Raw genomic sequence first — 56,721 nt, forward strand, 5'->3', positions numbered from 1 at the left:
GCTCCAGGACGGAAAGCCCGACGGCGGCTCCTCCAGGGCTGCCGCGGGCGGGCCCGCCAGGGCGGCGCACAGCAGCAGACCGGCAGTGAGGGCCGGGAGATGGCGAAGGGACGGTCGTTGCGTGCGCATATGCCGCCAGCATAGCGTTTTTTGTCAGCTGAGGGTGCATTGTCCCGCCCGGGCGCAGCGCACCGCCCGGTTGAAACGGGCCCGGCTTCGGATCTGTCAGCTGCTGCCGGCCTGCTGGTCGATCACTTCAGCCACAATGCCATAGGCCAGGGAGGGGTTGAAGCCCTTGCGCGCCAGCATGGCCACCCAGCGGCGCGTGTATTTGTCCCGCTCGGCCCGGTCGGTGAGGTCCATGGCCGGGCGGATCTTGCGCTCCACCAGTTCTTGGGCCTGCGCACGTTCAAGGTCGTCGCTGACTTGTTCAAGGGCTGCCTCCGCCACCTCAGCGGCAATGCCCTTCTCGGCCAGTTCCCGTCGGAGCGCCCCGCGGGCCAGGGACTTGTACAGCGAGCGGGTCCTGACCCATTCCTGGGCAAATTCGGCATCGTCCACCAGCTTGACCAGCTCAAACCGGTCCAGGACCGCCTGCGCCACATCCGCGGGGATGTGGCGCTCGCTGAGTTTCTGCTCCAGCTGGTGGCGGCTCTTGGGCGCATGGGTGAGCTGTGCCAGCACAATGGAGCGTGCCACTGCCGCCGGGTTCGCGTCAGGGTCCAGTTCCGGTGCCGGCCGTCCCGATCTCATGCCGGCCGCCTCAGAAGCCGTCGACGGTCTTGAGCTTGGGCGCTTCCTCGCTCGCCTCCTCAGGAGCTGCCCCGACTCCCAGTTTTTCCTTGATGAGGCGTTCGAGCTCTTCGGCCAGCTCCGGATTGTCCTTCAGGAAACGGCGTGAATTCTCCATGCCCTGACCCAGCTGGTCCCCGTCGTAGGTGTACCAGGAACCGGACTTGCGGATGATGCCGTGCTCCACACCCATGTCGATGATGCCGCCTTCACGGGAAATGCCAACACCGTAAATGATGTCGAACTCAGCAATCTTGAACGGCGGCGCCATCTTGTTTTTGACCACCTTTGCCTTGGTGCGGTTACCTACGGCATCCGCACCCTCCTTCAGCGTCTGAATGCGGCGCACATCAATGCGGACGGAGGCGTAGAACTTCAGCGCCTTGCCACCGGTGGTTGTTTCGGGGCTGCCGAAGAACACGCCGATCTTTTCACGCAGCTGGTTGATGAAGATGGCTGTGGTCTTGGTCTGGCTCAACCGGCCCGTGATCTTGCGCAGCGCCTGGCTCATCAGACGTGCCTGCAGGCCCACGTGGGAGTCACCCATGTCACCTTCAATTTCCGCACGCGGCACAAGCGCTGCAACGGAGTCAATGACAATGACGTCCAAGGAGCCGGAACCAATGAGCATGTCCATGATTTCCAGGGCCTGCTCGCCGGTGTCGGGCTGGGAGACCAGCAGGGCGTCAACGTCCACGCCCAGCTTGCCCGCGTAGTCGGGATCCAAGGCGTGCTCGGCATCGATAAAGGCCGCAAGGCCGCCCAGCTTCTGGGCGCTGGCCACTGCGTGCAGGGCCAGGGTGGTCTTGCCGGAGGACTCAGGTCCATAAATCTCCACCACGCGGCCGCGGGGCAGGCCACCTATGCCCAGGGCCACATCCAGGGCAATGGAGCCGGTGGGGATTACTTCGATGGGGGCCCGGATGTCGTCACCCAGGCGCATGACTGAGCCTTTGCCGAACTGCTTGTCAATTTGCGCCAGTGCTGCTGCCAGCGCTTTTTCACGGTCTGCGGGAGCGGCCATGGTTCACCTCGGTCTTTCCATTGTGCCGTTTCCAGCCATCGCCCGGATGCGGGCGGCTGTGACGCGGCAATTGTCGGTGTTGCTTTACTTGCTACCTCAAACGCTAGTTCAAGGGTCTGACAAAGTCGCCGGCTGCGGCACTGCCAGGGGGAAACTGTGGAGAACTTCCTTGACCGCCTGCTTGGACCATCAGTCAAAGTATAGTACGGATCGAACAAATATTCGAACCATTAAATTGGCAACCGCGCGGCGGCTAGCCCTTGGGGGCAATGTCACGTCCCAACCACCGCTCCGGCGGCACGTCCTGGACCCGGCAGACCTCCAGCCAAATCTCCTTGGGGTCGTATCCCGCGCGCAACGCATCGCTGGCGGTGTTCCCGCCCACGCCCGTCAGCACCAGCCCGCGGGCCAACACCCGGGAATAGGAGGGGCTGAACTCATCGTCCATCAATCGCCAAAATTCACTGGTTCGCACTTGTTTATTCTCGCACGCCCGCCCGGGGACGCGCCTTCGGCGGCCGGTGCAGGATTAAAAAATGCACGGGCCCCCTTGTCACAACGGGACCCGTGCATGCCCGGGGAACACACCCCTGGAGCGGAAGTTAGAAGGCGTTGGACATTAAGCCCTTGTTTAGTTCATCGGAGAGCTCCACTGAAATGTCACGGCCATAGCGGGCTGAGAATTCATGCGGAACCGTGTCCGGGACGGCCACGCCTTCGGCGACGGCCAGACGGTCGCTCACCTCACGGAGCATGAGCGACAACGGTACATCCAGGGCCGAGCAGATGGAGGAGAGCAGTTCTGAAGAAGCTTCCTTCTGCCCACGTTCCACCTCACTCAAATAACCCAGTGAGACACGTGCATTGTGGGAGACTTCGCGGAGCGTGCGGCCTTGACGTTGACGAACATCACGAAGAACATCACCAATTTCGTGACGGAGCACCACCATTTTGCGCTCCTTGGGCTGATGGGGTTGTTCGTCTGCCAAACCCACATCCCGCCAGCGCACTACGCCGTTTACGGATACGGGTTGTTTCACCATCGGATTTCGCCTTACTCCTCGTTCAATCACTGTCGGAACGGCCCATTGTCCGGAAAATGCCTTCATCCCGGAGCAGCCTTGCCCGCTTGGTGTTCCCATCCTAAAGGGATGGAAGCACTTTGCGTTCACTATGACTAACTAACTCGCTACAAGTTTTGTTCCCCGGCGGCTTTTATGACCTGCTCCAGCAGCGAGATGGCCTCCTGCGCGGCCTGCAGACGGATCATTTCCCGGTCGCCGCCAAAATGGTATTCGTAGGCCTGCGCCTCGCCGTCCAGGGCGACGCCAATGAAGACGGTGCCCACCTGCTTGCCCTGGTGCGGTTCCGGGCCGGCCACACCGGTGGTCGAGATGCCCACCCTGGAGCCGACGGCGTTGCACACGCCCAAAGCCATGGCGGAGGCAACGGCCGGATCCACTGCGCCCCGGGTGCGCAGCAGTTCCGCCGGGACCCCCAGCAGTTGGGCCTTGACTGAATTCTGATAGGCCACCACGCCGCCCTGGAGCATGCCCGAGGCGCCGGGCACCTGGGCCAGGCTCGCCGAGACCATGCCGGCTGTCAACGATTCGGCCACTGAAACGGTGATGTTGGCTTCGACGGCGGCCGCGACAAGGGCGGCCAAGGCAGGTTCAGCCCACATGATGGTTCCTCAACTTTCCTGGGTCCGGCGTGCAGCCACTCCGGCATTGCGCAGCGCCACGGCCTTGATGACATAGTCAGCACCCGTGACCAGCGTGACGGCCAGCGCCAGCAGCATCAGAGCCAGCGCCACCACCGACAGCCAGGGCAGGGCCGGGGTGACGGGCAGCAGGAACACAAAGATGGCCAGCGTCTGCAGCACGGTTTTCAACTTCCCTCCCTTGGAAGCGGCCATCACGCCGTAGCGGATCACCACAAAGCGCATCAGTGTAATGCCCACCTCGCGCACCAGCATCAGGATGGTCACCCACCACCAGAGTTCGCCCACGGCCGAGAGCAGAATCAAGGCCGAACCAATGAGCAGCTTGTCCGCTATGGGATCGGCGATCTTGCCGAAGTTGGTGACAATGCCGCGCGCACGGGCAATGTCGCCGTCGAGCTTGTCGGTGTAGATGGCCACCACAAAGAGGGCCACCGCCAGCCAGCGCAGCGGGCCGTACGCGCCGCCGTCGGCAAGGAAGGACCAGATGAAGAAGGGGACCAGCACAATGCGCAAAAGCGTCAGGGCGTTGGGCAGGTTCCAATTGGACGGGCGCGGCGCCACCATTTCACTCACTTTTCTAGGCTAGCGGCAAAATGGCCCGCAGCTGCACAGCCCGGCGTCCGCCCTAGCGTCCGGTCAACGACCATGCGTCCTCACCGCCGGCATCGTCGTCGTCGTCGTGGTACTGCACGGCTTCGGGACGGGCGGCCAGGTCCTCGGCCACCGCGTCACCGCCCCAGCCGTGGTTGGCATTGGCGTTTTCGGCCAGCGCCTCGGTGAGGGGATCGAAGGCGGGGGCAGCCGGCGCGCCCGCGGCAGGGGCGGCACCGGGGCCCGCCGGCGCCGCTCCGTCGCCCCGGATCGCGGCCAGTGTTTCGGCCAGGTCGTCAGGCTTGACCAGCACATCGCGGGCCTTGGAACCCTCCGAGGGACCCACCACGCCGCGGGACTCGAGCAGGTCCATCAAACGCCCGGCCTTGGCAAACCCCACCCGCAGCTTGCGTTGGAGCATGGAGGTGGAACCGAATTGCGTGGTGACCACCAGCTCCGTGGCCTGCAACAACACATCCATGTCATCGCCAATGTCATCCTCGAGGACCTTCTTGGGCGCCTCGGCCGCCACATCGTCCCGGTAGCTGGCCTTGAGCTGGCCCTTGACGTGATCCACCACCGCCTTGATTTCAGCTTCCGTCACCCAGGCGCCCTGCACACGCACCGGCTTGGACTTGCCCATCGGCAAAAACAGGGCGTCGCCCTGGCCCAGCAGCTTCTCGGCCCCGGGCTGGTCCAGGACCACGCGCGAATCCGTGACGGAGGAGGTGGCAAACGCCATGCGTGAGGGCACATTGGCCTTGATCAGGCCCGTGACCACATCCACGGAGGGGCGCTGGGTGGCCAGCACCAGGTGGATGCCGGCGGCACGGGCCAGCTGGGTGATGCGGACAATGGAATCCTCCACATCGCGCGGGGCCACCATCATCAGGTCGGCCAGCTCGTCCACAATGACCAGCAAATAGGGATACGGCTTCATGACCCGCTTGGAATCCACCGGCGGGTGCACGCTGCCGGCCTTCACGGCCTTGTTGAATTCATCAATGTGCTTGAAGCCAAAGTTGGCCAGATCGTCATAGCGGGTGTCCATTTCCCGCACCACCCATTGCAGCGCCTCGGCGGCCTTCTTCGGGTTGGTGATGATGGGGGTGATCAGGTGCGGCACGCCTTCGTAGGCGGTCAATTCCACCCGTTTGGGGTCCACCATGACCATGCGCACCTCGTCCGGGGTGGCGCGCATCAGGATCGAAACAATCATGGAGTTCACAAAGGAGGACTTGCCGGCTCCCGTGGCGCCTGCCACCAAAAGGTGCGGCATCTTGGCCAGGTTCGCCACCACGAAGCCGCCTTCGACGTCCTTGCCCACGCCCATGACCATGGGGTGCTCGGTGCGTCGGGCGTTGGCCGAACGCAGCACGTCCCCCAGGACCACAATCTCCTTGTCGGCATTGGGAATTTCAATGCCAATGGCGCTCTTGCCGGGAATGGGGCTGAGGATGCGCACATCCGAGGACGCCACGGCGTAGGAGATGTTCTTGCTCAGGGCCGTGACCCGCTCCACCTTCGTTCCGGGCGCCAGCTCAATTTCATAGCGCGTCACGGTGGGGCCGCGGCTGAAGCCCGTCACTGCGGCATCCACATTGAACTGCTGCAGGGTGTCGGTCAGTGCGGCCACCACTGAATCATTGGCGGCCGTGGCGTCCTTGCCGGGCGGACCGGCGGGCAGGTACTCCGAATCCGGCAGGGTGTAGGTCACGTCCCCGGAGAGCTGCAGCTGCTCCGAGCGGGCCGGGATGGGCGGCGGCGGGGTCATGGGCGGGGCCGGAATGTTCCGGGCCACAGCCAGGCTCCTGGCCGCGGCGCCCAGCATGTGGGGGGTCACCACACCAATGGCCTCCGTGGCGGCTTCCTGCCCCCCTGCGGCCTCGTCGTCGTAGACGGTGGTGGGCAGCCCCTGCCGGGCCTTGATTTTGTCAGCCGCCAGTTCATCGCGGGTGGGCCGGCGGGTTCCGGGACGCAGCGCGGGGGCGTTCGACGCCGCCAGGGGCGTGCCGTCGTCGTCCAACTCCACGAGCGGGGTGGCGAAGGCCTCGGTTCCCGGCCCGTCCTCATACTCAAGCGCCTCCCGGGCGGCCTCCTCACGGGCCGCCTTTTGCCGGGCCCGCAGGCTGCGGGGCTTTTTCGCCGGGGCCGGCTCCCCGTACAGGTAGCTTTGGTCATGGTCCTGCGGGGAGTCCTGGTCCAGGGGGGCCGCCTGTGTGCCGGGGGCACCCATGAGCTGCTCGTAAATGCCGCGCAGCCGGCTGGGAATGTGGCGCACGGGCGTGTTGCTGAGCACCAGCACACTGGCGAAGGCCATGAGGGAGAAGAACAGCATGGCCACCACGGTGCCAAGTTTGGCCACCAGGCTGCCGCTGAGGGCACCCACCATGCCGCCGGCCACGCTGAGGCCGGCAAAACCGTCGGATATGTTGGGGTTGCCGGCAGCCACATGGGCCAGGGAGCAGCCGGCCAGCGTCATGATGGCAAAGCCCAGTGCCACCCGGTTGTTGCTGGACATGTTGCTGGGCTGGCGGAAGACCAAAACGGAGAACACCAGCAGCATGGGCGGCAGCAGCGCCGCAAACCAGCCAAAGGTTCCCTGCACCACGCCCTGCACGGCATCGGCGGCGGGGCCGCTCAGACCCCACCACTGGAAGGTGGCAATGACAAAGGCCAAGGCAATAAAAAGCAGCCCGGCGCCGTCGCGGCGCTCCTGGGCGGGCATGTGGCTTTTATCGGTGCCCATGCGCCGCACGGCTGCGCCCACCAGGTGCGCCAACCCCTGCCAAAAGGCCACCGCCATGCGGGCAGGCCAAACAAGCACCGGCTCCGGCGCCACCGGGGCGGATTTAGTGCGCGGGGCCGGCAGCTTGGCAGTCTTGGGGGCGCGCGCGGTGGCGGCGCCCTTTTGACTGGCGGACTGACGGGCGGGAGAAGTACGAGTCGCCATGCTTCAACGGTACCGCCCGGGCCGCCCTAATGGGCGGATTTGCCGTCCCAAGCGGCCGTGGTGGAGCGCACCGGCGAAGCTGCAGGCCCGCGGCGCCCGCTGCGGGGGCCGGCCCTAGGCCTCCAACACCACCGGGATGATCATGGGTTTGCGGCGCAGGGTGCGGTTGGCCCAGGTGCCCACCACGCGGCGGACCACCTGCTGCAGCTGGCCGGTGGTGTGCCCGGGGTTGGCCACGAGGGCCTCCTGCAGGGCAGCGGCGACGGGCGGCAGTATTTGGTTGAAAACGTCCTCCCCCTCGGCCACCCCGCGGGCGTGGATGTCGGGACCGGTGACGATTTGGCCCGTGGCGCGGTTGACCACCGTGATGACGGAAATGAAGCCCTCCCCGGCGAGCACCCGCCGGTCCTTGAGGTCGTCCTCGGTGACTTGGCCCACGCTTTGCCCGTCAACGTACACCAGCGCGCATTCCACCTGCCCGGTGATCCGGGCCACGCCGCCGGCAAGATCAATGACCGAGCCGTCCTCGCTGAGGATCACCCGTTCGGCAGGCACCCCCGAGGCCATGGCAAGTTCGGCGTTTGCCAGCAGGTGCCGGGTCTCGCCGTGGACGGGCATGACATTGCGGGGCTTGAGGATGTTGTAGCAGTACAGGAGTTCCCCGGCTGCCGCATGGCCGGAGACATGGACCTTGGCCGTGCCCTTGTGAATGACCTGGGCGCCGCGCTTGAGCAAGCCGTTGATGATTTTATAGACCGCGTTTTCATTCCCCGGGATCAGGGAGGAAGCCAAAATGACCGTGTCTTGGGGACCTACGGAAATCTTGTGCGCGCCGGTGGCCATGCGGGACAGCGCGGCCATGGGCTCGCCCTGCGAACCGGTGCTCATGAGCACCAGCTGCTCATCGGGCAGCCCGGCGGCGTCCTTCACATCCACCACCACGCCCCCGGGCACGTGCAGGTAGCCCAGCCGGTCCGCAATCTCCATGTTGCGCACCATGGAGCGGCCCACATACGCCACCTTGCGCCCGTGGGCGGCCGCGGCGTTGAGGACCTGCTGGACGCGGTGGATGTGGGAGGAAAAGCTGGCCACAATGATGCGGCGCCCGGCTTTGGCAAACAAGGCCTCCAGGGTGGGCCCGATCTCGGACTCGCTGGTGGTGAAACCGGGAACGTCGGCGTTGGTGGAGTCGACGAGGAAAAGGTCCACCCCTTCCTCGCCCAGGCGGGCCAGGTGGCGCAGGTCGGTGAGGCGGCCGTCAAGGGGCAGCTGATCCATTTTAAAGTCGCCCGTGTGGAGCACCGTGCCGGCGGCAGTGCGCAGGAAGACGGCCAGCGCGTCCGGAATCGAGTGGTTCACTGCCACAAATTCACACTCGAAGGGGCCCAGCTGCGCCACCTGGCCCTCGGTAACGGTGCGCAGCACCGGGGCGATGCCGTGCTCGGCCAGTTTCGCCTCCACCAGCGCCAAGGTCAGGCGCGAGCCTATCAGCGGCAGCTCCGGGCGCAGCCGCAGCAAATAGGGCACGGCCCCAATGTGGTCCTCGTGGCCGTGGGTGAGGACCACCCCCACCACGTCCTGGAGCCGGTGCGCCAGGTAGGAGAAGTCCGGCAGGATGACGTCGACGCCGGGCTGGTCCTCTTCCGGGAACAGGACCCCGCAGTCCACGATCAGCAGCTTCCGGTCAATTTCAAAAACCGTCATGTTGCGGCCAATTTCACCAATGCCGCCCAGCGGCACAATGCGCAGGGTGCCAGGGGCCAGCGGCACAGGCGTGCGCAGACCGGATGCCGCGTCAAAGGTCATGCGGAGAAGTCCAGGCCAGCTTCCGCCAGATCGGCCCGGATCAGGGCAAGCTCGGCCTCCCCGGCCTCCACCAGCGGCAGGCGCACAGCCGGGTTGGACAGCACGCCCTGCCAGTTGAGGATTTGTTTCACGGCAACTGCCCCCTGCACGTGGCCCATGGTGGCGCGGATGATGGGGTCAAGTTCAAAGTGGATGCGGCGGGCGGCGGCAAAGTCACCGGCGGCTGCGGCGTCAATGAGGGCCCGGAATGCCGGCGCCGCGACGTGGGCACTGACACTGACCAGGCCCACGGCACCGGCTGCCATCAGCGGCAGCGTCAATCCGTCGTCGCCGGAATAGACGTCCAGATCCGTATTGGCCATGACGCGGGTGGTTGCAGCGAAGTCGGCCTTGGCGTCCTTCAGGGCCACAATGCGCGGATGGTCGGCGAGGCGGATGATGGTCTCGGTGCTGATGGGCACACCGGCGCGGCCGGGAATGTCATAGAGCATCACCGGCAGCCCGGTGGAGTCCGCAATGGCCTCGAAGTGGGCGGCAATGCCTGCCTGGCTGGGCTTGTTGTAGTACGGGGTGACAATCAGCAGACCGTCAATGTCCAGCTTGGCCGCCCGTTGGGACAGGCTGATGGAGTGGGCCGTGTCATTGGTTCCGGTGCCGGCAATGACGCGTGCCCGCCCGCCCACGGCATCCACCACGGCGGCAAACATGCCAAGGTTTTCCGCATCCGTCAAGGTGGAGGTTTCCCCCGTGGTCCCGGTCACCAAGATGCCGTCGCAGCCGTCATCGACGAGTTTATTGGCCAGTTCCCCCGCGGCCTGGTAGTCCACTGCCCCGTCGGCAGTGAAGGGCGTGACCATTGCAGGGGTCAGGGTTCCAAAGGGGCGGGGGGAAAGTTCAGTGGCAGACATGCTTAAAACGTTACCCGTTGTTGGCGCAATTTTTGCAACCGCGGGTGCCCGGTGCCCGCCGGCCGCCGTCAACTCACGTCTCACACCGCTGCAGAAACGGCAGCCACCGGGCCAACACCGGCTCCGGCGGCACCAGGGTGCTGCCGTGGCTGCGGCCGGGCAGTGCCACAAACCGGGCCCGGGGCATGATGGCTGCGGCACGGCGCGAGTCTTCCCAGCAGCGCAGGTCCCGCGAACCTGCCATCAGCAGCGCCGGCACGTCCATCCTGGCCAGGGCGTCCTCGGACACGGCCGGATCGCTTTGTGTCTGGGCCATGTAGGCGCGCAGGGCGGCGGCGTCATTGGCCAAAAACGCCGCCCGGGTGTTGCCGTCGAGCGCCTGCCCCAGCCGGGCCTCCCAGCCGGCCACAAAGGCGGGCATCCCCCCGCTTGCCAGCGCCTGGTCGTACCCGGGGAAAAACAAGGCCGCCAGGCTGCCGGGCTCAATCCGGTAGCTGCCGCCGAGGGAAGTGAAGGAGCGGATCCGCTCCGGTGCCGCCGCAGCGAGGGCGAACCCCAGCCTGGCCCCCACCGAATAGCCGCCGTAATGCACCACCGGAGCCTGCGCCGCGTCCAGCACGGCCAGGACGTCCGCGGCCAGCGTGTCCATGGTGTAGCTGGCGGCGTGGTGGGGTTTGCCGCTGCGGCCGTGGCCGCGCAGGTCCATGGTGATCACGCGGTGGCTGTGCTGGAAGGCGCGGGTGTAGCCAAAGCCGCGCCAAATGGCCTTGCTCAGGGCGCTGCCGTGGACCAGCAGCAGGGGTGTGCCCTCCCCCACCGCGTCCCAGCGCAGTTCCACCCCGTCGCGGGGGTTCGTGGCCACGGGCATCGGCTCAGCCGCCGGCGCGGAACAGTGCGACGGCGTCGCGCATGGCCTTGCGGGCCCGGCTGCGGTCACCTGCCGCGTCGTAGGCGCAGGAGAGCCGGAACCAGGAACGCCAGTCCTGGGGCGCCGCTTCGGCCTCCACCTTGTACTTCTCAAAGGCCGCATCGGCGGCGGCGCGTACGATCCGCCCGCCGGGGGTCCGTGGCAGGTCATCGACGGGCAGGCCGCCCTCGGACGCCAGGATCCCTGCCATCTTTTCGGTTCTGGCACCAAAGAGCAGCTCGCTGACCAGGGCCCAGGCCGCCACCAGGGGAATGAGCAGGTACGCGGCACCCAAAAGCTTCGCCACCGGGTCCGCATCGCCGAGCAGCAGCACGGCACGCTGCATCATGACCACCAGGTAAAACACCAGCAACAAGGTGATCAGGGCCACCCACAGCTTGGTTTTGGAGAACTTTCTGTCCTTGCCTGCGGCAGTTGACATCCCCTCAGCCCTCCAGGTCAAGGTAGCCGTCCAGGCCCACCGTGAGTCCGGGCCTGCCGGTGACTGTCCGCACGCCCAGCAGCACCCCGGGCATGAAGGATTCGTGGTTGAAGGAGTCGTGGCGGATGGTCAGGGCCTCCCCGTGGCTGCCCAGCAGCACTTCCTGGTGGGCCACGAGGCCGGCCAGGCGGACGCTGTGCACGGGGATGCCGTGGACGTTGGCTCCGCGGGCGCCGTCGAGCCCGCCCTCGGTGGCGTCCGGGGCTGCGGGCACGCCGGCGTCCTGGCGGGCGGCGGCGAGCAGTTCCGCGGTGCGCAGGGCCGTGCCGGAAGGCGCGTCCACCTTGCGCGGGTGGTGCAGTTCCACAATTTCCACTGATTCAAAGTAGCGTGCGGCCTGGGCGGCGAAACGTGTGGCCAGCACGGAGCCGAGGGCGAAGTTGGGGGCTATGAGCACCCCGGATTTGGGCGTGTGCGTCAAAAGTTCCGCCAGCGCCGCCAGCCGGGACGCGTCCCAGCCGGTGGTGCCCACCACCGCGTGCATGCCGTGGCGGAGGGCAAAGTGGACGTTTGCTTCGGTGGCGTCGGGAACCGTGAGGTCAACCACCACGTCCACCTGCCGTTGGATCAAAATGTCCAGGGAATCGTGGCGCCCCAGCGCGGCGACCAGCTCCAGGTCATCCGCGGCGTCAAGGGCCGCGGTGGCGGCCGTTCCCATTCGTCCCTTGGCGCCCAAAACGGCGACCCTCAGCTTTTCACTCATGCCTTTTAGCCTACTGGTTTTCCAGCCCGCCGATGGCTCCGGGCAGCTCTTGGGGTACGGCGCCGGCACCCACCCACTCGACGCTGCCGTCGGAAAAGAACTGCTCCTTCCAAATCGGCACCTCGGCCTTGATCCGTTCGACCAGGGCGGAGCACAGTTCAAAGGCTTCGGCCCGGTGGGAGGAGGACACGGCGCAGACCAGGGCCGCTTCGCCCACCTCAAGGGGCCCCACCCGGTGGGCCACCCACACGCGCACGGGGTGGCCGTCCGGGTCGCGGATGTCCCCGGCAAGCTGCTCCACCACCGCCCGCAGCACCCGGGATGCCAGCGGGTGGGCGCTGTAGCTCAGCCGCAGCACCGGCTGGCCGCCGTCGTGGTTGCGCACTATGCCGGCAAAACTCACCACGGCACCGGCCGCGCTGGAGTCCACCGCCGCCAGGGCCATGTCAACGCTGATGGTTTCAGGGCTCAACAAGGCCGCCACCACCTGGACATTAGTGCCCATGGCGGCCTCCGGCCTGTTCGCACAGGTGCTTGATGATGGGGTCCAGAACCTGCAGGCCGTCCCTGACCGCCGACGGCGATCCGGGCAGATTAATGATGATGGTGCCCCCGGCCAGGCCCGCGTGGCCGCGGCTCAGGGCGGCCATGGGTGTCTTGGCCAGTCCGGCGGCGCGGAGGGCTTCCATGATGCCGGGGATTTCACGGTCCAGCAGCGGCCGCGTCATTTCAGGGGTCTGGTCATCCGGGCTCAGCCCCGTTCCGCCGCTGGTGATGACCAGCGCCTGCCGTTGCTCCAGCGCGGTCCGCAGGGCTGCGCCCACGGCGGCACCGTCCGGGACCACCACGGGGGCATGCACGGCAAAGCCGTGGCCGCGCAGCCACTGGACAATGACGTCCCCGGTCAAATCGGCATAAATCCCCTGCGCAGCCCGGGTGGAGGCGATGACCACTGCCGCCCCGCCCGGCGGGCGCCCGGGGACCGAAGCGCTCATGCCGTGCCCCGTTCCGGGGCCGGCGCCGGTGCTGCACCATGCCCGCCCGCGGGGTCCACGGCCCAGTCCCCGCTTTTGCCCCCGGACTTCGCCAGCACCTGAATGCCTGAGATGACTGCGTGCTTGTCCACGGCCTTGATCATGTCGTACACATTCAAGGACGCCACGGAAACGGCCGTCAGCGCCTCCATTTCCACCCCCGTCACGCCCAAGGTCTTCACGGTGGCCAGCACCGTCACGGCACCGGCGCCCAATTCAAAGTCCACCGTGACCTTCGACAACGGCAGGGGGTGGCACAGGGCAACGAGTTCCGGGGTCTTCTTCGCCGCCATGATCCCCGCCACCCGGGCCACGGCCAGGGCATCGCCCTTGGGCAGGCCGCCGGAGCCCAGCAGCGCCATCACCTCCGCCGTGGTGTGCACAGTGCCGACGGCCGTGGCCTGGCGGGTGGTCACGGCCTTGTGCGAAACATCCACCATGACGGCAGTGCCGTCGTCGCGCAGGTGGGTCAGGGCCGCTTTGCCGGGCGTTGCATCGCCGGCGGAAAGCTCATCAGGGACGGGTTCTTCGGATGTAGTCACAGCAGCAATACTTCCACTTTTGCCCCCGGCTGCAATTTCGTGACCCCCGCGGGGATCTCCAGCAGGGCATTGGCCTGCGCCAGGGCACCCAGCAGGTGGGAGGATTCCCCGCCCACCTCACGCACGGATGCGGCAACCTCAAAGTCCGGGCCCTCGTAGCGGGCACGCCGGATCTGGTGTTTGCCCGCCGGGGACGTCAGGGCGTGCGCCAGGACCGCCACCACCCGGTGGCGGGGGGCAGGTGCGCCCAGCAGCGCCGTCAGGGCGGGCCGCAGGAACATCTCCACGGAAACGTAGGCGCTGACGGGGTTTCCGGGAAAAGCCACAAAGGGCACCCCACGGTACGTGCCCAGGCCCTGTGGCCCGCCCGGCTGCAAAGCCACCTGGACAAAATCCATCTCGGCATGCGCCAGCCCGCTCCCCAGCGCCTGGCGCACCACTTCAAAGGCACCGGCGCTGATCCCGCCCACGGACAGCACCAGCTCCACGCCGGCCCCGGCCGGGCCACCGCCAAGCCGGGAGTCCAGCACCTGCAGCAGTGCCGCCGGCTCGTCACTGACCATGTGCGCATGCACCACTTCAAGGCCCGCCTGCGCCAGCGCCGCAGCCAACAGCATCCCATTGGCGTCATATATTTTTCCCGCCGGCAGCCCGGCGGCCGCTTCGGGGCCGCCGGGGGCCACCACCTCGTCCCCGGTGGTCAGCAGCAGCACCCGGGGCCTGCGCCGCAGCTGCACTGCAGTGCACCCCAGGGCCGCAGCCAACCCCAAATGGGCGGCGTTGAGCACCGTGCCGGCGGCAATGGCCACGGCCCCGGCCGGCACGTCGGAGCCGGCCGGACGGACAAAACGCCCGGCCGTGGTGGCCGGCAGCTCCACCGTGCCGCCGGGGGCCAAAAATTGGGCCGGTGCAGCCAATTCCACCGGCACCACGGCGTTGGCGCCGTCCGGGACCATGGCTCCGGTCATGATGGGTGCGGCGGTGCCGACGGGCAACGCCGCCGGCACCGCCCCGGCCGCAATGGTCTCTCCCACCACAAAGGTGGTTGATTCCGTCGAATCACTGTTTTCCGGTTGATCAATGGCCACGCTGATGGCGTAGCCATCCATTTGTGAGTTGCTGAACGGCGGCAGGGCCACGCCAGCCACCAGATCCTGCGCCAGGACCCGCCCGAGCGCCTGGTCCAGCGCAACCAAAGCACCGGCGTCGTTCAGCACCGAGTCGGGGAACCGCGTCCAGCCGGTCCGCAGCAGTGTTTCAATGGCCTGTTGGTGTTCCACAACTGTTCTGCGCATGGCGTCCTTCACCCGGGGGCACCTGGCGGCGCCGTTGTCCCCATCCTAAGTGTTTAATGCACCTGGGCCGGCGGCGAACAAGGCAGACGCGAAACCCGTCATGGCGTAGCGTTGAGGCATGGAAAGCAATCATGTGGCCTTGGGCATGCCCGTAGTGCGCCCGGACGTCCCGTCCACGGGTGGGCACGGCGGCGGGCTGCTGGACCAGTTTGGCCGCCGAGCCACCGACATGCGCCTGTCCCTGACGGACAAGTGCAATTTGCGCTGCACCTACTGCATGCCCGAGGCCGGGCTGGACTGGCTGAAGAAGGACAAGGTGCTCACCGCCGCTGAAATTGTGCGCCTGGTGGGCCTGGGGGTGGACCGCCTGGGTGTGCGCGAGCTGCGGTTGACCGGCGGCGAGCCGCTGGTGCGCGCGGACCTGGTGCCCATCATTGCCGCGCTGCGCCGCAACCACCCGGAGCTGCCCATTTCGCTGACCACCAATGGCGTGGGCCTGGCCAAGAAGGCGCAGGCACTCGCCGACGCCGGCCTCACCCGGCTGAACGTATCCATGGACACGCTCCACCACGACGCCTTCCTCCAGCTCACCCGCCGCCCCTTCCTGGACCAGGTGCTGGCCGGCATTGAGGCCGCGGCAGCCGCCGGCCTGACGCCGGTGAAGATCAACGCCGTGCTGCTGCGCGGGATCAACGACGGCCATGCCGCGGAACTGCTGCAGTGGAGCCTGGACCGCGGCTTTGAACTGCGCTTCATTGAGCAGATGCCACTGGACGCCGACCACGGCTGGACCCGCGAGGGCATGATCACCGCCGCCGAAATCCGGGCGCTGCTGGCGCCCACGTTTACGCTGGCCCCCGACCCCCGGTCGCGCGACGGGGCGCCTGCGGAGCGCTTTGAGGTCAGGCACCCGGGCAGCGGCACGCTGCTCGGCACGGTGGGCATCATTGCCTCCGTGACGGAGCCCTTTTGCACCGACTGCCGCCGCACCCGCATCACGGCCGAGGGCAAGGTCATGAGCTGCCTGTTCTCCCTGACGGAGGTGGACCTGCTGGGGCTGCTGCGTGCCGGCACCACGGAGGCCGACGACGACGCCGTCGCCGCACGCTGGCAGGAGGCCATGTGGGCCAAGCCCCGGGCCCACGGCATGGGCCACCCGGGCCTGGGCGATGCGGACTTCGTCCAGCCGGACCGAAGCATGAGCGCGATCGGAGGATAGAAAAATGCAGATCCGGTATTTCGCTGCGGCAGCGGCCGCGACGGGCCTTGAGGAGCAGCACCTTGATTTGGCAGCCCACAGGGGCGCCGGTGATTTCACGCTGGCTGATCTTTCGGCGCATTTGGTGGCCGAGCATCCGGTGTCGGCTTCCGCCCACGTTCCGGCGCTGGCCGAGGTCTTGACCCGCTGCAGCTTTTTACTGAACGAGGCCGCCGCCGGCGGACCGGATACGGTGCTGGCCCAGGACGACGTGGTGGACGTGCTGCCACCCTTTGCCGGCGGCTAAGGGCGGCAGCACGGCGTTAGAGGCCGAAGGTCTCGGTTTCGGCAAAGGGGCCCACCACCGTGATGGTGCGGGGCGCGGCGGCCAGTTCGCGCGCCAGCTCCTGCACCTGGGTGGCCGTGACCGAACGGATGCGGCCCAGGGTCTCGTCAATGTCCAGGAATTCCCCGGACACCAGTTCCGAGCGTCCCAGCCGGGACATGCGCGAGCCGCTGTCCTCCATGCCCAGGACAATGCCGCCACACAGCTGGCCCAGGGCCTTTTCCAGCTCGCCGGCGCTGACGCCCCCGCCGGCCAGCTTCTCCAGTTCCGCCGTGAGCAGCCCAATGACCTGGCCCACCTTTTGCGGGGAGCAGCCAGCGTAGAGGCCAAAGTAGCCGGCGTCGGCGTAGGCCGAGGAGAAGGAATAGGTCGAATACACCAGGCCACGCTTTTCCCGGATTTCCTGGAACAGGCGTGAGGACATGCCGCCGCCCAAGATGGCGTTCAGCACGCTCATGACGTAGCGGCGCCCATCCGTGGCCGTGATGGCGGGGCAGCCCACAATGATGTTGGCCTGCTCCACCTGGCGCGTCACCACATGCAGCCCGGCGGTGCCGGTGATCTGCACGGCTGCGGGGCTGCGGCGCGCCACGGGGGCAACGTCGGCGTCCAGGGACCAGCCGGCGGCCGTCAGCGCGGACAGCACCTGCCGGCACACCTGCTCGTGGTCCAGGCCGCCGGCGGCGGTGATGACCAGGGTTTCGGGCCGGTAGTGTTTTTGGTAGTGTTCCCACACCGAGGCGCGGGGAACGGCCTTGATGGCCTCGGGGGTCCCGCCAATGGGGCGGCCCAAGGCGTGGCTGCCCAGCACCGCCTGCACAAATTTTTCATGCGCAACGTCGGTGGGGTCGTCGCCGTCCATGGCGATTTCCTCCAGGATGACGTCGCGTTCCTGCTCCAGCTCGGCCGGATCAATGACCGCGGAGGTGACCATGTCGGCAATGACGTCAATGGCCATGGGCAGGTCGGTGTCCAGCACGCGGGCGTAGTAGCAGGTGCTTTCCTTGGCCGTGGCGGCGTTGGATTCACCGCCCACCTCGTCAAAGGCCGACGCTATGTCCAGCGCCGTCCGGCGCCTGGTGCCCTTGAACAACAGGTGCTCCAGGAAGTGGGTTGAGCCGTGTTGGCCCTCGGCTTCATCCCGAGAGCCAACACCAACCCAGAACCCAATTGACGCACTGCGCTGCCCCGGCATGGCCTCGGTGAGCACCCGCACTCCCCCGGGCAGGACCGAACGGCGCACGGCGGCGCCGTCGGCCGTGCCCGAAATGAGGGTTGAGGTGTTCTCCGCCAGGCCGTCGGCAGCGCTGTGAAGCGGCAAAAGGGTCATCGCCATGAACTACTCGGCAACGCTTTCGGCAATTGCCTCTTCGGCGCTTTCGCCTTCCTCGGCAACCACCGGGGAGAGGGAGAGCTTGCCGCGGTCGTCGATCTTGGTGATTTCCACCTGGATCTTCTGGCCCACGGACACCACGTCATCGACATTGTCCACACGCTTGCCGCCGGCCAGCTTGCGCAGCTCGGAGATGTGCAGCAGGCCGTCCTTGCCCGGGGTCAGCGAAATGAAGGCACCAAAGGTGGTGGTCTTCACAACCGTGCCAAGGTACCGTTCGCCGGTTTCGGGAACCTGGGGGTTGGCAATGGCATTGATGGCCGAACGGGCCGCGTCGGCAGAGGGGCCGTTGGTGGCGCCAATGTACACGGTGCCGTCATCTTCAATGGAGATGTCCGCGCCGGTGTCCTCCTGGATCTGGTTGATCATCTTGCCCTTGGGCCCAATGACCTCGCCGATCTTGTCCACCGGGATCTTCACGGCAATGACGCGGGGGGCGAACTCGGAGAGCTCGTCCGGAACGTCAATGGCGCTGGTGAGGACACTGAGGATGTGCAGGCGGGCTTCGCGTGCCTGCTTCAGCGCGGCGGCCAGCACGGAGGCCGGGATGCCGTCCAGCTTGGTGTCCAGCTGGATGGCCGTGACGAACTCGGCGGTGCCGGCAACCTTGAAGTCCATGTCGCCGAAGGCATCTTCGGCACCGAGGATGTCGGTCAGGGCCGCGTAGCGGGTCTGGCCGTCCACCTGGTCGGAGACCAGGCCCATGGCGATGCCTGCAACGGGTGCCTTCAAGGGCACGCCGGCGTTGAGCAGCGACAGGGTCGAGGCGCACACCGAACCCATGGAGGTGGAGCCGTTGGAGCTCAGCGCCTCGGAGACCTGGCGGATGGCGTAGGGGAATTCCTCACGCGTGGGCAGCACGGGAACCAGTGCCCGCTCGGCCAGGGCGCCGTGGCCGATTTCGCGGCGCTTGGGCGAGCCCACACGGCCGGTCTCACCGGTGGAGTACGGCGGGAAGTTGTAGTTGTGCATGTAGCGCTTGCGCGTCACGGGGCTCAGCGAGTCAATTTGCTGTTCCATCTTGAGCATGTTCAAGGTGGTGACGCCCATGATCTGGGTTTCGCCGCGCTCAAAGATGGCCGAACCATGCACCCGCGGCAGGACCTCGACCTCGGCGGTGAGCTGGCGGATGTCAGTGAGGCCGCGGCCGTCGATGCGGACCTGCTCGGTGAGGATGCGCTGGCGGATGACGTGCTTGGTGACGGCACGGAAGGCTGCGGAGAGTTCCTTTTCCCGGCCGGCAAAGTCCGCTGCCAGGGCGGCAATGGTCTCGTCCTTGAGGGAATCGGAGGCGTTCTCGCGCTCCTGCTTGTCGGCAATGGTGAACACTGCCGCCAGCTTGGTGGCGGCGGCCTTTTCGACGGCGTCGTAGACGTCGTCTTCGAAGTCCAAGAAGACCGGGAATTCAACCGTGGGCTTGGCCGCGCGTGCTGCCAAATCCGCCTGCGCATCGCACAGGGCCTTGATGAAAGGCTTGGCGGCTTCCAGGCCCTCGGAAACAATTTCCTCGGTGGGGGCCTGGTGGCCCTGTTCCTTGATGAGCTTCCAGGAGTTCTCGGTGGCTTCGGCCTCCACCATCATGATGGCAACGTCATCACCGGCAGCCTTGCCGGCCACCACCATGTTGAACACGGCGTTTTCCAGTTCGGAGTGCTTCGGGAAGGCAACCCATTGCGGGCCCGCACCGTCGTCGATCAAGGCCACGCGCACGCCGCCAATGGGGCCGGAGAACGGCAGGCCGGAAAGCTGCGTGGACATGGAGGAGGCGTTGATGGCCACCACGTCGTAGAGCACGTCGGGGTTGATGGCCAAGACCGTCACGACCACCTGGACCTCGTTGCGCAGGCCCTTGACGAAGGCCGGGCGCAGCGGACGGTCCATCAGGCGGCAGGCCAGGATGGCCTCGGTGGAGGGGCGGCCCTCGCGGCGGAAGAAGCTGCCCGGAATGCGGCCGGCAGCGTACATGCGCTCTTCGACGTCGACCGTCAGCGGGAAGAAGTCAAAGCCTTCGCGCGGGTGCTTGCCGGCCGTGGTGGCCGACAGCAGGACAGTGTCCTCGTCAATGTAGACCATGGCCGCACCGGCGGCCTGCTGGGCAAGGCGGCCGGTTTCAAAGCGGACAACGCGTGTGCCGAAACGGCCGTTGTCAATGACGGCCTCTGAATACTGAATCTCGGGACCCTCCATAGAGAGTCACCTCCATTTCCTTTTAAGTGTTCTTCAATGAACCCCTGCTGCAAGGACGCACAGTTCATTCTTTTCACAGACCACCACCGGATGGTGCCGTGGTGCCTGTACTACACCCGGTCTTCGATCGAGGCCCACGGGACGACGGCGCCTGCCAAGGACCTTGGCCAGGTGCGCGTCCCGGAAGCCACTACCGAGGACCGCGAATGCGTGAATGAAAGAACGTGCGCCCTCAAGCGTTGCGGGTTTGGTGCCGACGGAACGGACCGCCGGCCCCTACTTCACAATATATGTTTTACAAACCATGAAAGGCGACCCCCCAGCGTTTCGGAACACAAGGGTGTCCCGTTAGCTGGAAAGCCGCCTTTTATGCGCAAACTAGCGACGCAGGCCGAGGCGCTCGATGAGCGTACGGTAGCGGGTGATGTCAGTGTCCTTCAAGTACCCCAGCAGACGACGACGGCGACCAACCAGGGCCATCAGGCCGCGGCGGGTGTGGTGGTCATGCTTGTGCATCTTCAAGTGCTCGGTCAAATCCAGGATGCGGCGCGAGAGCATCGCAACCTGAACCTCGGGAGAGCCGGTGTCACCTTCGCTGGTGGCGTAAGCCTTCATGATTTCCTGCTTTACAGCGGCTTCAAGTGCCACAACTGACTCCTCTGGTGTGCCGTGAACATGTTGCTTGCGGCCGGGCCCAAAACTGCCCGCACACAAGGGAATCCAGCCACCACGGACTGCAGCCGGACTCCAAAGACCAGTTTAGTCCACCGCCGGCGCTTCTGTCGAAGCGGGGCTGTGGGAGGCGGCGGCGCCACGGGGCGGCGCCGCCAGCACCTGGCGGGCCTGCACCACGTCCAGATGCATTTGCTCAATGAGCGCCGCCGGCCCCGTGTAGGCCACCATCCCGCGCAGATGCCGGACAAATTCCAGCCGGACGCGTTGGCCATACAGGTTGAAGTCCTCCACCGGCTCCTCGGGCCGGTCAATGACATGCGCCTCGACCTGGCGGGACACGCCCACGAAGGTGGGGTTGGAACCGACGGAGATGGCCGCCGGCCAGCGGTGTCCGCGGGAGTCGGTCAACCAGCCGGCATACACGCCGTCGGCAGGGATGATCCCGGTGGATTTGGCCGAGAGGTTCGCGGTGGGGAATCCCAGTTCCCGTCCGCGGGCGGCGCCGTGGACCACCTCGCCACGCACGCTGTGGTGCCGGCCCAGCACCTGCGCCGCCGTGTCCACCTCGCCCTTGTCAAGGGCTTCACGGACCCAGGTGGAGGACCAGCGGCGGTCATGGCCCTCATCATTGACGGTGATGACGTCAAAGCCCAGCTGCCGGCCCAGCTCCTGCATGGTGGACAGTTCCCCCGCGTTGCCCCGGCCAAAGCGGACGTCCTCCCCCACCACCACGGCGCAGGCGCGCAGCCCGCGGACAAAGACGTTTTCAATGAACTCCCGGGGCGTCTGCTGGGCAAACTCCAGGTTGTAGGGCATCACCAGCACCCCGTCGAGCCCCAGCGCCGCCATGGCCGCCAGCTTCTCCTCCAACCCCATGATCTGGGCAGGTGCGGACTCCGGGCGGTGGATCAGCGCCGGGTGCGGATCGAAGGTCAGCGCCACGCTGTGCGCGCCGCGCGCGGCGGCTTCGGCACGCACCTGCCCCAGGACCTCCTGGTGCCCGCGGTGCAAGCCGTCAAAATTTCCCAGAGTGACCACGCAGGGGCCAAAATCCAGGGGAACCTCATCAAGACTGTTCCAAATGTGCACAGCTTTTCCTCATCCGTTGACTCAGTGGTCCGCGGCGGCGCTGCCATTTCAGCGCCGCCGCGGTGGTGGCGGTTTTTCTAGGCTACCGCGTGGCGGGTGCCGGACCGGTCCAGGGCAGCTGCGGTGTGCGCGGCTCCCCGGCCGCCAGTGACAACACCCACTGCCCGCGCGGTGTTCCCCGGTCGTTGTGGCTGCCGCGCAGCTCGCCGTCAAAAGCAAAGCCCAGCTTCCACGCCAGCTTCCGGCTCCCCCAGTTCGGGACCATGGCATGCCAGTGCACAAAGTCCAGCCCCAGCTCCCCGAAGGCGTACTCCAGCAGCACACGCACCGCCGCTTCGGCAATTCCGGTGCCCCGGGCCGTAGGGCCCACGTTGATGCCCACCGCTGCCGCCTTGGGGATCCTGCACTGCAGGTCCACCGTTGCCAGCAGGGCGTTGCTGGCGGGGTCCGCCACGGCGAAGGTCAAAACCTTCCCGGTGCGCCAGCCCTCAGGGACAAGGTGGCCAATGAAGGCTTGGGCGTGGGCCAGGGTGTAGTCCAGCGGGACAGTGGTCCACCGCACGGATTCCGGATCGCGGCAAAACCCAATCAACGCGGGCGCGTCGGCCATGGTCAGGGCCCGCAGCACCACGGTGTCCGCCCGCAGCTCAGGCACCGCGGGGCCGGCAGCCTGCCCGTTCCGGGCCGCCCATTGCGCGGCGTCGAGGCTGAGGATGACGCCGTCCACCACGCGGCCGGCTTCATGGCCCCAGCCGGCGATGGGTGCCCCAGCCACGAAGCCGCAGCGCCGGGCCAGGGCCAGCCCCGGGTAATTTGTTGCGGCGCTGTGCCAGTGCAGGTACTCCAGGCCCAGGCCGTCAAAGGCCCAGCGGCAAAGCAGTTCCACGGCCCGTGCCGCGCTGCCCGTTCCCCGGCCCTGCGGCAGCATCTTAATGCCCACGGCGGCGGAACCGCCGGGCCGGGTGGAAAACACCTCCTGCAGGCTCACGGTCCCCACCACGGTGTCAGCACCGCCAAGGTGTTCAGCCACGGCCAGGCGCAGCTGTTTGCCGCTGTCCCAGCCGGCGGCCAGATTGCCGTCGATGTACGCGGCGGCGGCCTCCGCATCCATGTCCGGCACGGAGCCGGTCCACCGCACGTTCTCCCGGTCCCGGTGAATGGCGGCAAACGCTGCGGCGTCGGAAGTTTCAAAGCGGCGCAGGGTGGTGGTCCCGGCCGTCAGCCGCGGGTGTGCACCGTCCAAGACCCCAGACGTCATGTGGCGTCCCGGTGCCGGTACAGCCAAATGAGTCCCAGCACGGGCAGCAGCAGGGGGATGTAACCGTAGCCGCGGCCAAACATGCTCCACACCGTGGCATGCGGGAAGGCCTGGGCGTCAAAGACGCTCAAGGCCCCCACCACCAGCACGCCCGCCAACTCCACGCAGACGGCCGCGGCGGCAATGCGGGCCCAGCGGACGCCCGGCTTCGCCAGGGCCACCGTGGCCACAATGTAGACCACTGCGGCGAAGCCCGAGAGCAGGTAGGCCACCGGCGCGTCGGCAAAGTGGGTGGCAATTTGGAACGCGGCCCGGGCGGTGGCGGAAATGGCGAAGATCCCGTAGACGGTGATGAGCAGGCGGCCGGCGCCGGAGGTGCGCCCCTGCGGGTTGCGGACGCGCGATGTTGAGGTGTTCATAGTCCAAGTCCTAAATGCAGCGCATTGAGCGCCGCGGGTGCGGCAGTGGTTGTTCCATACCAAATTTGTGCCATGCGGGCCAGCATGACCGCCACCGTGACCCCCACAAAGGCCATCACGAAGTTGGACCAGTGGGTGCGTTCCAGCATGGCCCAGTAAAAGCCCGCCACCGGCAGCATGGCGGCCGTAAAGACGTAGCCCCAGAACTCCCAGGCCTCGCCCACCAGCGCTTCGGAACCGGCCAGGCGGATGGCGGCGGCGACGGCGTAGACCACAATGAAAAGTTCCACGCCGGCCAGGGACAGCAGGGTCAGATCATTGGGTTTCCTTTTCAGGATCCCGGCTAGGAGGCAAATGACGGTGGACGCGCCCCCGACCACGGTCCCGGCTATGAACCAGCCGTCAACGCTCACGGCGCCACGTCCCGGCCCGGAGTGCCGGATGCCGGCGGCGCATCCGCAGGGAACACCAAAACGGGCCTGGCGTGCCGGCCGGCATCGAAAAGCAGCGCCACCAGGGTGCCGTCGGGGGCAAAGGCCGCAGCGGGCGCCTCGGCCGTGTGGGTGCCCTCCGCACTGGCGGGGATGCGCCGGCCAAAGGACAGCTCCACGGCCTCGTGGGCGCTCAGCTCGCGGACGGGCATGAGGGCCCGGGCGGCGTCGGCAATGTCCAAAATCCGCATTTCACTGGCCAGTTCCTCAAGCGTGCTGGCCTGTGCCAAGGTGTAGGGGCCCACCGCACTGCGCCGCAGGGCGGTCAGGTGGCCGCCCACGTTCAGGCCGGCGCCGAGGTCGCGGGCCAGCGCCCGGATGTAGGTTCCGGAGGAGCACTCCACCGTGACGTCCAGGTCAATGAAGCCGTCCACACGGCGGATCTGCGCCACGTCAAAACCGTGGATGGTGACGGGCCGGGCGGCAAGCTTTACATCCTCGCCGGAGCGGACCCGGGCGTAGGCGCGTTCACCGTTGACCTTGATGGCGCTGACGCTGCTGGGCACCTGCATGATGGGACCGCGCAAAGCCGCGATGCCGGCGGCAATGGCCGCATCGGTGACCATCCCGGTGGCGGCGGTGGCAGTGACCTCACCCTCGGCGTCGTCGGTCACGGTGGTGGCGCCGAGCCGGATGGTGGCCTGGTAGCTTTTGCCGGTCCCCACTATGTACGTCAGCAGGCGGGTGGCCTTGTTGATGCCCACCACCAGCACTCCCGTGGCCATGGGGTCAAGGGTGCCGGCATGGCCCACTTTGCGGGTCCCTGCAAGCCTTCGCATCCGGCCCACCACGTCGTGGCTGGTCCATCCCTGCGGTTTGTCTACAATTACCAGTCCAGAAAGCACGCTTTGAAGTATATCCGCACCCGCCGCCCCTCATGGTGAGTTGTCCCCATCGCCGGACGCCGCGCAGTGTTTTAGTCTGTTCAGTGGAGTAAACATTTCGCACCCATCATTGACGGAGAACCATGAAGTCCACAACAAGCCCCGCCCCCAAGCGTTCGCTGGCCGCACTTGGTGCAGGTGCCGCCCTCACCTTGGCGCTCACCGGCTGCCTGCCCAGCCCAGGTGCCGGCAACGACGGCGATTCCAGCCCGGCAGCGCAGGAACAAAGCGCCGCCGCGGCAACGCCTGAGTCCACTTCCGCATCCTCTGACCGCGGCGGGGAAGACTCACCCACCACGGCAGCGGCCACCAAGGCTGCCACCAACGCCCCCGCCGCCGCCGGAAAAATCACCGAGCCCGGCACCGAACTGAAGTTTGGCGAGGTGGCCTACACCCACAGCAACAGCGGCGAGCAGGGCACGGAGAAGTACAAGGAAGCCACGCACGAGACGAAGGTCACAAAGATCGTCAAGGGCAGCGAGGCAGATCTGGCGGCACTGAAGGACGCCTCGAAATTTGCCGGCCAAATCCCGTACTACGTCTTCACCGACGTGACACTGACCTCTCTGAGCAAGCCCTCGGCCGGCATTGGCGATCCGCGCATCCAGGGCCACCTCAAGGACGGCACCGAGGCGCAAAAGCTCATTGTCATGGGGACCATGGGCGAATGCGACTCGGGCAACTTCAAAACGGAGGGCGACGGCGATGCCTTCAGCTACGTGGTGGGCTCCAGCAAGACCATCTGCAGCGTCTTTTTGGCCCCTGCCGGTGATGAAGTGACCACCGCCAGCTACGACGACTCGAACTTCAACTACGAGAACTACAAGGACAACAAGTACCGCGACAACCCCATCACCTGGGGATAGTCCCGGCACCCAAAAAAGCACCTGCCGCACAGTGCGGCAGGTGCTTTTTTGTGCCTGGAGGCCCAGGCGTCCGGATTAGGCGTCGCCGGCGTCTTCCTCGTCCTTCTTATAGGGGTCGGCTTCGCCGGCGAACTGCGCGGTGGCGGAAATTTCCGCCAGTTTCGCGTCCCGCTCCTTGGCCACCCGCAGCAGCGCCTCAAGGTTGGAGGCGTTTTCGGGGATCTCATCGGCCACGAATTCCAGGGTGGGCGTCAGGCGCACGGTGATGTTCCGGCCCACCTCGGCCCGGAGCACACCCTTGGCGCGCTCGAGCCCGATCTTGGCCTCGCTGCCGGCGGTCTCATCACCAAAGACCGTGTAGTAGATGGTGGCGTGCTGCAGGTCGTTGGTCACACGGGCGTCGGTGACGGTGATGCCCTCCACGCGCGGGTCCTTGACCTTGGCCCGCAAGCCTTCGGCCACGACAACCTTGATGCGCTGGGCTAGCTTTGACGCGCGGGCTGAATCAGCCATGATGAACTCCTAAAAATGTTGACGATAGGAAAGGTGTCCACACCATCCTAGGGAAGAAAAAGCCGGCTGGGCGTCCCATGGACACCCAGCCGGCTCACTTGTTGCTAGGCGCGCGGCTTCTCGCGCATTTCGAACGTCTCAATGATGTCCTCGGCCTGGAGGTCGTTGAACGACCCCAAACCAATGCCACACTCGAAGTCCGTGCGGACTTCGGTTGCGTCATCCTTGAAGCGCTTGAGCGAGTCAACGGTGAGGTTGTCACCAATGACCTTGCCGCCACGCAGCACGCGGGCCTTCGTGTTGCGGCGGATGGTGCCGGAACGGACGATGGAACCGGCAATGTTGCCGTGCTTGGAGGAACGGAAGACCTCGCGGATTTCCGCGGTGCCCAGCTGTGCCTCCTCGTACTCGGGCTTGAGCATGCCCTTCAGGGCCAGCTCAATGTCATCAATGGCGCCGTAGATGACCGAGTAGAAGCGCATGTCCACACCTTCGCGGTCGGCCAGTTCGGCCACCCGCTCGGCGGGCTTGACGTTGAAGCCGATGATGATGGCGTTGTCCACGGTGGCCAGGTTCACGTCGTTCTGCGTGATGGCACCGACACCGCGGTGGATGACGCGCAACTGCACGCCTTCGCCGACGTCGATCTTCAGCAGTGAATCCTCCAGCGCCTCAACGGCACCGGAAACGTCACCCTTGAGGATCAGGTTCAGCGTGTCAACCTTGCCATCGGCAACTGCCTGGTCGAAGTCCTCCAGGCTGATGCGCTTGCGACGCTTGGCCAGGGCCGCGTTGCGGTCGGCAGCTTCACGCTTTTCAGCGATCTGGCGGGCCGTGCGCTCGTCGGAGGTCACGAAGAAGGTGTCACCGGCGCGGGGAACGTTGGACAGACCCAGCACCTGGACCGGGCGGGACGGACCCGCCGCGGTGAGCACTTCACCGTTTTCATCGAACATGGCGCGGACACGGCCATGGGCAGTGCCGGCAACAATGGTGTCACCGACGTGCAGGGTGCCGGACTGGACCAGCACGGTTGCAACAGCACCGCGGCCCTTGTCCAGGTTCGCTTCAATGGCAATGCCGCGGGCGTCCTTGTTCGGGTTGGCGCGCATGTCCAGGGCGGCGTCGGCCGTCAACAGCACAGCTTCGAGGAGTTCCTCAATGTTGATGCCGTTGCGGGCGGAGACGTCCACGAACATGGTGTCGCCACCGTATTCCTCCGGAACCAGACCGTACTCGGTCAGCTGGCCACGGATCTTCTCCGGGTTGGCATCGTCCTTGTCGATCTTGTTCACCGCCACCACGATCGGCACATTGGCGGCCTGTGCGTGGTTCAGCGCCTCAATGGTCTGCGGCATCACACCGTCATCGGCGGCAACCACCAGGATGGCAATGTCGGTGACCTTGGCACCCCGGGCACGCATGGCGGTGAACGCCTCGTGGCCGGGAGTGTCAATGAAGGTGATGGAGCGTTCGTTGCCGTCGTGCTCATGCACGATCTGGTACGCACCAATGTGCTGCGTGATGCCACCGTGCTCGTCGGCGACGACGTCGGACTTGCGGATAGCATCCAACAGGCGCGTCTTACCGTGGTCAACGTGACCCATGACCGTGACCACCGGCGGGCGGACCTCAAGGTCCTCGTCGCCTTCGGCTTCAAGCTCGGCGTCGAAGTCAATGTCGAAGCTGCTGAGCAGTTCGCGCTCCTCGTCCTCCGGGGAAACGACCTGGACCTTGTAGCCCAGCTCGGCACCCAACAGGGCAAAGGTGTCTTCATCCAGGGACTGGGTGGCGGTTGCCATTTCGCCCAGGTGGAAGAGCACCGTCACCAGCGCTGCCGGGTTTGCCTCGATCTTGTCGGCGAAGTCCGAGATGGACGAGCCGCGACGCAGACGGATGACGCTGTTGCCGTCTCCACGGGGCACGCTCACGCCGCCCAGTGAAGGAGCACTCATCTGCTCAAGTTCCTGGCGCTTGGCGCGCTTGGACTTGCGCTGCTTGCCACGGCCTGCGCCGCCCTTGCCGAAGGCACCCTGGGTGCCACCGCGGCCGCGGCCACCCTTGCCGAAGCCACCACCGGCGGGAGCTCCACCCGGAGCGCCGCCTGGCGTTGCGCCGGGAGCACCCGGACGGCCACGGCCCGGAGCACCGGGACGGTCATTGCCGCGGCCGGGAGCCGCGGGGCGCTCGGTGCGGTTGGGCATCATGCCGGGTGTGGGACGTGCCGCACCTCCAGGACGGGGTGCGCCGGGACGGGGTCCACCGGCACCCGGGGCGCCGGCCGGACGCGGGGCACCCGGACGGGGACCACCGGCACCTGCTGCGGGACGGGGGCCACCGGCACCTGCCGCGGGGCGGGGACCACCCGGGCGGGGGCCGCCTGCTCCAGCTTCAGGCGTGCGTGGGCCACCCGGACGCGGCATGCCCTGGGAGGTGGCAAAGGGATTGTTCCCCGGACGGGGGCCTGCGCCACCGGCTGCGCCGGCCGCGGGACGGGGCGCGCGGCTGTCGCTGCGGTTCTCGTTGCGGGTTTCATTCCGGGTCTCATTGCGTGTCTCGGACCGCGCGCCGGAGCGCGGCATGCCCTGGGACGTTGCGAAGGGGTTGTTGCCGGGGCGCGGGGCTCCGGGTGCACCAGCCTTGCCGGCAGGTGCGGCCGGGGCAGCGGGCTCGGCGGCTGCCGGGGCAGCTGCCTCTGCGGGAGCCGGTGCTGCCGGAGCGGCGGGAGCCGGTGCTGCGGGTGCCTCAGCGGCGGGGGCTGCCGGGGCGGCTTTCACCGGGGCAGCCTTGGCGCCGGGCTTGGCAGCCGATGCTGCCGCCTTGGGTCCGGGCACTGCCGAAGGGGCTGCCGGGGCAGACGCCTCCGCGGGAGCCGGTGCTGCCGCCTTGGGGGCGGCTGCGGCCGGTGCGGGCGAAGCCGCAGGCTTGGATTCGGCAGCCTTGGATTCGGCAGCCTTGGGTGCTGCCGGGAATGCGTCGCGAAGCTTCTTCACGACGGGGGCCTCAATGGTGGAGGATGCCGAACGAACGAATTCGCCGAGTTCCTGCAGTTTGCTTACTGCTTCTTTTGAGGTGATGCCGAGCTCTTTTGCAAGCTCGTGTACGCGGGCCTTGGCCACATTTCTCCTGTCTCAGCCCGCACCGGACAGGTACGGGCTGTTTAATTCTTACTGCACCATTCCATGTCGGAAAGGGCGGCGTGAGAGCACATGAAATTGCTCATTTTTGGGCACTCATCGCTGGGTACTCATCGGGTTTCCATCGGTTTTCTGACCCGCTTTCACAAAAGGGACAATTAGGTTCGTGCTTCGGGTTTTGCCACAAGGGCCAATTCGTTGGCTGCAAACGATTCGGCGGCTGCCACCGCAGTGACCCCGGGAAGGGCCCTGCCGATGGCGCGTCGCTTCAACGCTTTTGACCAACATGCCGGATCGGGGTGAAGCCATGCTCCCCGGCCAGGCAGACGGCGTCGGAGATCAACAGCCACTTCCATGTCACCGGAAGCGGTGCTTGTCCTCACCAGCCGCACCAACTCGCTCCGGTCCCCCACCTTCCTGCACCCCACACACGTTCGAACAGCACCTCTGGCAACATTCGCTGGGCGCTGCGGCTGATTGCTCTGCGCTGCGACTGCTTGTATTGCCAAGTGTGCTGTTACCTTCGGTGCTAAGGGTTCAGGGCATTCGGAATCCCGGTGAGATCCATTCTACCGCCCAGTTATGGTGCAGACCTATTCCGCCGCGGCATCGGAGACGATGTCTATGCGCCAACCGGTGAGCTTTGCGGCCAGGCGGGCGTTCTGACCCTCCTTGCCAATGGCCAAAGACAACTGATAATCAGGGACAACCACACGGGCGGAACGGGCAGCCTCATCGACAATGGTGACTGAAATCACCTTCGACGGTGAGAGTGAATTGGCAATGAAAATGGCTGGATCCTCGTGAAAATCAATGATGTCGATTTTCTCGTCGTTCAGCTCTGCCATGACCGCGCGGACGCGGGAACCCATTTCCCCAATGCATGAACCCTTGGCATTGACCCCGGCCTTGTTCGCCTGCACTGCCATTTTGGTGCGGTGGCCGGCTTCGCGTGCCAGTGAAACGATCTCCACAGTGTTGTCGGCAATTTCCGGCACTTCCATTTCAAAGAGCTTGCGCACCAGGCCCGGGTGTGAGCGCGAGAGCGTAATGGCGGGGCCCTTGGTGCCCCGGCGGACGTCCACCACAAAGGACCGGATCCGGCTTCCGTGGCGGTAGCTTTCACCGGGAACCTGCTCATTGGGAGGCAGCACGCCTTCAACGGCTCCAAGATTGACCTGGATCATGTTGGGGTTGTTGCCCTGTTGGATCTGGCCGGAGACCAGCTCGCCTTCCTTGCCGCGGAATTCACCCACCACTGCGTCGTCTTCCTCGTCGCGCAGGCGCTGCAGGATGATCTGGCGTGCGGTGCTGGCAGCAATGCGGCCAAAACCCTTGGGGGTGTCGTCGAACTCGCCGATGGGGGCGCCGTCGTCGTCAAGTTCCGCCGCCCAAATGGTCACATGTCCACTCTTGCGGTCCAGCTCGGCGCGCGCAATCTCGTGGCAGCCAGGCGACTTGTGATAAGCCATCAACAAGGCCTGTTCAATGGTGGGGATGAGCTTGTCCAGGGGAAATTCCCGCTGACGCTCCAACTCCCGCAGTGCGCTCATATCAATGTTCAAGGTCAGCTTCCCTCTCCGTCGACCGCGCCATTGGCGGCCGGTTCAAATTCCAAATCGAGCTCCGCCTCATCAAGGCGGGCAAATTCCAACTCCACAACACCACGGCGGATCACTGCAAACGGCACCTTTTCAGGTTCCCCCTGCTTGGCCTTCATGCCCTTCTTCACGGGAAGTTCGGGCAGGAACAGCACGCCGTCGTCCTCCACGGCCAACACGCGGCCCATGAAGTTCTCCCGGTCCGAGGCGTTGATTTTGACCATCCGGCCCAAGGCCCGGCGCCAATGGCGCGGCTCGGTCAAGGGACGGGTTGCACCCGGGGAGGAGATTTCCAAATCGTAGGCACTGCCGTCGTCGTCCGGGTCGGCATCCATGGCTTCCGAAAGTTCACGTGAAATGGCGGAGATGGCATCAAGGCCAACGCCGCCCTGCTGATCATCGGCCAGATCCACGATGACCGATACGGTGCGGTGGGAGCCGGCGAAGTGCACCTTGACTTCCTCCAGGAACAAGTCGGCGGCAGCCACCGTGGGAGCCAGTAATGCATGAAGCCTCGCAGCTTCCAATGCCGGATCCATGCCCGCGGGCCGGTTTCCTGAGCGTGCGGCCGATTGCGGCCTGGCTGGCTTGGTCATGAAAACGCACGCCTCCCTATTGATGATGTTGTAGGTATCTACAGTACCGAGTTTCCCCCGATGCCGCCGACTACTTTTCGTGTGAGTATGGACGCACACGGTGTGCCGCCAGGGCGTCCTCCTCCGCAGTACGCAGGATGAAGCGCCACCGTGAGATGATCAACAGTTGTGACCAACCCTTCATCCCCTTCCGGGGCCGAGCGCCCAGGAGCCAAGCACCCCGGCGCCGCGCAGACAGACGCCGGGCAGGCCGAGCCTCTTCGCAGGCCGTCCGCCAAGCGCAAGGGCCCACGCCGCGCCACGGCTCCGGCCGGGGCCCCCGTGACCGCTGAGCCGGCGGGAGCTGCAGTGCTGCTCATTGGCGCCAAGGGGGAACTGCTCCCACCCGCCACCGAACAGCTCAAACAATCCCCTCCCGCCGCTGCCAACCCCGGCCAGGTGCCCGCCGCTGCCAACCCCGGCCAGGTGCCGGCCGCTGCCAAGACACCGGTTGGCACGGTTCCGGAAACTTCCGCGCCGGCGGGTCCGACGCCTGGAGCCGGGCATGAGGTGACAACTGGTGGCGTCCCCGCGGCGGAATTGCGCGGTGACGGCGCCAACGACACGGTGCAGCCGGCAAGCGGAGGTGCTGTGGATTCCGCCAGCAAGGCCTTCCCCAAAGACAGCGCGTCAGCACCGAGCAAGGCCGTCGATGCCGGTGCGCCGGCAAAATCATCCACGGCCGCTGCCACCTCGGACAAAACCGCACCGGACCCTGTGCAGGAGACCGGAAAAGGCCTTGCCGGCAATCCGGGGGAACCTCTCGCCCCGCTTGCGCCCGGGGTGGCAGCGCCCGGGCCGGCGGCGCCCGGGGTGGCACAGGCAGCCGGCGTCGCATCCGCTGCCCAGTCAACAGAGCAAGCGACAGTCGATTCGGCCCACCAATCCCGCCGCGAAAGACGCTTGGCTGAGCAAAACCCGGCCGCCGACGTTGACATCAACACAGGCGCGTCCGGGGCGGGCAATGCCAAATCCGCTGCGGCATCCGAGCCCGTCACCGCGGCGTTGGAGGAAACCACTGCCGAGGCCCGATTCCAACAATCCGTGCCACAGGATCCCGGAAGGAGGCGCAGCCGCCTCGCCCTGTTCCTGCGCGGCGCGTTGTCCCTGCTGCTGATCTCAATTTTCGTAGCCGCCTTGGGTACTGCGCTGGTGAGGCAGGACAATTCAGCAGCCGGACCAGCCGATACCGAGGTGAACCGCCAGTCCGCGTGGGAGCGCACCACTGCCCTCTCTGCGGCCGCCTCGCTTTTAAGTGATGGAGGCGGCACACCCACCTTGGCGAAGGTGCTGGCCCGCACGGCGGAAAACCTGGAGATGCAGGCTGCCGCACTGGACGATGGTTTGCCCGTGACGACGGATGAAGCCACGGACAGTGCCACCACGGCAACAGCGACCTTGACCTCCTTGTTGACCGGGTTGACCGGCAGCGGTGAGAAGTTGATGCAGGACGCATTGACTGCCGAGCGGGCCATGGGCAGGGTCTTTGCCGCGGTGGGCACCAGCCAACTGTTGGAAGCCCAGGAACTGGGGGCCGCGGCCGGGGTCACAGTGCCTGCGTCAGCCTTCCTTTCCGCCCAGCACGACTTTGCCATGCCCCAGGGGCCACAGTGCAGCTCAACACTGGAACCGCGTTCGGGTGTCACTGTGGATTCAGCGCTGCGCGCGGCAGCTTTGGGAGAACAGCAAGCCGTCTACGGCTATCAAGTGGCAGCCAGCCGGCTGGATGAACCGCAGCAGGCCATGGCCATCAACTTCCTGGCCCGGCATCAGAAAAAGTTGGACCTCCTTAACGCCGAACTCACGGTCCGCTGTCTGCAAGCGGCGCTTCCCGTGGCTGGATTTGAATTGGATCCCTCGTTTACCACCACACCCCTTGACGCCCTGGCCCGGCTGGAATCCGAGCTGGCCGCCATCCATGCGGGGTTGGTGGCGTTAAGCACGCCTGCGGCGGAAACCGGGCTGCCCGGCAGCACCCACCCGACCTCCGATGGGCCTGATTCCTCGGCTGGGGTTGCGACGGATGCGGCGCCCTCCGCCGACGTCTCCTCGATCCAGCCTGCCAACAATGGCTTGTTGCGTGAAATGTCAGTGGCCTGGCTGCTTGATTCAGCCATTGCCCAGCAGTACTGGGGTGGCACCGTGGGAGCGCTGGCTGGCATGGAACCCTAGCGGGCTTCAACACAAAAGGGTCCAAGCCGCGCTCATTCGCACTGCACTGCCACTTTTGGGGCGTGGGCGTGGTGGTAGTCGTTGGCGCGTGGCGTCTGGGACGGGTCCAGGTACCAGGGCGGCGTGAACTGGGGTGTGCCGTGGTCAATGCTGGCACTCCATTGACTGTTGTGGATCAATGTGTGGTGGTAGGAACAAAGCAGGCAGGCGTTGCTGAGGTTGGTGGGCCCGCCAGCTTGCCAAGGGATGATGTGGTGCGCCTCGGTCCACGGCGCGGGCGCCGTGCAGTCAGGGAAAGTACAGCCGAGGTCCCGGGCGAAAAGAAGTTTGCGTTGTCCCGCCGTGAAGAGGCGCTGGCTGCGGCCGGCATTAATAATGGTTTGCCCCTGCGAGTAGACCAGACGGGTGATTTCGGGGTCGCACAGGCTCGTATCAAAAAGGTGCAGGGGCACGGGCCCGTTGTAGGCGGTCTGGATCGTGCCGGCGCGGGTGGCCGCAGCGCTGCTGATGTTGGCGGATCCCTGGTAGGCGCGGCGCAGCTCCTCTTCCGTGCAGCTGAGGATAAGTTGCGCCTTGAGTCCGCCATTGATGGGAAGGGCGCCGGTGCGGGCAGCCAGTTTGAGGCAGGAGACGAGCCCGTCAAGAAGTTTCTGTCCGTGGGTGCGGGTGTCTTTTACGGCCATGTCGGTGCTGTTGGGGTCAATGGGGTCCAGCCCGGGAAGGGTTTCGGTGCTGCCGGGTGCCGGAATCCTGACACCATCGACGGTTTTGGCTGTCCAAGGTGCAGTGCCGGCGGTCCCGGGACCGGCATCTGGCGTGTAACCGCCCCAATCCCGACCTTCGCCAGGGCCCTCGGTGCCGCTTGCGGCCCCACCGTTGCCGGGATTGTTCCCGGACGCACCCGGAAGTCCCTCGCGGGACTCCAGTGGCGGTGCGTTTGTGGCTGGAAGCGGTGTTGGCTCGGGTCCGGCACCACAGTTGCCGTTGCCGCCAGGATGGCCTCCGCTGGTGGCCTCGGCAGGAAAGTCAAAGAAACCGTGCTGCGCGAAGTCACCATCCGCTGCACCGGGCATCACCCCGGCACCGCCGCCGGCACCATTGTGACTCCCCTGGCCGCTGGCGCTTTCGGGGCCTGCCTCGGTGGTGGCTGTGTTGCGGTGTTTATTGGGGTTGGTGGCATGGCCAATGGCTGCCATGAGTTGTTCGTGCTGCTCAATGGTGAGGTGGCCGTGGAAGCTGATCAGTCCGCGGCGGGGTTGGCGGAAGAAGAGTCCCTGTTTGGCGGCCAGGTCCGAGGCGCTGGGTTTTTGTCCGTCCGGATCCAGATGGCCAAGGATGCGGTGGGCGAGGCGGCGGATGAAGTCCGGGCCATGGTCCTTGGCCGTATCAACGAGTGTGCTTTCAACCATGGCGTGCTCGTCTGCTGTGATCCGTCCGTTGCCTGCCAAACGGTCCGCTTCTGCCAAATACCGGCCCACGGTGCTGGCGCAGTCCTGGGAGACCGCACCGGTGAAGAACGCCTTTGAAAGGTGGGGATGTGCGGTGTCGGCAACAGCGCCTGTCATCGTGTCCATGACGGGCAGGACCTGGGCGGCAAGTTTCAGCCGCCGGGCCGCCTCTTCGGTGCTCAGTTGCAGGGTTTGGACGAGCAATCCACTTTGGCCACGCGCTCCGGAGTCCGCGAACCGGCCGGCAGCGTATCGCTGGCCAAGTTCACCGCTGATCTGCACCGCCAGGGCCTGTCCGTAGTGCAGCAGATGTTCCAGGTCCCGGGCCCACCGCAGGCATTGCTGGTCGGTGAGGCCGGCAACGTCCACCCCGACAGGGGCCGTTTCATGTACGGGGTCATCGGCCAGGGAAGCGACACTGGAACGGGTCAGCGCGTGGGCGAGGTGGAGGAGCTGGTGGACATGTGCCCCAGCGTCCAGTGCTCCCGGAAAGGAGGCCGGCCGAACCGGCTGCTCCGCCTCTGTTCTCATATATATATTCTAGAACAGGGCACTGACACTCACCGTGAAGATCTTAAAAACGTCCACCAATACCCAACAAAGATCGCCTGTGGAGGAACAAAAGCAGGCTGCGTGCACGGGAATGCCGCTACACTCGGACTGTGTCCATGTCAGTTGAAATTCCCGATGGCCTGCGACTGAAATACCGTCGTTCCGTTGAAGGCAGGGCCTGGTTGGGTCGGCTTCCCCATTTAATTGAAAGCACTTTGTGGAACTGGCAGTTGCGGGTGGATTTGCCCGCAGGTGCGGATCCCTGGCACGGCACCTCCGGCATGGTCATCCCCGTCACCACCAGCGGCGGGGAGCCCGCAGCGTTGAAGATCGCCTTTCCACACGAGGAAGCACTGACGGAGCCACTGGCATTGCGGCTCTGGGCCGGCCATGGCGCCGTCCGTTTGCTGCGCAGTGACGAGTCCAGCGGGGCCCTGTTGCTTGAACGCCTCGACAGTGGCCGCACCCTGCAGCAGCTGCCCATGGAGGAAGCAACGGTGATCTGGGGGAACGTGCTGCAACAACTGAGCATCCGTCCCGCAACAGCGGCCGAATGGCAAAAAATACCCCGCATTGCCGCAACGGCCGAGCGCTACTGCGATGAACTCCCCCAACGCTGGGGCGAGTTGAATGAGCCGTTCGGACGCTGGCTTCTGGAGGCGGCCTTGGAGGTGTGCCAGACCCGCGGAGTCCTCACCCCGCAGAGCAGCGCCAGCGAGGTGCTGGTCCACACCGATCTGCACTTCATGAACATCCTGGCCCGGCCCAACCAAGACATGGACGCAGTGGACACCCCAGCCGGGCAGTCAAGGCACTATGTGGCCATAGATCCGCAGGTACAGCTGGGGGAAGCCGAATTTGCCCTGGCCCCGTGCCTGTGGAACAGGCTTCACGAGCTCCCGCGGCGCGGTGCCGAAGCTGCGCTCCGCCGTCGTGCCTGCGCTCTGGCCGATGCCGCAGGACTCGACGGGGAACTGGCCACGCAGTGGGCCATTGTGCGCGAAGTCGAGAATGCCCTGTGCTATCTGGAGCGCTCTGGACACGGCGGGGATGCGCAGCGTTCGCTGTGGGTGGCGAGCACCCTGGCAGGTAAAACACTGCCGGGACTTCCCGGCGCCCATGATCTTCCCATGTTGTGCTGATCCCAGCCTGACGCCGCCCCTGACGCCGCACGTGGCAAAAGGCTGGGGGCCACACCGGACCATATGCTGCCGGCGGGCGCCGAAGCTGTCAGCCGGCCAGGGCTACAAGCACGTTTTCATTCCAGACGTCGACGCCGAGCTTGATGATGAGGGCGCAGACCACCACCAGAAACACCACGCGGATGAATTTGCTGCCTTGGGCCACCGCCGTCCGTGCGCCCAAATATCCGCCAGCCATGTTCGCCAGCCCCAAAACCAGCCCAATCCCCCACAGCAGTGAACCGTGCGGCAGGAAGAACATGAGCGCCCCGGCGTTGGTGGCGAAGTTGACGATCTTGGCTTTGGCGCTGGCCTCCAGGAAGGCGTACCCCATCAGGCTCACCATCGCTATGACGAGGAAGGAACCTGTTCCGGGACCAATCATGCCGTCATAAAAGCCAATGACGGCGCCAATGCACATTGCCAGCGCGTAGTGCTTGTGGCCGGAATGGCGCAGGGCCGTCAGTGTTCCCATGCCTGGTTTGAAGGCGGTGAACAGCAGCACCGCCACCAGGGCAACAACAATGATGGGCTTAAAAACCGATCCGGGGAGGCTGGCCGCCACCACGGCGCCGGCGACGCTGCCCAGCAGCGCCACCCCTGCCATGGGCAGGGCAGTGCGCAGATCGGGTTTCACCCGCCGGTAATAGGTGATGGAGCTGGTGGTGGTCCCAAAGATTGAACCCATTTTATTGGTCGCCAGCGCCTGCACGGGTGTAATGCCCGGGATCATCAACATCACCGGCAGCTGCAGCAAACCACCGCCACCAACGACGGCGTCAATCCAGCCGGCGGCAAAGCCTGCCACCACAATGAGCAGGATGGTGGCCATGGTGATGTCTTCAAACCCGGAAATCATGCGTTCCTTAAATATGCGCCCAAACGGATCCAGTCAGGGCGTGGCCGCTGGTGCCGCACGGGCGGCTTCGGCGCAGGGTCCCGGTGTGCGGACCCTGCGCCGGACAACGGCTACTGCTGGTCGAGGATGTGCTGCACGGCCTCCGCCACTGCCACGTTCTGGGCCACGCCCGTGGTGCGGTTCTTGATTTCGACGACGCCGTCCACCAGTCCGCGGCCCACGGCCAGGATGGTGGGCACGCCAATGAGTTCGGCATCACCGAACTTTACGCCGGGGGAAACCTTGGGACGGTCATCGTAAATGACTTCCAGTCCCGCTGCCTCCAGTTCGGCCGTCAGGGTTGCCGCCGTGGTGAAGATCTCCTCGCCACGGCCCACTGCCACCACGTGCACGTGGGCGGGGGCCACCTGTGCAGGCCACATCAGGCCCTTTTCGTCATGGTTGGACTCGGCCAGGGCCGCCACGGCACGGGTCACGCCAATGCCGTAGGAGCCCATGGTGACCACCTTGAGCTTGCCATTTTGATCCAGCACCTTCAGATCCAGGGCTTCGGCGTACTTGCGGCCCAGCGCAAAGATGTGGCCCATCTCAATGCCACGGGCGGCTTCCAAGGGACCTGAGCCGTCGGGTGCCGGGTCTCCTTCGCGGACCTGGGCCGCTTCAATGGTGCCGTCCCAGCTGAAGTCCCGTCCGGCAACGAGTCCAAAGACGTGTTTGCCCGCTTCATTGGCGCCGGTGATCCAGCGGCTGCCGGAAACCACGCGCGGATCCACGAGGTACAGGATTCCGGTAGCGGCTTCGGCCCCCAGGACGGCGGCATCCAGCGCCAGGCCCGGACCGATGTAACCCTTGACCAGGCCCGGGTGCTTCTTCAGGTCCGCTTCGCCGGCAGCTTCAACAGCCACTTCACCGCCCACTTCAAGGTGGACGCCAATGTTCGCTTCAATGCGCTTGAGGTCGACGTCCCGGTCCCCGGGCAGCCCCACCACGACCATCCGGCGTTCGCCTGTGGGCAGGTCGATGGCCAGGACAACGTTCTTGAGCGTGTCGGCCGCGGTCCACGGGCCCTGTGCGCGTGGCGCCAGCTGGTTGGCTGCAGCGACCAGGGTGTCGATGGTGGGCGTGTTGGGGGTGTCAATGACCTGCGCGGCGGGGGCGTCGCTGAAGTCAATGTCCGCGGGCACCACGGTGGTCACTGCCTCCACATTGGCTGCATAGCCGCCGGCGGAGCGCACAAAGGTGTCCTCGCCAATGGCCACCGGGTGCAGGAATTCCTCGCTCCGGGAACCGCCCATGGCGCCGGCGGTGGCGGCCACGGGGATGACTTCCAAGCCCAGGCGTTCAAAGATGCGCAGGTAGGCGCCGCGGTGGGCCAGGTAGCTGGCTTCCAGGCCGGCGTCGTCAATGTCAAAGGAGTAGGAGTCCTTCATGATGAACTCACGCCCGCGGAGCAGGCCGGCGCGGGGCCGGGCCTCATCGCGGTACTTGTTCTGGATCTGGTACAGGCTCAACGGCAGATCCTTGTAGGAGGAGTACAGGTCCTTGACCAGCAGCGTGAACATTTCCTCATGGGTGGGGGCCAGCAGGTAGTCGGCGCCCTTGCGGTCCTGGAGGCGGAACAAACCCTCGCCGTACTCCAGCCAGCGATTGGTCTGCTCGTAGGGTTCGCGGGGCAGCAGTGCCGGGAAGTGCACCTCCTGGGCGCCAATGGCATCCATTTCCTCCCGGACAATGGCCTCCACCTTGCGCAGCACGCGCAGGCCCAGGGGCAGCCAGGTGTAAATCCCCGGGGCCGCACGGCGGATGTAACCGGCACGCAGCAACAGCTTGTGGCTGTCCACCTCGGCATCGACGGGGTCTTCACGCAGGGTGCGGAGAAAGAGTGTGGAGAGGCGAAGTGCCACGGGTGGATTTTCCATTTCTTCAAGTGGTGTGCACCGCCCCTGATCTGGACGGACAGGTACCAATCTACCGGGTCAACCCACCCCGTGGCACATGCACCGGCAGCCGGACGGCACGCCGCGGGCCGGGGTGCGGAAGCCCGCTGGGAAGCCAGGGGGATGCAGGAACCCTCCCCACAGCCCTGGTGCTGGACAGCATCTTTCGGCGGGTCTAGTTTGAAGTGAAACGACCCTGCACCGGCAGCCTTGGAGTCCTGATGTCCCACAGAGCAGCGATGCCTTCCCCGGGGCCGGGCCAGGTCCCCGGCCCGGCAGGGGACCTGCAAATGCATCCACCGGCCAGCGTCAGCGTTGAGGAGCTGCGCGTGCGCCGCGGAAAAGCCACTGCCCTGGACGGCATTTCCTGCAGCATTGCCCAGGGCCGCGTCACCGGACTGCTGGGACCCTCCGGCAGCGGCAAAACCACCTTTCTGCGTGCCTTGGTGGGCGTGCAGAAGATCAGCGCCGGAACCGTCACGGTCCTGGGCCGGCCCGCCGGGGACCCCCGGAACCGGCACGAAGTCGGCTACCTCACCCAGGCGCCCAGCGTGTACCGGGATCTGAGCATCATGGACAATGTGCGCTACTTCGCAGCCGTGCATGGCGGCGGCCGGGGGGACGCGCAGGAGGCGCTGGCCGCCGTCGGACTGTCACAACTGGCCAGACGCAGGGCCGGCAGTTTGTCCGGAGGACAATTGGGCCGCGTTTCCCTGGCCTGCGCGCTGGTGGGCAAGCCGCGGCTGTTGATCCTGGACGAACCGACGGTGGGTCTGGATCCCGTGCTCCGGGCGGAGCTTTGGCAGCACTTTGCCGCCATGGCCGCCGCAGGGACCACGCTGCTTGTTTCCAGCCACGTCATGGAGGAGGCCGGCCGCTGCCATTCCCTGCTGCTGCTGCGCGCCGGCGTGCTGCTCGCAGCGCTCACGCCGGCGCAATTGCGTGAACGCGGACGGACCGGGGACCTGGAACTGGCCTTTTTGCGGCTGATCCGGGAGTCGATGGCGGCCGGGGACGGCCCTTTGGACTCCGGCCACCGGAGGGCGGCATCATGAAGGCCGCAATGATGTGGGCCACCTGCGCCCGCGTGCTGCGCCAGCTCAAGGGCGATCCCCGCAGCATTGGCATGATCCTGGTGGTCCCCGCGGTGCTGCTGGCCCTGGTGTATTGGCTGTACCAAAATGAAACGCTGCCCCCGGGCCTGCCGCGCACCTTCGATGCGGTGGGTTTGATGATGCTGGGCATTTTCCCGTTTGTGGTGATGTTCCTGGTCACCTCCATCACCATGCTGCGGGAGCGTACCTCGGGCACGCTGGAACGCCTGCTGACCACCCCCATCCACAAGGCCGAGCTGCTTTTCGGCTACGCCCTGGCGTTTTCCATCATGGCCGCGCTGCAGGCGCTGGTGGCCACGGGCACGGCGTATTGGGCATTTGAGCTGAGGATTGCTGGAAACGCCGGCTGGGTGGTGCTGATATCGGTGTTGACGGCAGTGTTGGGCGTGGCCCTGGGACTCTTGTGCTCGGCTTTTGCCGCCACCGAATTCCAGGCCGTGCAGTTCATGCCGGTGGTGGTGATTCCCCAGATCCTGCTGTGCGGGCTGTTTGTGGCCAGGGATCAAATGAACCCGGTCCTGACGGCGGTCTCCAACGTCCTGCCGCTCAGTTACGCCGTGGACGGGCTGCAGGAAGTGGCCGCACACACCGGGCCGACCCCGGCCCTGGCCCAGGCTTTGGCAGTGGTCGCGGGCTTTGCCGTGGCAGTGCTGCTGCTGGCGGCCTTGACCCTGCGGCGGCGGACGCCGTGATCATGGGTAGCTCTACCCATGGCACGCCGACGGCGGGAAGTCCTAGTGTTGAGGTTCAATGATCGGGCTAGCGCGGGAGACCTTGTGAGCATTGGCCTGTACGGTGCCGACCCCCAGGAGCTGCGCGCGTTCGCGGCCGAACTTGACCATGCCCGGCAGGTGCTCATTTCAGTGCGCGATGAGCTGGGCAACCGCATTACCAACGATCTTCGCTGGGAAGGCCCCGACGCCTTCGTGTTCAGGCACGCCTGGCAGTCCTCCTACGCCCCGGTCATCACCCGCACGGCGGCCCAACTTCAGGACACGGCGCAACTGCTCAGACAGCAGGCCATGCGGCAGGACCAGGCCAGCAGTTAGCCTGCAGCATCCGGCTGCAGCGTGGGCAGGGCATTCTCACACCACGCCAGCCAGGAGCTTTCATAGGCGATCCCTGCCTGAAGCACGGCCGCCTGCAGCTCCTGGGACCGGGAACGCGCCGCGCCCGGCGGGAAATCACGGGCCATCATCTCAACATAGCCTTGCAGTGTGCGCGCATGGATCATCCGGTGGCTGCCCATCTGCGCCGTCACCGCAGCCCCCGCCCCGGCCGTTCCCAGCACGGCAGCCGCCCGCAGGCGCACCAGCAGTGCGTCCCGGATGGGACGCGGCTGTCCCTCTTCGGCGCACCAGCGCGCCAGCTCGGTGTGCCCGGCGGGGAGGACCTCAAAGTGGCGCTGGCGTCCGCGCGTGGACGGCAGACCGTGGCTGCACACCAACCCGGCTTTTTCCATGGCAGCCAGTTCGCGGTAAATCTGCTGGTGGCTGGCCTGCCAAAAATGGCCCAGTGATTTATCAAAGCGCCGCGCCAGCTCGGCGCCGGTGCAGGCCTTTTCCAGCAGCGAGGTCAAAATGGCATGCGTGAGCGACATTAGAGCCGGGCCGCCAACCGCGTGCCCTGGTCAATGGCGCGTTTGGCGTCGAGTTCGGCGGCCACGTCGGCGCCGCCAATCACATGCACCACGGCAGCCGCAGCGGCGAGCTCGTTGTAGAGGTCACGGCGCGGGAGCTGCCCGGTGCATAAAATGACATTGTCAACCTCCACCACGGAATCGGCGCCGTTGACGCGGATGTGCAGGCCGGCGTCGTCAATTTTGCGGTATTCCACCCCGGCAACCATCTGCACACCCTTGGCCTTGAGTTCGGTGCGGTGGATCCATCCGGTGGTCTTGCCCAGGCCCGCGCCCACCTTGGATTCCTTGCGTTGAAACAGGCCCACCCGCCGGGCAGGCTCTGGCGGCTCCGGGGTGGTGAGCCCGCCGGGACGGGTGTACCCGGGATCGATTCCCCATTCGCGGTAGAACTTCTCCGGAACCAGGGTGGCGCTGCTGCCGTGTGCTGTCAGGTAGGCCGCCACATCAAAGCCAATGCCGCCGGCACCAAGAATGGCCACCCTGGCGCCCACCTCCCTCTTGTCCCGCAGCACCTGAAGATAGCTCAGGACGCTGTGATGGTCGACGCCGGAAATCTGCGGTGTCCGCGGGTTGACGCCGGTGGCCAGCACAATCTCATCAAAACCCTCCGCGAGCAGGCCGCCGGCGTTGGCCAGGGTGTTCAGGCGCAGCTCAATGCCCCGCAGCTGGATTTGGCGGCTGAAGTAGCGGATGGTTTCGTGGAATTCCTCCTTGCCGGGGATTTGCTTGGCAAGGTTGAACTGGCCGCCGATTTCACCGGCCGCGTCGATCAACGTCACCGCATGGCCGCGTTCGGCTGCCGTGACGGCGAAGGCCAGGCCCGCCGGGCCCGCACCCACCACGGCAAAACGCTTGGCCTGGGTGACCGGTGCAATGATGATTTCCGTTTCATGGCAGGCCCGGGGATTGACCAGGCAGGAGGAGGTTTTGCCCACGAAGGTGTGGTCCAAACAGGCCTGGTTGCAGGCTATGCAGCTGTTGATTTCATCGCTGCGGCCCTCGGCGGCCTTGCGCAGGAAGAGCGGATCGGCCAAAAAGGGCCGGGCCATGGACACCATGTCGGCGGTCCCCTGCGCCAGCAGCCCCTCCGCCACCTGGGGGGTGTTGATGCGGTTGGTGGTGATCAGTGGAATGCCCACCTGCCCCATGATCTTCTGTGTCACCCAGGCGTAGCCGGCCCGCGGCACGGAAGTGGCAATGGTGGGTACCCGGGCCTCATGCCAGCCGATGCCGGTGTTGATCATGGTGGCCCCGGCCGCTTCCACGGCCTGGGCCAGTTCAATGACTTCCGCCAGGCTGGAGCCGTCCTCCACCAGGTCCAGCATGGACAGGCGGTAGATGATGATGAAGTTTTTTCCCACCCGCTCCCTGGTGCGCCGCACTATTTCCACCGCAAACCGCATGCGGTTTTGGTGGCTCCCGCCCCACTGGTCGTTGCGGTGGTTGGTGCGTGCGGCCACAAATTCGTTGATCAGGTACCCTTCCGAACCCATGATCTCCACGCCGTCGTAACCGGCGGACTGTGCCAAATGCGCGGCGTGGACGTAGTCGTCAATGGTTTCCTGCACCTGCGCGTCGGTCAACGCGTGCGGGGTCAGCGCGTTGATGGGTGCCTGCACGGCGCTGGGCGCCACCAGATCCGGGTGGGCGGCGTAACGGCCAAAATGCAGCAGCTGCAAGGCAATTTTTCCGCCCTCCGCGTGGACGGCGGCGGTCACGATCCGGTGTTGCCGGGCCTCTTGGGTGGTGCTGAGCTTGGCGCCGTGCGGGCTGGGCCGGCCCGCGGCGTTGGGGGCGAAGCCGCCGGTGACCATCAGCGCCACGCCTCCGCGGGCCCGCTCGGCATAAAAGGCCGCCATGCGTTCGAAACCACCGGCCTGCTCCTCCAGGCCCACATGCATTGAACCCATCAAGGCCCTGTTGGGCAAGGTGGTGAAACCCAGATCCAGGGGGGTGAACAGCAGGGGGAATTGCTCGGCGTTCATTCAGGCACTCCTTTGCGCAACAAGTTGCATAATGGTAGCGCAGAAAGTGAGGCCAGTTACATTCTGCCCGGTGCCCCCACGCCCATGCCACGGCCGGACGCGGTGCGGGGCCAGCCGGCAGGGACTGCCTTAGAACAGTGCCGTGGCGAAGGTGCCCACTTGCTCAAATCCCACACGTTCGTAGGCAACGCGGGCCCGGGTGTTGTAATCGTTGACGTACAGGCTGGTGATGGGCGCATGCTGTTGGGCCAAAACCACCACGGCGGCCATGTATGCGGCACTGAGGCCACGGCCCCGGTAGCGGGGGTTCATCCACACCCCTTGGATTTGGGTGGCATGGGCGGTCAGCGCACCCACATCCGCTTTAAAGATCACTTCCCCGCCGGCCTCATTGTGGCTGAAGGAATAACCGTGGCCAATCAGCCAAGCCACCCGCCGCCGGTAGTTGGCCTCGCCGCCGAGGAAGGGGGAATACCCCACCTCCTCTTCAAACATGGCGGCGGCGGCCAACAAAACCTCATTGAATTGACTGCTTTCACTGAGCTGCAGCTGCGGATCTGGAGCCACGCGGGGTGGTCCCGTGATGCTCATCAACGGCTGGTTGGCCCGCACCTCCTGCGGTTCAATCCCGGACCCGCGCAGCACCTGAACCAGGGCCAGGGTGGGCTCAGCCGGACCAAAGATGGACGCATGCGGTTGCCAGTGATCCACTATCCAGCGGCCAAACAGCCGGGCCTGGGCCGCCGTCGACTCAATGGGAACCACATTGGAGCCCACCCAACAAGCCGCGGCGAGGGATCCGGCGTCGTCAAAGCAGCCCAGGATCACAGCGCCGGGAAAGGCCGGGACGGCACTGCGGTACTGGATCACCAGGGATTCGACAAAAACATTGGCCACGTGGTCGCGGGCCAGAAGTGAGCGCAGCGCGTCCGTGTCCGAATGGATCAGCACGCGCACCCCCTGGGGGCGTTTAGGAAACGCTAACCACGGGGCCACCTTGGAGAGTCGCGTCATCGTCGTCAGACTCCATCCCTTCGGCAATTCTCATGGCTTCCTCAATGAGTGTCTCAACAATTTGGTCCTCAGGAACAGTCTTTATGATTTCCCCCTTCACAAAGATCTGCCCCTTGCCGTTGCCCGAAGCCACTCCCAGGTCGGCTTCACGGGCTTCACCGGGTCCATTGACCACACAGCCCATGACGGCCACGCGCAGGGGAACCTCCATGCCTTCCAGGCCCGCGGTCACTTCCTCGGCAAGTTTGTACACGTCAACCTGGGCCCGCCCGCAGGAGGGGCAGGAAACAATTTCCAGCTTGCGCGGCCGCAGGTTCAACGACTGCAGAATCTGGTTGCCCACCTTGATTTCCTCCACCGGCGGGGCGGAAAGGGAAACGCGGATGGTGTCGCCAATGCCCCTGGACAGCAGTGCCCCAAAGGCGGTGGCGGACTTGATGGTGCCCTGGAACGCGGGTCCGGCCTCGGTCACACCCAGGTGCAGGGGCCAGTCACCCTTTTCGGCAAGCATTTCATAGGCCGCCACCATGATGACGGGATCGTTGTGCTTGACGGAGATCTTAAAGTCATGGAAGCCGTGCTCCTCAAACAGGGACGCCTCCCACACCGCCGACTCCACCAGCGCCTCAGGGGTGGCCTTGCCGTATTTTTTCATGATGCCCGGCTCCAGTGAACCGGCATTGACGCCAATGCGGATCGACGTGCCGTGGTCCTTGGCCGCCCGGGCAATTTCCTTCACCTGGTCGTCGAACTTCCGGATGTTTCCAGGGTTCACACGCACGGCGGCACAGCCGGCCTCGATGGCGGCAAAAACATACTTGGGCTGAAAATGAATGTCCGCAATGACGGGGATCTGGGATTTCTTGGCAATGATGGGCAGGGCCTCCGCGTCGTCCTGCGTAGGGCACGCCACCCTGACAATGTCGCAACCGGAAGCCGTCAATTCAGCAATCTGCTGCAGCGTTGCATTGATGTCAGTGGTCTGCGTTGTGGTCATGGACTGCACGCTGATGGGCGAGTCCGAACCAACACCCACTGAACCGACCTTGATTTGCCGGGTTTTGCGCCGGGGAGCAAGAACGGGCGGGGGCAGAGGCGGCATGCCGAGACTGACGGAGGTCAAAATGTGCTCCTTGAAGTTCGTGTATCAAACAGTGCGGCAGTGCTGCCCCTAAAGCGGCGGCACCGAGTAACCGCATCTATCAATGATTGTAGGCTTGATTCTTGGCCCGCGCGGACTTGTGAGTTCTATCCCACGTAGCGGTTAAATTGGCCAATCACGGGGGTCCAGCCGGAAATTTTCATGCCCGTGACCCCGCCGCCGCGGGTCATGGGGTCCTGTGACACCAACTCCTGCACGGCGGCTTCGCTTTCCGCACGGAAAATCAGCAGCGCCCCGGCGCCGTCGGCGTAGGGGCCGGAGGCGAGCACCACTTCCGCGTCGGCCAGGGCAGCCAGCCATTCCCGGTGCCGGGGGCGGTGCTCCACCCGTGCAGCTTCAGCTTCAGGACCATAAATGTACTCAACAGCAAAAATAGACATGCCTTCAGCCTATATCCAGGAAAATCTTTGTCAGGACGGCAACGCCGGCGGACCACAGCATGGAGGCGAGGGTGCCTATGATGAAACGCTCACTGGCCGCCGGTGTGTCCTTCAGTTCCGGATACCTCCCCAGCCCCTTGATGGCCACCACATAGGCAATGGCTATGGGTTGTCCGGCAAGAATGGCGACAGCCACGGCAGCCCGTTCCAGGAAGCCAATCAACAGCCCTCCGCGCAGCACCTCGGTGCGGGGGGCCGACGCCGGGGCGGGGCCGGTGGGGCCGGTGGGGGCGGCATCGGGCGCAGCATCGGCCGGGTCGGCATCGGTGGGGCCGGCATCCGCCGGCGCGGCATCGGCCGGGTCGGCATCGGTGGGGGCCGGTGGCCCGGTGCGTTCGGCCACCTCGGCCGCATCCACGGCGCGGACGGTCTTGGATTTGGCAATCCTTAGAATTCCGGCAGTCATGGGCCATCCGCCGAAAACCGAGACCACCAATGCCAGGCCAATCCAGATGGCTTCCATGCAACTCCCTGTTTCGGATGAACCTGCCACTGACAATCTAGCCGGTGGCTCCCACATGAAGCTTGTCGGAGGTGCTTAAAAGTAGCACCGCCGCCTGGCGGCCCTGGGTCTCCTCGAGCCTGCCGGCCCGAAAAAGGGCCTTGCTGACGGCTTGGGGAGTAATTTTCAGCTGCGCAGCAACCTCCTTTTGACTGGCTGCGGGGGCAGCGTCCAGGGCGTCCAGGATCCGCCATTCAGCAGCCGAGCGGCGCCGGACCACGTCGCCGAGGAGCACCAGCACGGCCTCCGCCGCGGCAATCCAACCATCGCTGTCGGGGCCAACGGTCCGCACGCGCAGGGGCACCCGCTCCCCCGTCTTTTTTGCCGCCTCCACCGCCGCCCGTGCGGCAACAAAGGCGTCACCGGCAGCCTCGCGCGGGCTTGCCGGCAAGGGCAGCCCAACGCCGCCAATGCCAATGCCCAGGTACCAGTTCCTTTCCCGCAGCAGCCGGGCCGCGACCGCCACCACCGCGGCCGGGTCCGCCAGCACGCCCTGAACCTCATCACCGACTGAACGCTCGAACGGCAGCACGGTGTCAAAGGGTGCCAAAATTTCCAACAGCCGCGGGACCTGGTCCCCGTGGGTCCGGCTGCCGCGCTGGTCCATGGTGAGTACAAACATGGTTCAACCATAAACGATTGATCTTAGTTAATCAACCATTATTAATTGTTGGTGGGAAACTGTACTCCAGGTGGGCAGGACGGGGCGGGCTCAGCCAAAAATGTTGACAGGCTTCACAATGTCCGCGTAAATCAACAGTGCCCCCATCGCCATCAGAGCCACCGCTGCCACATAGGTCAAGGGCAACAGCCTGGCAATGTCGAAAGGTCCGGGATCCTTGCGCTTGAACAGCTTGGCCAGCTGGCGCCGGGCCCCCTCGTACAGGGCGCCCAGGACATGGCCGCCGTCCAGCGGCAGCAGCGGGATCAAATTGAAGACGAACAAGGCCAGGTTCACGCCGGCCAGCAAGCCCGTCAGGGTTGCCACCTTCGAAGCCACCGGGATCTCCTCCATGGCCGCAACCTCGCCTGCCACCCGCCCCACCCCCACCACGGAAATGGGGCCATTGGGGTCACGCGGTTCGGAACTGAACGCGGCCTGGGCCACGCCCACCAGTTTTTGGGGAAGCTGAAACACCACCGAGCCGATTTGGACAATGTTGTTGCCCACCGCCGGCAGTACCGCCGACGCCGGTTGCGGCACCAAAGCCGTTGCCGGCCCCACACCGAGGAACCCAGCCTGGACGGTGACGGCGTTCCCGGCCTCATCGACCTCCGCCAGCCCGTTGGCATCGACCACCGGCCTGGCGGTGAGCACCGGAGTGATGGAGGTGGTGAGGGTCCGGCCCTGGCGTTCGTAGACCAACGGCACGGTGATGCCCGCACTGGCGCGCACGCGTTCGGTGAAGGCTGCCCAATCCGTGACGTCCACACCATCAAAATTCCTTAGGGTGTCCCCCGGCTGCAGGCCCGCTGCGGCCGCGGGCGTGGGGGTGCAGTTGCTTAGATCCTCCGGAACATCCTCACCGTAGGCCAGCTGGCAGGCATTGACCTCGCTAAGGGTGGTGGTGGCCTGGACCGAGCCGAATCCCATCAACAGCACCGCTGTCAGCACCACGCCAATGAGCAGGTTCATGAACGGCCCGCCCAGCATGATGATGATTTTTTTCCCCACGGGCAATTTGTAAAAGACCCTGTCCACGTCCTCCGGGCCCACCTCCTCGTGCGCGGCGCTGCGGGCCTCGCTGGCGAGTGTTTCAAACATGCCGGTGCTGGAGGGGCGCACGCTGCCGTCGGTGGCATTGGGCGGGTACATGCCCACCATGGCCACGTAGCCGCCGGCCGGTATGGCCTTGATGCCGTATTCCGTTTCACCCTTGGTGCGGGACCACACGGTGGGGCCAAAGCCGATCATGTACCGGGTGACCCGCACCCGGAACAGTTTGGCGGGCAGCAGGTGGCCCACCTCGTGCAGGGCGATGGACAAGGCAATGCCCACAGCCACGAAGGCCACCCCGCCAATGAAAAGCGAAACGGTCACAATGTACTTCCTGCATCTACGGCTGCAATGCCCTTGGCGGCCAACAGTTCCCGGGTCCGGGCCCGGGCCCACCTTTCAGCCTCCAGCACGCCCTCGAGCGTGAGCTGGGTTGCAGCTGTGTGTTCACTGAGCACCTCGGCAATGGTGTCCACAATGTCCAGGAAGCCAATCCTTCCTTCGTGGAAGGCATGCACGGCCTCTTCATTGGCCGCGTTGTACACCGCCGGGCAGGTGCTGCCGCGGCGTGCGGCGTCCTTGGCAAGTTCGACGGCGGGGAACGCGGCGTCATCCAGCGGCTCGAACGTCCAGGTGGCGGCCTGGGTCCAGTCACAGGGCGCGGCGGCGCCTGGAACCCTTTCGGGCCAGCCCAGTCCCAGCGCAATGGGCAGGCGCATGTCCGGTGGGGAGGCCTGGGCAATGGTGGAGCCGTCGCTGAACTGCACCATGGAGTGGATGACGGACTGCGGATGCACCACGGCTTCAATGCGTTCAAGCGGTATGTCGAACAGCAGGTGCGCCTCAATGACTTCAAGGCCCTTGTTGACCAGGGTGGCGGAGTTGGTGGTCACCATGGGCCCCATATCCCAGGTGGGGTGCTTGAGCGCCTGGGCTGGTGTGACATGGGCCAGTTCCGCCCGGCCCAATCCCCTGAAGGGCCCGCCGGAGGCTGTGATGACCAGCTTGTCCACTTCTTCGAAGCTGCCTGAGCGCAGGGCCTGGGCCAGCGCTGAATGTTCGGAATCCACCGGCACCAGCTGTCCCGGTGACGCGGCGGCCTTGACCAGTTCGCCGCCCACAATGAGGGATTCCTTGTTGGCCAGGGCCAACAGGGCCGGGGTGCCCAGGGCTGCGAGGGTCGGTGCCAGACCAATGGAACCGGTGATGCCATTGAGCACCACGTCCGCGGCCTGCGCGGTCCCGGCGCCCCAGGCGGCAATGACGGTTGAGGCGTCCGGGCCGCTGATGATCTCCGGGGAGAAGTCCGCCAGGCCGGCGGCTGCGGCCGCGGCGGCAATGAGCGTGCGCAGGGTGCCGGCGTCGCCGGCGGCCAGGCCCACTGCCGCGACCTGCAGTTGGACCGCCTGTTGGGCGAGCAGTTCCAGCTTGCCGCCGCCGGCACTGATGGCGGTGACGGTAAAGCGGGGCGTGCCGTCGGGGAGGACGGCCTGCGCCACCACGTCAAGGGCCTGGGTGCCAATGGATCCTGTGGAACCGAGAATGATCACTTTGCGATGAGCCATGGTTACCAGTATTCCGCACTTGTCCCGGCGTCGGCACCGGCGTCGGCACCGACGTGGGCACCGGGTCCGGCCTAGCCCGCGTTCCCTGCCCGGCGCAGGGTTTCCCGGGCGTGGAGCAGGATGGGGCCGTCGACCATATTGCCCTGGTGGGCGAAGACCCCTGTTCCGGCGGCGCTGGCCGCCGCCAACAGTTCCTTCGCCGCGTCCACCTCGGCCTGGCTGGGTTGGAATGCCCCGCGGACCACCGCAATCTGCGCCGGATGGATGCAGGCCTTTGCGCCAAAGCCGCTGGCCACGGCATCCTCGGCTTCCTCTGCCAGGCCGGCCAGGTCGGCAAAGTCGGCGTAGATGGAATCGATGGCGGCCTTCCCTGCGGCGCCGGCGGCGAGCAGCAGCTGCGAGCGCGCCTGCATGGCCACGGCCCGGTATTGGCCCGCACGCGTTCCGGAGACAAAACGGCTCGAGGTGCCGCCCAGGGAGGCCACCAGATCTTCAGCCCCCCACATCAGCGCCACCACATTGGGGGTTCTGGCCAGTTCCGGGGCGGCAAGGATGCCCGCTGCACTTTCACACAAGGCCACCACCTGGAATTCCGTCAGCGCAGCAATGGCCCGGGGGTCCGCTGCCTTGGCCACCATGATGGTGGTGTACGGGCTTTGGGCCACGGCGGCCAAATCCAGGGCGGCCTCGGCGGTTTCCAGGGCATTGATGCGCACCACTGTGGTGGCGGGGTCAAGGGCGGAGGCGCGCATGTTCTCCCGCGCCCCTGCCTTGGCCTGCGGTGCCACGGCATCCTCCAGGTCAAGGATGACGGCGTCGGCCCGTTGGACGGCCTTGGCGAACCTTTCGGGCCTGTCCGCCGGGGCAAAAAGCAGTGCCGGTCCCAGGGTGAAGGCTGCTGCGGGGAAGGTTGAGGGGGAAATAATGGGCTCCTTTATGGACGTTCCGGGCTGTCGCTGGCGCTTTTAAGCCTAAACAATGCCGTCCGGCCCGCTGTTGCCACGATCATCCCGTCCTGGTTGCGCCCGGTATGCTCCAGCACCACTATGCCCTGGCCCGGCCGGGACGCGGAAAGCCGCTTGCTGCGCACCGTGGTCTCGGTATAGAGGGTATCGCCGTGGAACAGCGGATGGGGAAAGGAAATGCCGCTCATGCCCAGCTGCGCCACAATGGTTCCCTGCGTCAACTGCGCCACGGACTGTCCCACCATCGTAGCGAGGGTGAACATGGAATTGACAACACGCTGGCCAAAGGGCTGTCCCGCGCTCCAGGCCGCATCCAGGTGCAGGGACTGGGTGTTCATGGTCAAGGTGGTGAACAGGACATTGTCCGCTTCCGTCACGGTGCGGCCGGGGCGGTGCTGGTACAGCACACCCGGTTCCAGCTCCTCAAAGTACAAGCCCCGCTGTGTCACCACTGCCGGGGCGGCTGCGTTGTCATGGTGCGTTGTCATGGCCTTTTCCCTTTCGGGGCAGTCTTCGTGGCAGTCTTCGTGGCAGTCACAGTCCAAGTTCCCTGGCTATGAGCATCAATTGGACCTCCGAGGTGCCTTCCCCAATTTCAAGGATCTTCGAGTCCCGGTAGTGGCGGGCCACCGGAAATTCATTGATGAAGCCATAACCGCCAAAGACCTGGGTCGCGTCCCGGGCGTTGTCCATGGCGGCCTCGCTGGCCACCAGTTTGGCCATGGCCGCCTGGGTCTTGAAGGGTTTGCCGGCCAGCATCCGGGCGGCGGCGTCGTAGTAGGCCAGCCGGGCCGTGTGCGCGCGGGCCTGCATCCGGGCAATTTTAAAGGAAATGCCCTGGTAGTGGCCAATGTTGTGCCCGAAGGCGCTGCGTTCCTTCGCATAGCGCAGCGCCTCGTCAACGCAGCCCTGCGCCGATCCGGTGGCCAGCGCGGCAATGGCAATGCGCCCCTCATCCAAAATGGACAGGAAGTTCGCGTATCCGCGGCCCCGCTCCCCCAGCAGGTTGCCGCCGGGCACCTTGGCCTGCGTGAAGCTCAGTGGATGGGTGTCGGAGGCATTCCACCCCACCTTGTTGTAGGCCTTTTCCACCGTGAACCCGGGGGTTCCGTTGGGGACAATGATGGTGGAGATCTCCTTTTTCACCGAACCGTCGGCCAATTCGGAGGTGCCCGTGACGGCCGTGACTATGACGAAGGCGGTGATGGAGGTGCCGGAGTTGGTGATGAACTGCTTGGAGCCGTCAATGACCCACTGGTCATTTTCCAGGCGCGCCCGGGTGGCTGTTCCGCCCGCATCCGTGCCGGCGTCGGGCTCGGTGAGGCCAAAACCGGCCAGGGCCGTGCCGCTGGTCAAAGCCGGCAGCCACTGTTGCTGCTGGGCCTGCGTGCCGAAGCGGTAAATGGGCATGGCGCCCAGGGAGACCCCCGCCTCGAGGGTGATGGCCACCGACTGGTCCACCCGGCCCAGCTGCTCCAGTGCCAGGGACAGGGCAAAGTAGTCTCCCCCCATGCCGCCCACCTCCTCCGGGAACGGCAGGCCAAAGAGTCCAAGTTCACCCATCTGCGCCACCACTGCGTAGGGAAAGCTGTGCTCGGCGTCGTGCTGCGCGGCGACGGGGGCCACGACGGTGTCGGCAAAGTCCCGCACCATGTCGCTGAGGTCCTGGTAATCGTCATTGAGTTCAAAGTTGGGCATTGCGCTCTTCCTCCTGCTGGGGCGTGACGGTGGCAACCGTTTGTTGGGCCTTGACCTGGTTTCCCACGGCCACGCCCATGTGCACCGTGCCGTTTGCGGGTGCCGTGAGCTGGTGTTCCATCTTCATGGCTTCGACCGCCAACAGCGTCTGGCCCTTGCGGACGGTGTCCCCCGTGGCCACATGGACAGCTGTGACGGTGCCGGGCATGGGGGTGCGAACCTGGGGATCGACGGCGGCATCCACGGTGTCCAGGCCGGCCAGCATGCGTGCGGTGGCGGCCTGGCGGTCCAGCGCCTGCACAGCCGCACTCCACCCGCCGGATCCCAAAAAGCACGTCCGGCCCTGGGCCCCGTCCCGCCAGGCGAGGTGGTACTGGCGCACTTCCTGGCCCCACAGCAGGGTGAAGGCGGTGCCGTTGCCGTTCGGTGCCAGTCGGGCGGCCGTGGGCGCGCGCTGTCCGCAACCGGTGACCTGGACGACACCGTCGTCCGGGCCCGCGCCGTCGTCCGGACCTGGACCAACCGTCACCACCCCTGTCCGGCCGGGGGCTGCAAAGACCATCCGCCACGGCGCAGCGCCGCCCAGGCGCCATCCGTCCCTGCGTTGCCACGGCGGCAGGGCGGCGCCGGCAGCCGGCAACGCCGTTGCCCGGGCGGCGAGGGCGGCGGCGGCGTAATCCCCGGCGTCCAGGGCCCTGAAGCTCATGGCGGGCAGTTCGCGTTCAATGAGGTTGGTGTCCAGCCGTCCGGCCTGCACCTCGGGGACGGCCAGCAGCAGGCGCAAATATTCAATATTGGTGGGAACCCCCAGCACCACATAGTCCCGCAGGGCGTCATCGAGGCGCTCCAGTGCCTGCGCCCGGTCCACCCCGTGGGCAACCACCTTCGCCAACAGCGGATCGTAGTGGGCCGTGACCACCAGCTCCGGCACGAGCGAGCTGTCCACGCGGACGCCTTCGCGCAGCGCCACCGATTCATCCAGCGCCACCACCGCACCACCTGCCGGCAGGAAACCGGCTGCCGGGTCCTCGGCGTACACGCGGGCCTCCAGGGCATGGCCTTGGAGGCCCACCTGCTGTTGGCCAAAGGAAAGCGCCTCCCCGGCGGCAATGCGCAGCTGCCACTGCACCAGATCCACAGGTCCGCCCTGGACGCGCGCCACCATTTCCGTCACCGGGTGCTCCACCTGCAGGCGCGTGTTCATTTCCATGAAAAAGAACTCTTCGGGATGGTCATTGGACACCAGGAACTCCACGGTGCCCGCCCCCGTGTAGTGGACACTGGCAGCGGCGGCACAGGCCGCGGCACCAATGCGCTCCCGGGTGGCGGCGCCGTTCGCCAAGGATTCCAGCAGCGGTGAGGGCGCCTCCTCAATGACTTTTTGGTGCCGCCGCTGCAGGGAGCACTCGCGTTCGCCCAAGTGGACCACATGGCCCTGTTGATCGGCCAGGATCTGCACCTCAATGTGCCGGGGGTTGGTGACCAGCCGCTCCAAGAAGAGCGTGTCATCCCCAAAGGATGCCGCCGCCACCCGGCGGGCCGAGGCAAGTGCCGCCGGGAGCTCCTGCGCGGCATGGACGGCCTGCATCCCTTTCCCGCCCCCGCCGGCGGAGGGCTTGATCAGCAGCGGAAAACCAATGGTGGCGGCCGCGGCCAAAAGCGCAGCGTCGTCCAGTCCCGGCTCGGCCACCCCGGGAACCACGGGAACGCCGGCGGCGGCCACATGGTTCTTGGCCCGGATCTTGTCCCCCATGACGTTCAGCGCGGCCACCGGCGGCCCAATGAAGGTGATGCCCGCAGCCGCCAGTTCCTGGGCGAACTGCACATTCTCCGATAAAAAGCCGTAGCCGGGGTGGACCGCCTGGGCCCCGGAATCCCGGCAGGCGGCAATGATGGCGGCACTGTTCAAATAGCTGGCCGCGGCTTCGGCCGGGCCAATGCACAGCGCAAGATCGGCCTCGCGCACGTGGCGGGCATCGGCGTCGGCCGTGGAATACACGGCCACGGCACGGATGCCCTGGGCCTTCAGGGTGCGTATGATGCGGCAGGCAATTTCACCGCGGTTGGCCACCAGGACCGTATGGAAAAGTGCGCTCATGTCCCCCCCTCACATCCTGAACAGGCCGAAGGCCGGCTCGGCCAGGGGGGTGCGGGCGCAGACATCCAGGGCCAGCCCCAGGACCGTGCGCGTGTCCGCGGGGTCAATGATGCCATCGTCCCACACCCTGGCGGTGGCGTAATAGGGGCTGCCCTGCTCTTCGAACTGCGCCGCAATGGGTGCCTTGAACGCGGCTTCCGCGGCCGCCGGCCATTGTTCACCGCCGCCTTCAATCTGCTCGCGTTTGACGGTGGCCAGCACCGAGGAGGCCTGGCTGCCACCCATCACTGAAATGCGCGACGCCGGCCACGTCCACAAAAACCGCGGCGAGTAGGCCCGGCCGCACATGGAATAGTTTCCTGCCCCAAAGGAGCCGCCCACAATGACCGTGAGCTTGGGCACGCGGGCGGTGGCGACGGCGGTGACCATCTTGGCACCGTGTTTGGCAATCCCTGCATGCTCATAGTCCTTGCCCACCATAAAGCCGCTGAGGTTTTGCAGGAAGATCAGGGGCACCCCGCGTTGGTCGCACAGCTCAATGAAGTGCGCGCCCTTGAGCGCGGATTCGCTGAACAGCACCCCGTTGTTGGCCACTATCCCCACCGGGTGCCCGTGCAGGGTGGCGAAGCCGGTGACCAGGGTGGTGCCATAGCCGTGCTTGAATTCATGGAATTTGCTGCCGTCCACCAGCCGTCCAATGATCTCCCGAACGTCGTAGGGGGAGTTTAAATCGGTGGGGACGGCGCCGTAGAGCTGCTGCGGATCCGCCAGTGGCGCCGTGGACTTCCCCACGGACCAGGCAGGCTCGGGATTCTGCGGCAGTGTGGCCACAATGTCCCGGACAATGGCCAGGGCATGTTCATCATTTTCGGCCAAATGGTCCACGACGCCTGAAATTTCAGCATGCACCTGGCCGCCGCCCAGCTCCTCCGCGGTGACCACTTCCCCAATGGCCGCCTTCACCAGCGGCGGGCCGCCAAGAAAGATGGTGCCTTGATTGCGCACAATCACGCTCTCATCACTCATGGCCGGCATATAGGCGCCCCCTGCGGTGCAGGAACCCAGCACCGCGGCAATTTGCGGGATCCGCCGCGCCGACATTTGGGCCTGGTTGAAAAAGATCCGGCCAAAATGCTCCTTGTCGGGAAACACCTCGTCCTGCCGGGGCAGATAGGCGCCGCCGGAGTCGACCAG

At 65.8% G+C, this 56,721-nt stretch carries 55 protein-coding genes (2 of these 55 running past the window's edge); 8 read left to right on the top strand and 47 right to left on the bottom strand.

What is annotated here, in order from left to right; genetic code table 11:
• The 17 genes from ACFUCV_RS00255 to glp all read right to left on the bottom strand — a co-directional run.
• Positions 1–129: the start of a lytic transglycosylase domain-containing protein gene (locus ACFUCV_RS00255; protein ID WP_380810761.1), read on the bottom strand. Its footprint begins 1,179 nt before the window's first position; 129 of the gene's 1,308 nt are visible here — the first part of the coding sequence; it begins with the start codon at positions 127–129; its stop codon lies off the left edge, out of view.
• Between the two features lie 96 nt (positions 130–225).
• On the bottom strand, positions 226–753 hold the full coding sequence (locus ACFUCV_RS00260; RefSeq protein WP_380810763.1) for a regulatory protein RecX: 528 nt from the start codon (positions 751–753) through the stop codon (positions 226–228).
• Positions 754–763: 10 nt separating this feature from the next.
• Positions 764–1,816 (bottom strand): recombinase RecA, encoded by a 1,053-nt coding sequence (gene recA, locus ACFUCV_RS00265; protein WP_380810765.1) that lies wholly within the window; start codon positions 1,814–1,816, stop codon positions 764–766.
• Between the two features lie 253 nt (positions 1,817–2,069).
• On the bottom strand, positions 2,070–2,291 hold the full coding sequence (locus ACFUCV_RS00270; RefSeq protein ID WP_380810767.1) for a DUF3046 domain-containing protein: 222 nt from the start codon (positions 2,289–2,291) through the stop codon (positions 2,070–2,072).
• Between the two features lie 127 nt (positions 2,292–2,418).
• On the bottom strand, positions 2,419–2,859 hold the full coding sequence (locus tag ACFUCV_RS00275; protein WP_380810769.1) for a helix-turn-helix domain-containing protein: 441 nt from the start codon (positions 2,857–2,859) through the stop codon (positions 2,419–2,421).
• A 146-nt stretch (positions 2,860–3,005) separates the two neighbouring features.
• Positions 3,006–3,500, bottom strand: coding sequence for a CinA family protein (locus tag ACFUCV_RS00280; RefSeq protein WP_380810771.1), 495 nt, complete (start codon positions 3,498–3,500; stop codon positions 3,006–3,008).
• 9 nt (positions 3,501–3,509) lie between these two features.
• A complete protein-coding gene (pgsA, locus tag ACFUCV_RS00285) occupies positions 3,510–4,106 on the bottom strand; it encodes a CDP-diacylglycerol--glycerol-3-phosphate 3-phosphatidyltransferase (RefSeq protein WP_380811436.1) in 597 nt (198 codons plus the stop codon).
• Between the two features lie 61 nt (positions 4,107–4,167).
• Positions 4,168–7,086: a DNA translocase FtsK 4TM domain-containing protein gene (locus ACFUCV_RS00290; protein ID WP_380810773.1), complete on the bottom strand. Its 2,919-nt coding sequence runs from the start codon at positions 7,084–7,086 to the stop codon at positions 4,168–4,170.
• Between the two features lie 114 nt (positions 7,087–7,200).
• On the bottom strand, positions 7,201–8,892 hold the full coding sequence (locus tag ACFUCV_RS00295) for a ribonuclease J (protein ID WP_380810775.1): 1,692 nt from the start codon (positions 8,890–8,892) through the stop codon (positions 7,201–7,203).
• Positions 8,889–9,800, bottom strand: coding sequence for a 4-hydroxy-tetrahydrodipicolinate synthase (gene dapA, locus ACFUCV_RS00300; protein ID WP_380810777.1), 912 nt, complete (start codon positions 9,798–9,800; stop codon positions 8,889–8,891). Before dapA ends, ACFUCV_RS00295 begins: the two co-directional genes overlap by 4 nt.
• Before the next feature lie 73 nt (positions 9,801–9,873).
• Entirely contained in the window at positions 9,874–10,668 is a 795-nt protein-coding gene (locus ACFUCV_RS00305) for an alpha/beta fold hydrolase (RefSeq protein WP_380810779.1), read from the bottom strand.
• 4 nt (positions 10,669–10,672) lie between these two features.
• A complete protein-coding gene (locus ACFUCV_RS00310) occupies positions 10,673–11,149 on the bottom strand; it encodes a hypothetical protein (protein ID WP_380810781.1) in 477 nt (158 codons plus the stop codon).
• 4 nt (positions 11,150–11,153) lie between these two features.
• Entirely contained in the window at positions 11,154–11,912 is a 759-nt protein-coding gene (gene dapB / locus ACFUCV_RS00315) for a 4-hydroxy-tetrahydrodipicolinate reductase (protein ID WP_380810783.1), read from the bottom strand.
• Between the two features lie 10 nt (positions 11,913–11,922).
• Positions 11,923–12,357, bottom strand: a complete 435-nt coding sequence (locus ACFUCV_RS00320; RefSeq protein ID WP_380811438.1) for a molybdenum cofactor biosynthesis protein MoaE — start codon at positions 12,355–12,357, stop codon at positions 11,923–11,925.
• 49 nt (positions 12,358–12,406) lie between these two features.
• Positions 12,407–12,907: a molybdenum cofactor biosynthesis protein B gene (locus ACFUCV_RS00325; protein WP_380810785.1), complete on the bottom strand. Its 501-nt coding sequence runs from the start codon at positions 12,905–12,907 to the stop codon at positions 12,407–12,409.
• Positions 12,904–13,419 (bottom strand): cyclic pyranopterin monophosphate synthase MoaC, encoded by a 516-nt coding sequence (gene moaC / locus ACFUCV_RS00330; protein WP_380811440.1) that lies wholly within the window; start codon positions 13,417–13,419, stop codon positions 12,904–12,906. The genes ACFUCV_RS00325 and moaC overlap by 4 nt, the downstream gene beginning before the upstream one ends.
• Positions 13,420–13,484: 65 nt before the next feature.
• The gene (gene glp, locus ACFUCV_RS00335; protein ID WP_380810787.1) at positions 13,485–14,783 is read right to left on the bottom strand and encodes a gephyrin-like molybdotransferase Glp; all 1,299 of its coding nucleotides are present in this window, start codon (positions 14,781–14,783) and stop codon (positions 13,485–13,487) included.
• Positions 14,784–14,901: 118 nt separating this feature from the next.
• Between glp and moaA the strand changes: the two genes are divergently transcribed.
• Positions 14,902–16,002 carry a GTP 3',8-cyclase MoaA gene (gene moaA, locus ACFUCV_RS00340; protein WP_380810790.1) on the top strand — a complete coding sequence of 367 codons (1,101 nt, stop codon included), beginning with the start codon at positions 14,902–14,904 and terminating at the stop codon, positions 16,000–16,002.
• A 4-nt stretch (positions 16,003–16,006) separates the two neighbouring features.
• Positions 16,007–16,288, top strand: coding sequence for a MoaD/ThiS family protein (locus ACFUCV_RS00345; protein WP_380810793.1), 282 nt, complete (start codon positions 16,007–16,009; stop codon positions 16,286–16,288).
• A gap of 16 nt (positions 16,289–16,304) precedes the next feature.
• Here the strand turns inward: ACFUCV_RS00345 and ACFUCV_RS00350 are convergent, their stop codons facing one another.
• From ACFUCV_RS00350 to truB, 8 genes are all read right to left on the bottom strand, one after another.
• Positions 16,305–17,663: a M16 family metallopeptidase gene (locus ACFUCV_RS00350; RefSeq protein WP_380810797.1), complete on the bottom strand. Its 1,359-nt coding sequence runs from the start codon at positions 17,661–17,663 to the stop codon at positions 16,305–16,307.
• Positions 17,664–17,666: 3 nt separating this feature from the next.
• Positions 17,667–19,907: a polyribonucleotide nucleotidyltransferase gene (locus ACFUCV_RS00355; RefSeq protein WP_380810801.1), complete on the bottom strand. Its 2,241-nt coding sequence runs from the start codon at positions 19,905–19,907 to the stop codon at positions 17,667–17,669.
• A gap of 378 nt (positions 19,908–20,285) precedes the next feature.
• Positions 20,286–20,555 (bottom strand): 30S ribosomal protein S15, encoded by a 270-nt coding sequence (rpsO, locus tag ACFUCV_RS00360; protein WP_380810804.1) that lies wholly within the window; start codon positions 20,553–20,555, stop codon positions 20,286–20,288.
• 111 nt (positions 20,556–20,666) lie between these two features.
• Positions 20,667–21,671 (bottom strand): bifunctional riboflavin kinase/FAD synthetase, encoded by a 1,005-nt coding sequence (locus ACFUCV_RS00365; RefSeq protein ID WP_380810806.1) that lies wholly within the window; start codon positions 21,669–21,671, stop codon positions 20,667–20,669.
• 82 nt (positions 21,672–21,753) lie between these two features.
• Positions 21,754–22,929: a GNAT family N-acetyltransferase gene (locus ACFUCV_RS00370; protein ID WP_380810808.1), complete on the bottom strand. Its 1,176-nt coding sequence runs from the start codon at positions 22,927–22,929 to the stop codon at positions 21,754–21,756.
• On the bottom strand, positions 22,926–23,348 hold the full coding sequence (locus ACFUCV_RS00375) for a hypothetical protein (RefSeq protein ID WP_380810810.1): 423 nt from the start codon (positions 23,346–23,348) through the stop codon (positions 22,926–22,928). The genes ACFUCV_RS00370 and ACFUCV_RS00375 overlap by 4 nt, the downstream gene beginning before the upstream one ends.
• Positions 23,345–23,761: a hypothetical protein gene (locus tag ACFUCV_RS00380; RefSeq protein WP_380810812.1), complete on the bottom strand. Its 417-nt coding sequence runs from the start codon at positions 23,759–23,761 to the stop codon at positions 23,345–23,347. Before ACFUCV_RS00380 ends, ACFUCV_RS00375 begins: the two co-directional genes overlap by 4 nt.
• Complete coding sequence (gene truB, locus ACFUCV_RS00385) at positions 23,758–24,684, bottom strand: tRNA pseudouridine(55) synthase TruB (protein ID WP_380810814.1); 927 nt, start codon at positions 24,682–24,684, stop codon at positions 23,758–23,760. The genes ACFUCV_RS00380 and truB overlap by 4 nt, the downstream gene beginning before the upstream one ends.
• Before the next feature lie 122 nt (positions 24,685–24,806).
• Here truB and ACFUCV_RS00390 point away from each other — a divergent pair, with 122 nt between their 5' ends.
• Positions 24,807–25,589 (top strand): hypothetical protein, encoded by a 783-nt coding sequence (locus tag ACFUCV_RS00390; protein WP_380810816.1) that lies wholly within the window; start codon positions 24,807–24,809, stop codon positions 25,587–25,589.
• A 75-nt stretch (positions 25,590–25,664) separates the two neighbouring features.
• Here ACFUCV_RS00390 and rbfA read toward each other — a convergent pair whose 3' ends face one another.
• The 5 genes from rbfA to rimP all read right to left on the bottom strand — a co-directional run bounded on the left by rbfA (position 25,665) and on the right by rimP (position 31,436).
• Complete coding sequence (gene rbfA, locus ACFUCV_RS00395) at positions 25,665–26,102, bottom strand: 30S ribosome-binding factor RbfA (RefSeq protein WP_380810818.1); 438 nt, start codon at positions 26,100–26,102, stop codon at positions 25,665–25,667.
• A 104-nt stretch (positions 26,103–26,206) separates the two neighbouring features.
• Positions 26,207–29,221 (bottom strand): translation initiation factor IF-2, encoded by a 3,015-nt coding sequence (infB, locus tag ACFUCV_RS00400; RefSeq protein WP_380810820.1) that lies wholly within the window; start codon positions 29,219–29,221, stop codon positions 26,207–26,209.
• A gap of 176 nt (positions 29,222–29,397) precedes the next feature.
• Positions 29,398–29,667 carry a YlxR family protein gene (locus ACFUCV_RS00405; protein ID WP_380810822.1) on the bottom strand — a complete coding sequence of 90 codons (270 nt, stop codon included), beginning with the start codon at positions 29,665–29,667 and terminating at the stop codon, positions 29,398–29,400.
• A 165-nt stretch (positions 29,668–29,832) separates the two neighbouring features.
• Positions 29,833–30,804, bottom strand: coding sequence for a transcription termination factor NusA (gene nusA / locus ACFUCV_RS00410; protein ID WP_380810824.1), 972 nt, complete (start codon positions 30,802–30,804; stop codon positions 29,833–29,835).
• 2 nt (positions 30,805–30,806) lie between these two features.
• Positions 30,807–31,436 (bottom strand): ribosome maturation factor RimP, encoded by a 630-nt coding sequence (gene rimP / locus ACFUCV_RS00415; protein WP_380810828.1) that lies wholly within the window; start codon positions 31,434–31,436, stop codon positions 30,807–30,809.
• Positions 31,437–31,604: 168 nt separating this feature from the next.
• On the opposite strand from rimP, the gene ACFUCV_RS00420 reads away from it, so the two are divergent.
• Positions 31,605–33,647: a DUF4439 domain-containing protein gene (locus ACFUCV_RS00420; RefSeq protein WP_380810832.1), complete on the top strand. Its 2,043-nt coding sequence runs from the start codon at positions 31,605–31,607 to the stop codon at positions 33,645–33,647.
• Between the two features lie 32 nt (positions 33,648–33,679).
• Here the strand turns inward: ACFUCV_RS00420 and ACFUCV_RS00425 are convergent, their stop codons facing one another.
• Positions 33,680–35,626, bottom strand: a complete 1,947-nt coding sequence (locus tag ACFUCV_RS00425) for a DUF222 domain-containing protein (protein ID WP_380810835.1) — start codon at positions 35,624–35,626, stop codon at positions 33,680–33,682.
• Positions 35,627–35,763: 137 nt separating this feature from the next.
• Here ACFUCV_RS00425 and ACFUCV_RS00430 point away from each other — a divergent pair, with 137 nt between their 5' ends.
• Positions 35,764–36,789 carry an aminoglycoside phosphotransferase family protein gene (locus ACFUCV_RS00430; RefSeq protein ID WP_380811442.1) on the top strand — a complete coding sequence of 342 codons (1,026 nt, stop codon included), beginning with the start codon at positions 35,764–35,766 and terminating at the stop codon, positions 36,787–36,789.
• A gap of 88 nt (positions 36,790–36,877) precedes the next feature.
• Here ACFUCV_RS00430 and ACFUCV_RS00435 read toward each other — a convergent pair whose 3' ends face one another.
• Both ACFUCV_RS00435 and ACFUCV_RS00440 read right to left on the bottom strand, forming a co-directional pair.
• Positions 36,878–37,687 carry a sulfite exporter TauE/SafE family protein gene (locus ACFUCV_RS00435; RefSeq protein WP_380810839.1) on the bottom strand — a complete coding sequence of 270 codons (810 nt, stop codon included), beginning with the start codon at positions 37,685–37,687 and terminating at the stop codon, positions 36,878–36,880.
• A gap of 110 nt (positions 37,688–37,797) precedes the next feature.
• Positions 37,798–39,591 (bottom strand): proline--tRNA ligase, encoded by a 1,794-nt coding sequence (locus tag ACFUCV_RS00440; RefSeq protein ID WP_380810843.1) that lies wholly within the window; start codon positions 39,589–39,591, stop codon positions 37,798–37,800.
• A gap of 254 nt (positions 39,592–39,845) precedes the next feature.
• Here ACFUCV_RS00440 and ACFUCV_RS00445 point away from each other — a divergent pair, with 254 nt between their 5' ends.
• From ACFUCV_RS00445 to ACFUCV_RS00455, 3 genes are all read left to right on the top strand, one after another.
• Positions 39,846–40,679, top strand: coding sequence for an ABC transporter ATP-binding protein (locus tag ACFUCV_RS00445; protein ID WP_380810848.1), 834 nt, complete (start codon positions 39,846–39,848; stop codon positions 40,677–40,679).
• On the top strand, positions 40,676–41,431 hold the full coding sequence (locus ACFUCV_RS00450) for an ABC transporter permease (protein ID WP_380810852.1): 756 nt from the start codon (positions 40,676–40,678) through the stop codon (positions 41,429–41,431). The genes ACFUCV_RS00445 and ACFUCV_RS00450 overlap by 4 nt, the downstream gene beginning before the upstream one ends.
• A gap of 84 nt (positions 41,432–41,515) precedes the next feature.
• Positions 41,516–41,788: a hypothetical protein gene (locus tag ACFUCV_RS00455; RefSeq protein WP_380810854.1), complete on the top strand. Its 273-nt coding sequence runs from the start codon at positions 41,516–41,518 to the stop codon at positions 41,786–41,788.
• Here ACFUCV_RS00455 and ACFUCV_RS00460 read toward each other — a convergent pair.
• The 14 genes from ACFUCV_RS00460 to ACFUCV_RS00525 all read right to left on the bottom strand — a co-directional run.
• The gene (locus ACFUCV_RS00460) at positions 41,785–42,339 is read right to left on the bottom strand and encodes a PadR family transcriptional regulator (protein ID WP_380810856.1); all 555 of its coding nucleotides are present in this window, start codon (positions 42,337–42,339) and stop codon (positions 41,785–41,787) included. The two genes, ACFUCV_RS00455 and ACFUCV_RS00460, sit on opposite strands and share 4 nt — an antisense overlap.
• Positions 42,339–44,366: an FAD-dependent oxidoreductase gene (locus ACFUCV_RS00465; protein ID WP_380810858.1), complete on the bottom strand. Its 2,028-nt coding sequence runs from the start codon at positions 44,364–44,366 to the stop codon at positions 42,339–42,341. The genes ACFUCV_RS00460 and ACFUCV_RS00465 overlap by 1 nt, the downstream gene beginning before the upstream one ends.
• A gap of 129 nt (positions 44,367–44,495) precedes the next feature.
• Entirely contained in the window at positions 44,496–45,317 is an 822-nt protein-coding gene (locus tag ACFUCV_RS00470) for a GNAT family N-acetyltransferase (protein ID WP_380810860.1), read from the bottom strand.
• Between the two features lie 19 nt (positions 45,318–45,336).
• Positions 45,337–46,503 (bottom strand): flavodoxin-dependent (E)-4-hydroxy-3-methylbut-2-enyl-diphosphate synthase, encoded by a 1,167-nt coding sequence (gene ispG, locus ACFUCV_RS00475; protein WP_380810862.1) that lies wholly within the window; start codon positions 46,501–46,503, stop codon positions 45,337–45,339.
• A gap of 125 nt (positions 46,504–46,628) precedes the next feature.
• Entirely contained in the window at positions 46,629–46,922 is a 294-nt protein-coding gene (locus tag ACFUCV_RS00480; RefSeq protein ID WP_380810864.1) for a YciI family protein, read from the bottom strand.
• A 4-nt stretch (positions 46,923–46,926) separates the two neighbouring features.
• Positions 46,927–47,445, bottom strand: coding sequence for a hypothetical protein (locus ACFUCV_RS00485; RefSeq protein ID WP_380810866.1), 519 nt, complete (start codon positions 47,443–47,445; stop codon positions 46,927–46,929).
• A gap of 37 nt (positions 47,446–47,482) precedes the next feature.
• On the bottom strand, positions 47,483–48,106 hold the full coding sequence (locus ACFUCV_RS00490; RefSeq protein ID WP_380810868.1) for a MarR family transcriptional regulator: 624 nt from the start codon (positions 48,104–48,106) through the stop codon (positions 47,483–47,485).
• A gap of 90 nt (positions 48,107–48,196) precedes the next feature.
• Complete coding sequence (locus ACFUCV_RS00495; protein ID WP_380811444.1) at positions 48,197–49,528, bottom strand: M50 family metallopeptidase; 1,332 nt, start codon at positions 49,526–49,528, stop codon at positions 48,197–48,199.
• The gene (gene dxr / locus ACFUCV_RS00500; protein ID WP_380810870.1) at positions 49,522–50,766 is read right to left on the bottom strand and encodes a 1-deoxy-D-xylulose-5-phosphate reductoisomerase; all 1,245 of its coding nucleotides are present in this window, start codon (positions 50,764–50,766) and stop codon (positions 49,522–49,524) included. The genes ACFUCV_RS00495 and dxr overlap by 7 nt, the downstream gene beginning before the upstream one ends.
• Positions 50,767–50,837: 71 nt before the next feature.
• Entirely contained in the window at positions 50,838–51,689 is an 852-nt protein-coding gene (locus tag ACFUCV_RS00505) for an HpcH/HpaI aldolase/citrate lyase family protein (RefSeq protein ID WP_380811446.1), read from the bottom strand.
• Between the two features lie 11 nt (positions 51,690–51,700).
• On the bottom strand, positions 51,701–52,219 hold the full coding sequence (locus ACFUCV_RS00510; RefSeq protein WP_380810872.1) for a MaoC family dehydratase: 519 nt from the start codon (positions 52,217–52,219) through the stop codon (positions 51,701–51,703).
• A gap of 46 nt (positions 52,220–52,265) precedes the next feature.
• Positions 52,266–53,429, bottom strand: coding sequence for an acyl-CoA dehydrogenase family protein (locus tag ACFUCV_RS00515; RefSeq protein ID WP_380810874.1), 1,164 nt, complete (start codon positions 53,427–53,429; stop codon positions 52,266–52,268).
• A complete protein-coding gene (locus tag ACFUCV_RS00520) occupies positions 53,416–55,527 on the bottom strand; it encodes an acetyl/propionyl/methylcrotonyl-CoA carboxylase subunit alpha (protein WP_380810876.1) in 2,112 nt (703 codons plus the stop codon). Before ACFUCV_RS00520 ends, ACFUCV_RS00515 begins: the two co-directional genes overlap by 14 nt.
• Positions 55,528–55,536: 9 nt before the next feature.
• Positions 55,537–56,721 carry the 3' portion of a carboxyl transferase domain-containing protein gene (locus ACFUCV_RS00525; RefSeq protein WP_380810878.1) on the bottom strand. Its footprint extends 423 nt past the window's final position, so only the last 1,185 of its 1,608 coding nucleotides appear in the window; its start codon lies off the right edge, out of view — the gene reads right to left on this strand; the stop codon is at positions 55,537–55,539.

Origin of the sequence: Specibacter sp. NPDC057265 (genome assembly GCF_042668835.1) — a bacterium.
In the GTDB taxonomy this organism is placed as follows: Bacteria; Actinomycetota; Actinomycetes; order Actinomycetales; family Micrococcaceae; genus Specibacter.

Bases quoted from the DNA above. Each gene is read 5' to 3' on its own strand.
- ACFUCV_RS00480 (WP_380810864.1), bottom strand. From the start codon at position 46,922: ATGTCTATTTTTGCTGTTGAGTACATTTATGGTCCTGAAGCTGAAGCT.
- ACFUCV_RS00430 (WP_380811442.1), top strand. From the start codon at position 35,764: ATGTCAGTTGAAATTCCCGATGGCCTGCGACTGAAATACCGTCGTTCC.
- ACFUCV_RS00375 (WP_380810810.1), bottom strand. From the start codon at position 23,348: ATGAACACCTCAACATCGCGCGTCCGCAACCCGCAGGGGCGCACCTCC.
- ACFUCV_RS00390 (WP_380810816.1), top strand. From the start codon at position 24,807: ATGAAGTCCACAACAAGCCCCGCCCCCAAGCGTTCGCTGGCCGCACTT.
- ACFUCV_RS00460 (WP_380810856.1), bottom strand. From the start codon at position 42,339: ATGTCGCTCACGCATGCCATTTTGACCTCGCTGCTGGAAAAGGCCTGC.
- moaA (WP_380810790.1), top strand. From the start codon at position 14,902: ATGGAAAGCAATCATGTGGCCTTGGGCATGCCCGTAGTGCGCCCGGAC.
- dxr (WP_380810870.1), bottom strand. From the start codon at position 50,766: ATGGCTCATCGCAAAGTGATCATTCTCGGTTCCACAGGATCCATTGGC.
- dapA (WP_380810777.1), bottom strand. From the start codon at position 9,800: ATGTCTGCCACTGAACTTTCCCCCCGCCCCTTTGGAACCCTGACCCCT.
- ACFUCV_RS00490 (WP_380810868.1), bottom strand. From the start codon at position 48,106: ATGTTTGTACTCACCATGGACCAGCGCGGCAGCCGGACCCACGGGGAC.
- ACFUCV_RS00325 (WP_380810785.1), bottom strand. From the start codon at position 12,907: ATGAGCGCTTCGGTCCCCGGGCGCCCGCCGGGCGGGGCGGCAGTGGTC.
- ACFUCV_RS00355 (WP_380810801.1), bottom strand. From the start codon at position 19,907: ATGGAGGGTCCCGAGATTCAGTATTCAGAGGCCGTCATTGACAACGGC.
- ACFUCV_RS00425 (WP_380810835.1), bottom strand. From the start codon at position 35,626: ATGAGAACAGAGGCGGAGCAGCCGGTTCGGCCGGCCTCCTTTCCGGGA.
- ACFUCV_RS00485 (WP_380810866.1), bottom strand. From the start codon at position 47,445: ATGGAAGCCATCTGGATTGGCCTGGCATTGGTGGTCTCGGTTTTCGGC.
- ACFUCV_RS00435 (WP_380810839.1), bottom strand. From the start codon at position 37,687: ATGATTTCCGGGTTTGAAGACATCACCATGGCCACCATCCTGCTCATT.
- dapB (WP_380810783.1), bottom strand. From the start codon at position 11,912: ATGAGTGAAAAGCTGAGGGTCGCCGTTTTGGGCGCCAAGGGACGAATG.
- recA (WP_380810765.1), bottom strand. From the start codon at position 1,816: ATGGCCGCTCCCGCAGACCGTGAAAAAGCGCTGGCAGCAGCACTGGCG.
- ACFUCV_RS00290 (WP_380810773.1), bottom strand. From the start codon at position 7,086: ATGGCGACTCGTACTTCTCCCGCCCGTCAGTCCGCCAGTCAAAAGGGC.
- ACFUCV_RS00445 (WP_380810848.1), top strand. From the start codon at position 39,846: ATGTCCCACAGAGCAGCGATGCCTTCCCCGGGGCCGGGCCAGGTCCCC.
- ACFUCV_RS00370 (WP_380810808.1), bottom strand. From the start codon at position 22,929: ATGACGTCTGGGGTCTTGGACGGTGCACACCCGCGGCTGACGGCCGGG.
- pgsA (WP_380811436.1), bottom strand. From the start codon at position 4,106: ATGGTGGCGCCGCGCCCGTCCAATTGGAACCTGCCCAACGCCCTGACG.
- ACFUCV_RS00280 (WP_380810771.1), bottom strand. From the start codon at position 3,500: ATGTGGGCTGAACCTGCCTTGGCCGCCCTTGTCGCGGCCGCCGTCGAA.
- ACFUCV_RS00320 (WP_380811438.1), bottom strand. From the start codon at position 12,357: ATGGCCCTGGCGGCGGTGGACTCCAGCGCGGCCGGTGCCGTGGTGAGT.
- ACFUCV_RS00295 (WP_380810775.1), bottom strand. From the start codon at position 8,892: ATGACCTTTGACGCGGCATCCGGTCTGCGCACGCCTGTGCCGCTGGCC.
- ACFUCV_RS00520 (WP_380810876.1), bottom strand. From the start codon at position 55,527: ATGAGCGCACTTTTCCATACGGTCCTGGTGGCCAACCGCGGTGAAATT.
- ACFUCV_RS00515 (WP_380810874.1), bottom strand. From the start codon at position 53,429: ATGCCCAACTTTGAACTCAATGACGATTACCAGGACCTCAGCGACATG.
- ACFUCV_RS00450 (WP_380810852.1), top strand. From the start codon at position 40,676: ATGAAGGCCGCAATGATGTGGGCCACCTGCGCCCGCGTGCTGCGCCAG.
- rimP (WP_380810828.1), bottom strand. From the start codon at position 31,436: ATGACCAAGCCAGCCAGGCCGCAATCGGCCGCACGCTCAGGAAACCGG.
- ACFUCV_RS00465 (WP_380810858.1), bottom strand. From the start codon at position 44,366: ATGAACGCCGAGCAATTCCCCCTGCTGTTCACCCCCCTGGATCTGGGT.
- ACFUCV_RS00260 (WP_380810763.1), bottom strand. From the start codon at position 753: ATGAGATCGGGACGGCCGGCACCGGAACTGGACCCTGACGCGAACCCG.
- ACFUCV_RS00305 (WP_380810779.1), bottom strand. From the start codon at position 10,668: ATGCCCGTGGCCACGAACCCCCGCGACGGGGTGGAACTGCGCTGGGAC.
- glp (WP_380810787.1), bottom strand. From the start codon at position 14,783: ATGCGCAGAACAGTTGTGGAACACCAACAGGCCATTGAAACACTGCTG.
- ACFUCV_RS00275 (WP_380810769.1), bottom strand. From the start codon at position 2,859: ATGGTGAAACAACCCGTATCCGTAAACGGCGTAGTGCGCTGGCGGGAT.
- ACFUCV_RS00345 (WP_380810793.1), top strand. From the start codon at position 16,007: ATGCAGATCCGGTATTTCGCTGCGGCAGCGGCCGCGACGGGCCTTGAG.
- rbfA (WP_380810818.1), bottom strand. From the start codon at position 26,102: ATGGCTGATTCAGCCCGCGCGTCAAAGCTAGCCCAGCGCATCAAGGTT.
- ACFUCV_RS00350 (WP_380810797.1), bottom strand. From the start codon at position 17,663: ATGGCGATGACCCTTTTGCCGCTTCACAGCGCTGCCGACGGCCTGGCG.
- ACFUCV_RS00310 (WP_380810781.1), bottom strand. From the start codon at position 11,149: ATGTCAACTGCCGCAGGCAAGGACAGAAAGTTCTCCAAAACCAAGCTG.
- ACFUCV_RS00510 (WP_380810872.1), bottom strand. From the start codon at position 52,219: ATGACAACGCACCATGACAACGCAGCCGCCCCGGCAGTGGTGACACAG.